The following is a 57318-nucleotide window of genomic DNA, read 5'->3' on the forward strand; positions in this document are numbered from 1 at the left end:
GGCGGATCTTCCGCAGATCCCGATGCAGCCCGAACCGCATGACGTCAATCGCCAAAGCCGTCCTCACCCTGGAGCGGCAACGCTGAAGAAGCTCAGTGAGACTGACTCCCGCTCTCCGAACAGAGCGTCGTCGTTCCAGGCACCGACACCCTCGGCATCGTGATCCCGCCTCTGGACCGCTTGCTCGTCGCCGTCCACGAGTAAACGCCGGGACCTGAAAACCCAGATCGACGAACTCCTGGAAGCCCAGCCTCTTTTCCAGGTCCTGACGTCGCTGCCCGGAGTCGGTATCAGGACCGCAGCCGCAGGCGACGGCACCAGTTGCCCCACCGCCATCCGCCTCGCCTCTTACGCCGACCCTGCTCCGGCCACGAACCAGTCGGGGACTTCCCTCCACGATGAACACGCACCCGGAGGCGGAAGGCAGCAACGCAAAGGCACGATGTTCCTGTCCGCGTTCACCTCCCTGCACGACCCCGCCTCCCGCACCGGCTACGACCGCTGCCGGGCCCGCGGCAAACCCCAGGTCCAGGCCCTTCTCCGGCTCGCCCGCCACCGCATCAGCACCCTGTTCGCCATGCTCCGCGACTGAACCTTCTACGAACCACGCAGCCCACAGGCAGGTCGACTCGACTCAACGCCCTGTGCCGTCTGTCCACACCGAAATATCTGCGGCACTTCTGCGGACAGCTTCTTCCGGATCCGGAGCGAGCTTCCCGCAGACCGCTGCGACGTCCGGCACACCGTCCGGCCCCACGAGCGCGTCACATACCCCCGCCTGCAGCCAGTCGGCCTGGTTTTCGTCAGCTTCGGCAACCGCGAGAGCAATGAGCCTTATAGCGGCCACCGTTCCCACGCGGGCCAGAGCCTCTGCCGTCCGTCTGGTCACTGCCGTGTCCTCGACATCCAGCAACAACCCCACCAGCGCTTCTGCGGCCTCAGGAGCTTCAGCGAAGGAAGCAAGGTCACACCCGGCACGAGCACGTCGCATCCACGAAGGAGATGACGCCTCAGCCAAGGCCGCTCCCAACCCACTCATCATCTCTGACACAACCAAACAGTTGACGAAGAACCTGGAGGCCCCCGCCACTCCGCGACCGAACCTCCGCTGCCATCACCTCGGGAAGACCGAGACGCTTTCAAGATCCCGCATACCGCCCGCTGAAGCTCTTCAGATCACCCTTTACGACGATCCACTCTTATGATTATCCGCGTGAAGCGTGAATCTTTCGTCATGGTGCATGTCGGTCAGCGGCCTGAGTCCCAGCTGAACCTGGAGTACGGGATCGAGACCCGCTCCTGGGGGTTCCCGATATGGAAGCCCGAGTACCGGTCGACTCGTCCACGGTTCGCCGTGCTGGGCACCGGAGTGGCCCCACGGGTACCTCTCGACGTATGGCTCACGCAGCGGATCACCCTGTACCTGTTCGAAGTCCGGGAAGGCTTCTACGAAGGGCGCGCGCCGCACTGGCCCGACGAGGAGGCTGAGAACACCGTCAAGTACCCGGTGCGCTTCGGGATCGAGCCCCTGGCCGTGGTTCGCGACGTATCCCTCAGCGAACACGGGCCTCTGCTGTCAGCCGGCAGCGACGCGATCCGTCGGTCCGGGATCGAGCGCGGCATCGGCAAGCTCTGCGAGTTGGCCCCCCAACCGCTGCTCGACGCTGCGGGGATCCGAACCGACTGGACAGAGCGGCAGAACGTTCCCCTGAACCTCACGCCGGGCTTCAGGGCGGAAGAGGCCCAGACGCCCAAGCGCCCGCGAGGCGGTGCCGGGTTCATCTCCGATCCGAAGAAGCGGAAAGCCGTCGAACTGCACGCGGAGAACATGGCCGTCGCTCACTACGAACGGCAGGGATGGACCGTCGAACGCATCGGCAAGCCCTACGACTTGCACTGCACGCGCGCGCGGGAGGAACGGCGCGTAGAGGTCAAAGGGACGACCGGCGCGGCCACGAGCGTGGAACTGACGGTCAACGAAGTCGAACACGCGCGCAACCCGCGACACACCGTGGATCTGTACGTGGTCAGCGACATCGTCGTCGACATGCACAGTTCCGAATACGCCATGAGCGGAGGCCGGGTGGCGCACTTCGAGAACTGGTACCCGGCAGAGGAGGATCTGCGTCCCCGACGATTCGAGTACCGCCTGCCGTTCGCCGACTGATCCGCCCCGGCTCCGACCCCGCTTCCGCCGATATGCCTTCGCCCCATCGTGGGCGGTGATCGTACGGAGATCTTCTGTGACTCTTTTGCGTTTGTCTGCCCGTGCTCTGGAACGCGCAGACCCCAGTTCGCTGGCCGAGTCCTTGGCCGAGCGGTCCCTTGCGGAACTCCTTCGTTCGGCGGCGAGCGCTGAGGTCCGGGCATGGCGCAACAGCCTTCCCGCTCTAGCGCGGGTGCTGTGCGACGCGGGTCTGGAAGAGGTGGAAGTGCTGCTCGAGTACAGGATGCCGCTGAGCAGCCTGCGCGCGGATGCCATTCTGGTCGGCACACACCCGGACACCGGCAGACCCTCCTATGTGGTGGTCGAGCTCAAGCAGTGGAGCGAAGTGCGGATGGTCCCCGAAACGACGGATCTCTGCTGGCTTCCGCGCGTCGGCTTCCAAGCCCACCTCCACCCCGTCGCCCAGGTGCGCCGATACTGCGAATACCTGCAGGACTTCACTGCCGTGCTGGATGACCCGGGCCACCACGTCACGGGGGTTGCCTACCTCCACAACGCCCAGGACCGGGACGTGACCGAACTGCTCGGAACGGGCGATGAGCAAGCCCGCCTTTTCACCGACAGCTCGCGCGGGGAACTCATTCGGCATCTGCAGAACCAGATTTCGCCACTCGACGGGGCTCTCGACGCGGACGCGCTGCTGGAAAGCCCCGTTGTCCCGGGTCAGCAGCTCATGCGAGCGGCCGCCGAGGAGATCATCGACGGTGGCAAGTTCCACCTCATGGACGAGCAACAGGTCGCGGTTTCCCTGGTCAAGCGTGCCGTCGCCATCTCGCGGCAGTCGGACCGCAAGGAAGTCATCGTAGTGACCGGAGGTCCCGGATCGGGCAAGAGCCTGATCGCCCTGCATCTGATGGGCCATCTCGGCAGAAACAGTCGCAGCGTCGTCCACGCGACAGGCTCCAAGTCGTTCACCACCACCCTGCGGCACGTCGTCAAGCAGAAGAACGAGCGCGTCGCCAAGCTCTTTCGCTACTTCCTCGACTTCGGCAGCGCCGAAAAGAACGCACTCGACGTCATCGTCTGCGACGAGGCGCATCGCATCCGCCAGCGTCCGGGCACATCCAACTCGCCGGACGCTGCCCGGAACAGACGAAGCCAGGTTGCCGAACTCATCGATGCTGCCAGGGTCCCCGTCTTCCTCCTCGACGAGCACCAAGTCGTACGACCTGACGAGATGGGCCGTGTGACAGAAATTGAGGCGGCAGCCAAGGCGCGCGGATGCAATGTGCGGCATGTCAACCTGAACGAACAGTTCCGATGTGGCGGCAGCCGCGCCTACGAGAGGTGGCTCCTCCGGCTGCTGGATCTGGAACCTGGCGGCCCGACGTGCTGGAAGCCTGAGCCCAACTTCGAGTTGCTGCTCGCGGATACCCCCCAGCAGTTGGAAACCTACCTCCGTGCACGGCAGGAGTCAGGCTCCACGGCCCGCATGACCGCAGGCTTCTGTTGGCCCTGGAGCGCCCCGCGCCAGGACGGCACCCTGGTCGACGACATCGTTATAGGGGACTGGCGTCGGCCCTGGAACGTCAAAGGCGAACGCGAAGTGGCCGGTGGGCCGCGTTCCTCTCTCTGGGCCACCGAGGCGGGTGGCATCGGCCAGGTCGGCTGTATCTACACGGCCCAGGGATTCGAGTATGCCTGGAACGGCACCATCCTCGGCCCCGACCTGGTCTGGCGCGACAACGAATGGCATGCCATCAAGGGCGAGTGCAAGGACAGCAGCTTGGCGTCGGCGTCCCCGGACGATTTTTCGCGCCTTCTGCGCAACCGGTACAAAGTGCTCTTGACGCGCGGCCTGACCGGAACCGTGGTGTTCTCCACCGATCCCGAGACGCAGGCCAAACTACGCACGCTCATCCCGGGCAGGGTCGCCCCGCAGCAACTGCTGGACAACGGTGAGAGGTGACCGGCCACGGCCTCGCCACAGGCTCGCGGTTCTTGATCTCACCGTCGACGCGCCCTTTGCCGATTTGATCCAACATCGCGGCCGCGCGCCGGCCTGCCACGCCTGACACACCGAGCATGAGGAATCGGTTGCCCGGAACGGTCTCGTTCGTTGACGGACGTGCACAGTGATCAGTTCACGCAGGCGTCCCTCGCGGATTCGGCTCCGAGGCTCGGCCATTCCATGAGGGTCGGGTCGACAACCGTCACGTGACTTCGGTGACCTGCTCCCAACGGCACCCGCCCATGTATACGCGAAGACCCCGGCCTCAGCGTTTCCGCTGATGACGGGGTCTTTGGGCACCTCCTACAAGGTGCCCCCGGCAGGATTCGAACCTGCGCACACGGCTCCGGAGGCCGTTGCTCTATCCCCTGAGCTACGGGGGCGTGTTGCCTGTGTTGCTTGGCGACGAAGGAAACCCTACCAGCTTCGGCGGGGTGGCCGTGAACAGGTATTTCGGGGCGCCCGGCTGCCGGGGGCGCAGGCCCGCGGGTCAGGCCGAGGCGCGCTTGGTCGATGCCGTGGTGCGCTTGGCCGCGGGCTTCTTCTGTGCGGCCTTCTTCGCCGCCGCCTTCTTCGTGGCCGTCTTGGTAGCTGTCTTCTTTGCCGCCGCCTTGGACGTCGTCTTGGCCGTCGCCTTCTTCGGTGCCGGTTCCGCCGGCTCCTTCGCCGTGGCGCTCCTGGCCGCCGCCGTCGCCTTGCGGCGCCTCGTCGGGAGGTCGGTCACCTCCGCCACCTGCTTCTCGTCGCCCTTCTCCTCGCCCCGGGCCTCCTTCGCCGCGCGCACGCTGTTCTCCAGCGCCGCCATCAGGTCGAGGACGCGCCCGCCGCCAGCCTCCGCCGGCTCGTGCTCGGGGGGCGGGCCGCCCTCCGCCTTCGCCGCGATCATCTCCTCGACCGCCTCGCGGTAGTCGTCGTGCAGCGAGTCGAGGTCGACGGAGCCCAGGGTGTCCATCAGGGCGTCGGCCAGGTCGAGTTCGGCGTCGCGTACGGTGACCTCGGTCTCCGGCGCCACCCCCTCGGGCGCCCGGATCTCGTCCGGCCAGAGCAGGCCGTGCATGGCGATCACGTCGCCCACCACCCGGAGCATGCCCAGCCGCTCCCGGCCGCGCAGCGCGAATTTGGCGACCGCGACCTTCTGGCTGCGCTTGAGCGCCTCACGCAGCAGCGTGTACGGCTTGGCCGCCGGGACGCCGCTCGCGGAGAGGTAGTACGCGGCGTCCATCTGGAGCGGGTCGATCGAGGACGCCGGGACGAACGCGACGATCTCGATCGTCTTCGCCGTCGGCAGCGGCAGCCCGGCCAGGTCGGCGTCGGTGATCGGGATCATGGTGCCGGTCGCGTCCTCGTACGCCTTGCCGATGTCGGGAGCCGCCACCTCCTCCTGGTCCAGCTCGCAGACCTTCCGGTAGCGGATCCGGCCGCCGTCGGCCTTGTGGATCTGGCGGAAGGAGATCGAGTGGTTCTCGGTGGCGTTCACCAGCTTGATCGGGATGCTGACCAGCCCGAAGGAGATCGCGCCGTTCCAGATGGATCGCAAGGTTCCGCACCTTTCACCCGGGAAACGGAAGTAAGGGATGAATTCAGATGAAATTATGGGATTCTCATCTTATGACGCCTGTCACCGAGGTGGAGGGCCGGCGCCTGGCCCTGAGCAATCTGGACAAGGTCCTGTACGCCGCCACGGGCACCACCAAGGGCGAGGTCCTGCACTATTACGCCCGTACGGCGGCCCCTCTGCTGGCCCATCTCGCCGACCGGCCCGTCTCCTTCCTCCGCTATCCGGACGGCCCCGACGGGCAGCTCTTCTTCACCAAGAACCCGCCGCCCGGCACCCCGCCCTGGGTGCGGGTCGCCGACGTACCCCGTAAGACCGCCGACACCGGGAAACAGGTGGTGGTGGAGGGTCTGGCGGCGCTGATGTGGGCGGCGAACCTGGTCGTGGAGTTCCATACGCACCAGTGGCGGGCCGAGGCCCCCGAACACGCCGACCGGCTCGTGTTCGACCTCGACCCGGGAGCGCCCGCCACCGCCCTGGAGTGCTGCGCGGTGGCGCTCTGGCTGCGCGAGCGGCTGCGCGCGGACGGACTCGACGCGTACGTGAAGACCTCCGGGTCCAAGGGGCTCCATGTGCTCGTACCGCTGGTACGGGCGCCTTCGGCGGAGGTCTCGGCGTACGCGAAGCAACTCGCCGTCGAGGCGGAGGCGGCGCTGCCGGAGCTGGTGGTGCACCGGATGAGCCGTTCGCTGCGGCCGGGGCGGGTCTTCGTCGACCACAGCCAGAACGCCGCCGCGAAGACGACCGCGGCGCCCTACACCCTCCGGGCGCGCCGGGAGCCGACCGTCTCCACCCCGCTGGCCTGGGAGGAGGTCGAGGGGTGCACGGCCGCCGCGCGGCTCGTCTTCCGGCTGGACGACATCCCGGCGCGGCTGGAGCGGTACGGGGACCTGCTCGGGCCGCTCGCCGCCGGTGACGGGGCGGCCCCGCTGCCCTGACCTCGCCGCCGGGACGGGCAGGACCTCCTATACGCGCCGCCAGGTGTGGCGGTTCCTGGCCGTGGCGTACAGGGTCTCGATGTCCGCCGGTTTCAGTACGCCGCCGAGCGACGCCAGCGCCGGGACGTCCGTCTCGCGCAGGACCCGTACGCCCGGTGGGGCCGGCAGCGCCTGCGGGGTGCGCGCCTCGACCACGGCCAGTACGGGGCGTACGGCCGTCGCCAGCGCGAGCGAGGCGCGCTCCGCGTCGCGGCGGGCCCAGCGCAGCTGCGGCAGCGCCTCGCCGCGGCCCGTGGTGACCAGGGGGTCGTCGATCCGGACGCGGTGGCCGCCGGCCGCGAGGGTCCGTACGGTCAGGACTCCGCCCGGGCCGATCGCCAGGTGGTCGATGCGGGCGGCGCCGGGGAGCGGGATCGAGTGCAGGACCCGCCAGCCCGCGCCCTCCAGCGCGTCGAGCGCCGCGCCGAGGACCTCCTGGGCCGCCAGCCGCGCGCGACGCGGGTCCTGGCGGCGCCACGTGGCCGGGAGGAACGGCAGGGCCGAGGTCCGCCCGCCGGACGCGGAGGCGGCGTCCTCGGCGTCGAGTACGGCGTGCAGCGCCTCGCCGGGCCGGTTGGGCGCCAGGTCGTCGTCGGGGTGGAGGGAGAGCCGGTCGAGTTCGGCGGGGGTCGGCACGGGGGCCGGCCCCACGGTCACCTCGCCCGCGAGATACGGCGCCAGCGCGGCCAGCACGTCGTCGCGGCCAGCACCGGTGAGCAGATTGACCCGGCCGGTGCTCTTGTCGTACCAGGCGACGGTCCTGCCGTCGCGTCTGCTGACGTACAGCCGGTCCCGGCCCCGGCCGTACCCCGGTGTGACGCGTAATCGAGTCATGCCACCTCACCCCCCGCGTCCATGGGAACAGCCGCCGAACCACCCGGGCAAGAGCACCGGACGGGCACCGTCCGCCCGGCCCGCCCGTTGTCGGTGGCGTACGGCACACTCTCCTCGAACACTCTCGGCCAATCCCAGGCAAGGAATCGACTCATGATCATCTTTGGCACCAAGGGGTACCTCTACCAACTGGCGATACTGACACTGGTCTGCGGCCACTGCGGGAACCCCTCGGCACACACGCTCAGGAAGCGCGTCACCAAGTTCACGCTCTTCTTCATCCCACTGTTCCCGTTCTCCACCAAGTTCGCGACACAGTGCACGTTCTGCGGCGTGGAGCAGCAGATCTCGAAGGAGCAGGCCGACCAGCTGCTCGCCCAGAGCACGGGACAGGGGCAGAGCCAGGGACAGGGGCAGGGGTACGGGCCGGGATACGGGCAGCCGCAGCAGCCCGGGCAGCCGGGACAGCCAGGTCAGCCGGGGCAGTACGGACAGGGCAATCCGTATCAGCGGTGAGGCGATCCGAGGCGTCGGACCTCACCGCGCCGCATAAGCGGACATAAGGCGCGCCGCCTTGCTACGTTGCGAGGCATGACCGCAACGCGGGCGGACGCTCCCCCACCCGAACGGCAGGCCCCGCGTCTCCCCCAGCGACGCGGCGTCGAACTCTCGCTGCTCCTCTGCGCCGTCCTCATCTCCGTCTTCGGTTACGTCGCCGTCGGCCTCGGCAAGGACCACGCCGTGCCGCCGGACGCGCTCGGCTACGGCGCCGGGCTCGGCGTGCTCGCGCTCCTCGCGCACCTCGCGGTCCGGCTGCGCGCCCCGTACGCCGATCCGCTGCTGCTCCCCATCGCGGTGCTGCTCAACGGGCTCGGCCTCGTCCTGATCTACCGGCTCGACCTGGAGACCCCGGGCGACCGGGCCGCCCCCACCCAACTCGTCTGGTCCACGCTGGGCGTGGCACTGTTCATCGCCGCCGTCGTCTTCCTGCGCGACCACCGGGTGCTCGCCCGGTACGCGTACATCTGCGTCGCCACGGCGCTGCTCCTGCTGGTCGTGCCGATCGCGTTCCCCGCCGTGAACGGGGCCAAGATCTGGATCAGGTTCGGCGGATTCTCCTTCCAGCCGGGCGAGTTCGCGAAGGTCCTGCTCGCCGTCTTCTTCGCCGCGTATCTCGCCGCCAACCGCAACGCCCTGACGTACACCGGCCGGAGGTTCCAGCTGCCCAGGGGGCGGGTCCTCGGTCCGCTGGTGGCGATCTGGCTGCTGAGTGTCATGGTCCTCGTCGTCGAACGGGACCTGGGCACCTCGCTGCTCTTCTTCGGGCTGTTCGTGGTCATGCTGTACGTGGCGACCGGGCGCACCGGCTGGATCGCGGCCGGGCTGCTGCTCGCCGCGGTCGGCGCCTTCGCGGTCGGCTCGCTCGAACCGCATGTCCACAGCCGCGTCCAGGACTGGCTCGACCCGTTCGCCTCCATCACCGCGGGCCGGGGCCCGGGGCAGCTCGCCCAGTCCCTCTTCGCCTTCGCCGCGGGTGGGCTGCTCGGTACGGGGCTGGGGCTGGGCCGGTCCATCCTGATCGGTTTCGCCGCCAAGTCGGACTTCATCCTCGCGACGGCGGGCGAGGAGCTGGGGCTGGTCGGGCTGACGGCCCTCTTCCTGCTGTACGCGCTGCTCGTGGCCCGCGGCTTTCGCGCCGGGCTCGCGCTGCGCGACCCGTTCGGCCGGCTGCTCGCCATCGGCCTCTCCTCGATCCTGGGCCTCCAGGTCTTCGTCATCGCGGGCGGGGTGATGGGGCTGATCCCGCTCACGGGGATGACGATGCCGTTCCTGGCGCAGGGCGGTTCGTCCGTCGTCACCAACTGGATCATGATCGCGCTGCTGATGCGGCTCAGCGATTCGGCCCGGGGCCCGGGCAGCGGCCCCGTGCCCGTCCCCGGGGCCACGGCCACGGCCACGGCCTTCGAGGGTCCCCCGATGACCCGCTGTATCCGCCGGACCGCTGTCCTCTTCCTGGTCCTTCTCGCCGCCCTGCTCGTCAACGCCGCCCGCATCCAGGTCCTCGACGCGGACTCCCTCGACCACAACCCGGCCAACCGCCGCGACACCGTGGCCCGCTACTCCCAGCAGCGCGGCGACATCCTCGTCGACGGCCGGGCCGTCACCGGCTCCAGGGACTCCGGGCAGCACCTGCGCTACGAGCGCACGTACCGGCACGGCCCGCTGTACGCGCCCGTCACCGGCTACGCCTCCCAGACGTACGGCACGACGCTCCTGGAGGACGCCGAGGACCCGATCCTCTCCGGTACGAGTCCGATGCTCGCCCCGTTCCCCTTCTGGAACGATCTCACCCGGGGCCGGCGCCCCGGCGGCTCCGTCGCCACCACGGTGAAGGCGTCGGTGCAGCGCGCGGCGTACGAGGGGCTGGCGGGGCGGCGCGGCGCGGTCGCGGCGGTCGAGCCGTTCAGCGGCCGGATCCTGGCGCTGGTCAGCAGCCCGTCGTACGATCCGGGGCTGCTCTCGGGCACGGGTCCGGGCGTGACGGACGCGTGGGCCCGGCTGACCGGCGGGAGCGCGCAGCCGATGCTCGACCGGGCCATCCGGGGGAGCTATCAGCCGGGCTCCACCTTCAAGATCGTGACGGCTGCGGCGGCGCTCGACTCCGGGACGGTCGAGGACCCCGACGCCCCGACGGAGATCGCGGAGCCGTACGTCCTGCCGGGCACCGGCACCACGCTCCCCAACGAGGCCGAGGGGTGCGACCGCGCGTCACTGGCGTACGCGGTCCAGTGGTCCTGCAACACGGTCATGGCCGGGCTGGGGGTGGCGACGGGGCTCGACGGAATGCTGGACACGGTACGGAAGTTCGGTTTCAACGACGCCGGGATCAGGATCCCGTCCCGGGTCGCCGCCTCGAACTTCGACACCCGGATGAGCGACGACAAGCTCGCGCTCTCGTCGATCGGGCAGTTCGACACCCGGGCCACGCCGCTCCAGATGGCGATGGTCGCCTCGGCGGTCGCGAACGGCGGTGACCTCAAGTACCCGTATCTGGTGGACCGGACACTGGCCTCGGACGGTTCCGTCGTCTCCCTTACGGGGCAGCGTTCCTACGCCCGCGCGATGAAACCGCTCACGGCGCAGCGGCTGCGGACGATGATGATCGACGCGGTGGAGGACGGCACGGGCGGAAACGCGGCGATCGACGGGGCGACGGTCGGCGGTAAGACGGGCACGGCGCAGCACGGGGTGGACAACACCGGTACGCCGTACGCCTGGTTCATCGCCTGGGCGCAGTCGGGCACGTCGGGGCGGCCGGGGGTCGCGGTGGCGGTGGTCGTCGAGGACGCGGAGGCGGACCGGGCGGACATCAGCGGCGGGGGCGACGCGGCGCCGATCGCGCGGGCGGTGATGGAGGCGGCGCTGCGAGACCACTGAATTCGCATGCGTGATGTCGGTCTGGTCACCGTTTGAGCCGACTCATTTTCGGAAGATGCGGATGTCGCATGCATCCGGATCACCGACCAACTCGTACAGGCGCGGGGCGGAGCGGCTGCCCGTAACGAAGAGGCCGCTGCCGAAGTTCCCGCCTTTGACTTCACTGTCCCAGTAGTCACTTATCTCGCGAAAAGCAAAAGACACAGGCCAGTCAGAGGCGTCGCCGGCGGTCAACTCCCACGTTCCACTGCCCGTTCTAGGCTGCCCGGGGTCGGACACGATGCCCTCAAGTTGATCATCAGTGGGCCAGCCGGTGCTGGTGAATGCCCCGTCGTCGCCCAGGTCAACCGATCCTGTGGAACTGCTGTATGTACCGACCAAGTCCTTCGGAGTGAGGTCAGGCGGAGGCCCGCCCGCCCCTGGACACGATGCATCGGAACCCGCCAGGCCACACCCCGAGAGCGTCGCCAGCATCACCAGGGCCGCGGAGCACACCAGCCCGAACATTCGGCAGTTCACGCTCCACCCCCATCAAACTTCAGAGCATCCAGCTTCTCCGCACAGCGCGAACGAGGTGACACCGGGTAGGTGGTCCCCGCCCTCGGGCGGCGACCACCTACCCGGGCCCGCCGGTCCTGTTCGACAGTGGCGGACATCAGCGGCGGGGGCGACGCGGCGCCGATCGCGCGGGCGGTGATGGAGGCGGCGCTGCGAGACTAGAACCCGTTCCGGCGGGGCCGGGATGAGATGGGGATGGAGATAGGGATGGGGATGGGACGGGGATCTGAGGGGGGTTCATGAGCGCATCACCGGAGGCTGTGGAGCCAACGGTGTCGGTGCGGGAATCCCTGGCGCGGATCGGGCGGCACGATCCGGCGCTGGGCGCCTTCATCGACGTGTGGGGTGAGGAGGCGGCAGCCCGGTCGGGGCAGGTCGGCCGGTCGGGCCGGGCGGACCGGGAACTGCCGCTCGCGGGGGTGCCGTTCGCGGTGAAAGGGCCGTCCGGGATCCGGTCCTACGCGGCGGGGCGGCTGATCGCGGCGGGCGCCGTGCCGGTCGGCTCGACGGCGGTGCCGGGGCCCGGTACGTACTGGCAGACCTGGGGTCTGGGGCGGCACGGCCGTACGGTCAACCCGTACCGCGCGGACCGTACCCCCGGCGGTTCCTCGGCCGGGTCCGCGGTGGCGGTCGCCGCGGGGATGGTCCCCCTCGCCACCGGGAGCGACGGCGCCGGTTCCGTCCGGATACCGGCGGCGTGGTGCGGGGTCTTCGGGCTGAAGACGACGAACGGCCTGCTGCCCTCCCCCGACCGCACGGGGCTCGCCTCGGCGGGGGTGCTGGCCGGGTCGGCGGCGCAGGCGCGGGGGTTTCTGCGGTGGGTGCTGGACAGCCACGAGGAGGTGGCCGTCCCCGTGTCCGTACCGGCCGTGTACGCCCCGGATCTCGGCTTCGCCGAGGTGGACCCCCAGGTCGCGGCGGTCGTACGGGCGGCCGTGGACCGGCTGGCGGCGGCGGGCGTCATACGGCTCGGCGCGCACCGGCCCCCGTTCACGCTGCTGGACCCGTGCGAGACGTGGAAGGCGATACGGGGCGGGGCGCGGGGGGACGCGGCGGCGGCGCGGGCGGCGGAGGTACGGGCCGAGAACAACCGCCGGCTCGACGCCCTGTTCGCCCGTACGCCCCTGCTCCTCACCCCGGCCACCCCGAACCGCCCGCACGGCCACGAGGGCCCGGGCGAGCTGTACTCGACGGCGCTGACCTGGGCGTTCAACGTGAGCGGGCATCCGGCGGCAAGCATTCCCGCGGGGTTCACGGCGGACGGCTGCCCCGTGGGGCTGCAACTGGTGACGGAACGCAGGACGGAAGCGGCGCTGCTCGCCGTCGCCGAGGCGGCCGAGGCGGCACTCGCGCGGTGACCGGGGTTCCCTGCGGCCCCTGCCCACGCCAGCGGCTCGCGCCCACGCGGGCGACTCGCGCCTACGTCAGCGGCTCGCGCCGCTCCCGCCACTGCGCCGGCACCGACCCCGTCCCCGTACGGGCGGCGACAATGCCCGCCGTGATGGCGCAGGTCGTGTCGGAGTCGCCGAAGCCCTCCGCCGTGGCCCAGAGCGCGGCCGCCAGGTCGTCGCGGTGCCGGGCCGCCGTCCAGACCGCGAAGGGGACCGTGTCGTCGGCGCGGATGCGCAGTCCGCTGCCGAGGAGGTCCGCCGCCTTGCGGGGCTCGGTGGTGAAGGGCAGTTCCGCCGCGCGGGCCAGGCCGTCGCGTACCGAGCCTTCCGGGGTGGCGCGGGCGACGGCCGCCACGGTGAGTTCGCACCGTACCGACAGGGCCGCCGCCACGGCGACCGCCACCGCGCCCGCCACGCCCTGCGGGTGGGCGTGCGTGACCTCGGCGGACAGGACGGCCTGACGCGCGACCTGCCCGAGGTCTCCGGCGAACCGGGCGCCGAGCGGCGCCACCCGCATCGCCGCGCCGTTGCCGAGGCTGCCGCCCTCGAAGAGGCCGGGCGCGAGCGTGCGCCAGTCCTGCGGGCGGTCGAGCAGGGCGGGGAGGAGTACGTGCATGCCGGAGCCGTAGTTGCGGCCGGAGTCCGCCGCGTACGTGCGGGCGAACGCCAGGGCCAGCCGGTCCTGTTCGACGGCGCCGTGTTCTTCGAGGACCCGGTGGAGCGCGAGGGCCATGGCGGTGTCGTCCGTCCAGGGCCACTCCAGCTCCTGGGGCGTGACCCGGGCCGCGATCTCCTCGGACGCGCGGTCACGGTCGCGGAAGAGGGGGAACCAGCGTTCACCGAAGGCGTCGCCCAGGGCGAGCCCTTCCAGGCTGCGGCGGGCGGCTGCGCGGTCAGCATCTAATCGATGGACGGTCATGGCCACCATGGTGCCGCAGTAACGGCGTTCCTTCAGCCGCATATTCATCGTACCGGCGCGGATGCCCCGATTCCGTCGTTCCTACGGCCGATCTTCCCGTCCTTGGCCCGTAATACCGTAAACCGCATGCCTCGTTCATCCCTCTCCTCGCCCCTTCATGCCCGGGACCACGGCGGCGAAGGACCGCCCCTCGTCCTCCTCCACGGCGCCGGCCGTTCGCTCGCGGACTGGGACGCCGTCGCGCCCCTGCTCCTGCCGCACCACCGGGTGCTCGCCGTCGATCTGCCGGGGCACGGCCGCTCCCCCGGTCTCCCGGCACCCTGGTCGTTCGACGGCGTGGCCGAGGCGGTCGGGCGGACCGTGGACGCGTACGGCATCCGCGACGCGCTGCCCGTGGGCCACTCCCTCGGCGGCCTGCTCGCCCTCCATCTCGCCGCGCCCTGCGCCTGCCCCGGCGCCGTGAACCTCGACGGTTTCTGGTGGGGCGGGCCCGCGCGGTACCCGGGGCTCGACCCGGCGACCGTCGCCGAGGGGCTCGACCGGATGCGCGGGCTGATGCGCTCGGCCGCCGGCCGGATCGCGCCCGCCGGGTACGTGGCGGAACAGGCGGCGTACGCGGGCCGGTTCGGCATCCCGTACGACCGCGCCGAGGCGACGGCCCGCGCCTCGGTGCGGGAACTGCCCGACGGCCGCGTCCAGACGCTGCCCCTGCGGGAGGCGGCGCTGGAGATGTACGACGCGCTGGACGCCCTCGACGTCTTCGCGCTGCTGCGCCGCGTCCCCTCCCCGGTGCTCTGCGTACGGGGGCGGCGCGCGGGGCCCCCGACGCCCGGGATGGAGTGGTTCGAGGAGCTGACCGCGTCGTACGCGAAGGGCCTGGACCGGGACTTCGCGGCGCTCTCCGGGGAACGTACGGGCACCCTCCGCGTCGAGGACATCGACGCGACGCACGCGATGCTCCTGGAGGAACCGGAGGCGGTCGCGGCGCTCCTGCTCTCTTTCACGCGCACGCTCTGAACGCCCGCGTACGGGGGATTGACGCCCTTACTGACAAGTAGTCTCATAAGAGGTGACCGCCGGTAACACCAGTGGCCGGCGCGCCCGGCCGCCCGTCAGCAGCGACCGTGAGGTGCGCCCCGCCATGACCCCCGCGACCGAACGCGACGTCCAAGCCCTCCGCGACGCACTGGGCCCGCTCCGCGACCGGGAACAGGTCGCGGAGCGGCTCCTCGAATCCTCCGAGCGGCACTCCTTCGACCCCGACAGGGAACTCGACTGGGAGGCGCCGCCGGAGGAGGGCAAGTGGCACTGGCCGCCGGAGCTGGTCTCGCTCTACGGCACGCCCCTGTGGCACACGATGCCCGAGGAGCGGCGGATGGAGCTGGCCCGGCACGAGGCCGCGTCGCTCGCCTCGCTCGGCATCTGGTTCGAGATCATCCTGATGCAGCTTCTGGTCCGGCACATCTACGACAAGCCCGTGACCAGCAGTCATGTCCGGTACGCGCTCACCGAGATCGCGGACGAGTGCCGGCACTCGATGATGTTCGCGAAGCTCATCCACAAGGGCGGCACCCCGGCCTACCCCGTGCCCGGCCGGTACCACAACATGGCGCGCGTCCTGAAGACGATCTCCACCACACCGGGATCCTTCGCGGCCACCCTCCTCGGCGAGGAGATCCTCGACTGGATGCAACGACTGGCCTTCCCCGACGAGCGGGTCCAGCCCCTGGTGCGCGGGGTGACCCGGATCCATGTCATCGAGGAGGCGCGCCATGTCCGGTACGCGCGGGAGGAGTTGCGGCGCCAGATGGTCACCGCGCCGCGCTGGGAGCAGGAGTTCACCCGGCTCAACTGCGGCCAGGCGGCCCGGGTCTTCTCCGTCTGCTTCATCAACCCGCAGGTGTACGAGAACGTCGGGCTCGACCGCCGCGCGGCCGTCGCCCAGGTCCGGGCGAGCGGACACCGCCGCGAGGTCATGCAGACCGGCGCGAAGCGCCTGACGGACTTCCTCGACGACATCGGCGTACTGCGCGGCGCGGGCCGCAGGCTCTGGCAGTCCTCGGGGCTGCTGGCCTGAGCCGCACCACCGGCCGCGCCCGGCTCAGGCCGCCGGAGCGCCCACCTCGGGCACCCCGGGCGCCTCGGACACCTTCGGCCCGAGCCACACCACCCGGGACGCACACCCCTCCCCGCGCCCGAAGTACCGGGCCACATTCTCCGGCGCCGCGAGCCGCAGCCCACCACCGCCGCCCACCCGCGCCACCTCGACCAGACCGTCCTCGTGCGCCAGCCCCCAGGCAACGACGGCGGCGTCCCGGCCCAACTCGCCCTCGCCGTCGCGGTACTCCACGACGACGGCGAAGAGGCGGGGCGCGGTGTCGTGCACGAGTTCGTACAACTCCCGCTCGAAATCGAACGAGTCCAGGGCGGAGCCCTGCGGCGATACGGTCATCACGATCCCCTTCGGTAGACACACCCGTCCGCCCGACCGGGACGCGGCGGGGCACGGCGGAGCGAAGACGCCTTGCGGCGTGGCCACTTGCTGTGGCGTGCTTCACACCGTAACGACGTCACTATGATTCATCTACCTGCCTGAGAAGAGAGCATCCAAATGAGTGAGGGAGAAAAATGCGCCCCAAGCACCTACCTGCCACCGTGCGACAGCGGCGCCTCGGCGCCGAACTGCGCAGGCTCCGCCAGCAGGCCGAGCTGACCACAGCCCAGGCGGGGGTGCTCGACGGCTCCTCACAACCCCGGATCAGCAGCATCGAATCGGGCCGTTACGCGGTGGGCGCGGACCGGGTGCGCGCGCTGGCCCGGAGTTACAGCTGCACGGATGAGGCGTACATCGAGGCGCTCACGGAGATGACCGGAGGGAGGACGCGCGGGTGGTGGGACGAGTACCGCGACCTGCTACCGCCCGATGCGGTCGACCTGGCCGAACTCGAACACCACACCACTTCGATGCGGACCTCATCGCTGGGCCACTTGCCCGGATTGCTCCAGACCAGGGCCCACGCCCACGCCGTCATCAGCGCTGCCGTACCGTCGTTCGCCCCGCACGAGGTGGAACACCGGGTCTCGTTCCGGATCAAGCGCCAGGTGGCGGTATATGGAGAGAACCCGAAGCCGTTGAGGACCATCCTCCACGAAGCCGCCCTGCACATGGGTTTCGGCGGCCCCGAGGTGGCCCGCGAACAGCTCAAGCACCTGCTCGAAGTGAGCGAGTTGGAACACGTCACGATCCTGGCCATCCCCTTTGGCTCAGGCACGTTCCCCACGGCCGGGATCGGCATCTACTACATGTCCGGAACAGTCCCCGCCCTGGACACCGTCCAACTCGACACCGAACAGGGTGCCGCGTTCCTGGATGCCCAACCTCAGTTGGCGAAGTACCGAGCCGTTCTGGACCGCGTTGAGAGTTGTACGCTCGGACCAGCGCAGTCGCGAGATCTGATCCGCCGCGTCGCAGCAGACCTGTAAGGAAGGAAAGACACGTGGCCGCCCTCCACTGGCAGAAGTCCTCCTACAGCCCGGAGGCGAACGGCTGCGTCCACCTCGCCGCCGCCGAAGACGGCACGGTCAAGCTCGTCGAGAGCGACGACCCCGACGTCATCCTCACCACCACCCCCGAAAAACTCCACGCCTTCATCCTCGGCGTCAAAGCAGGCGAGTTCGACCGCTTCACCGTGTGAGTCGCAACGAGCGTCACCGCTCACCTGGGAAACTGACTGCGTGAGAAGCGAAGACACCCTCTTCACCGGTGGGCCGCTCGACGGGCGGGTTCTGCCCGTGCTGACCGGGCCTACCGGGAATCCGCCGAAGTGGTACGAGGTGCCCGTGCCCGATGCCGCCGGCGGGCCGCCCACCGTGTACGCGTACCTGCGCGAGCCCGCCGGGTACACCAAGCGGCTCGGGATCCAGCGCGGCTGGAAGTACGTGTACGTGCCCGAGGGGCGCGGGGAGCGGGGGCCGAGGTGGCCGTGGTCGAAGCCCCGGGGCACCGGGGGCGGCGCCGCGTGACGCGGGCGGCTCTCAGGCCGTGTCGTAGGTGTGGCGCGCGGTTTCGATTTCGCCGTTGTGGTCGGTGACCCACTGGGCGAGGGCGCGGACCGTGGCGCGCAGGCTTTCCCCGAGCGGGGTGAGTTCGTATTCGACGCGCGGCGGCACCTCGGCGTAGACGGTGCGGGAGACGAGGCCGTCGCGTTCCAGGTGGCGCAGGGTGAGCGTGAGCATGCGCTGGGAGATGCCCGGAACCCGCTGGTGCAGGACGCCGAAGCGCAGGGGGCCTCGGCTGAGGATGCCGATGACGAGGACCGACCACTTGTCGCCGATCCGGTCGAGGGTGTCCCGGAAGCCTCGGCCGTTGTCGGGCCACGTTTCGCACGGGTGCGGGGCGGCGTGGGTGTCGGTGCCGTCAGGATCAGCGGTGTGCTCTGCGAACATGAATGTGCCTTTTGTGAGGTCCCCCATACGTCATTACCGTGGGGCTACGTACTGATCGTAACCAATCGAGGTAGCCGCATGTCTTCTGCGTTTTCTGCGTCCTCTGTGTCCTCTGCGTACTCCACCCCTTCGACGATCGCCGTCGTCGGCGCCGGGCGCAGCATGGGCCGCTCCATCGCCCTCCGGTTCGGCACCGCCGGGCACCCCGTCGCCCTGATCTCCCGTAGCGGCGAGAAGCTGCGGGGCATCATCGAGTCCCTGGCGGCCGAGGGTGTCACCGCCCACGCCTACCCGGCGGACGTCACCGACGGGGAGGGGCTGACCGCCGCTCTGGACACCGCCGCCGGGGAACTGGGGCGGATCGGCGTGCTCGCCTACAGCCCGGCCCCCGTCTTCCCGAACGTGGCCGGTGAGGTGCCCGACCTCAAGGCCCTGGGGTTCACCGCCGCGGCCGAGACCACCGCGGAGTCCGTGCGCCCGATGTTCGACATGCTCGTCGGCGGTGCGCTCACCGCGGCCGCCGCGGTCCTGCCGGCCATGCGCGAGGCCCGCGACGGCGCCCTGCTGTTCACCACCGGCACCACCGCGATCGCCCCCATCCCGGGGATGAGCAACTCCGGCATCGCCCTGGCCGGGCTGCGTTCCTGGGCCCGCGGCCTGCACGACGACCTGGCCGGTGAGGGCGTGTACGTCGGCCATCTGTCCATCGGCCTGCCGATCGTGCCCGGGTCGGGCGACGGCGACCCGGACGCCCTCGCCGACCGCTGGTACCGGCTCGCCCAGGCGCGCGACACCTTCGAGACCACGGTCGGCTTCTGAACCGCCCCGCACGGGTGATGCTGTTGCGCCAGATCGCCCATTAAAAAGCTCTTCGAATCATCTGACGCCTTGTCATCTTCTACTACTGGACGCCTTGTCCAGCAACCGGAGGTGATGACGTGCCAGGGAGAGTACGGCGATCCGTCTGTACGGCGGCACTGGCCACCGCGACCGTCCTGGCGGCGGTGGCCCCCGCGTACGCCGCCCCGGAACCCCCGCCCCTTCCGCCGCCCGCCCCCGTACCGTCGGCGTCGGCGTCGGTGTCGGCGTCAGGGGCTACGTCAGCGGCCGGTGGCCTCGGCGCGGTTCCCACCACCGTCTCCGGGCTCCTCGGCCGGCTCCAGCTTCTCTACCAGCAGACCGAGCAGGCGAGCGAGGCGTACAACGCCACCGAGGTCGAGCTGATCCGGCAGCGCGTCGAGGCCAGGAAGCTGACCGAGGATCTGAACCGGGCGCGGGCCGCGCTGGAGCGGAGCCGGGAGGACGCGGGGCTGCTGGCGCGCCGCCAGTACCAGGGGCAGTCCGACCTCTCCGACTACCTGCAACTGCTCCTCACCCCCGACCCGGGGCACATCCTGGACGACGGCTATCTGCTGGAGCGCGCGGCACGTTTCCGGGCGGGCACCATGCAGGGGCTGTCCCGCGGTGAGCACCAGGCCGCCGCGCTCGCGAGCGCGTCCCGTACGGCTCTCGACCGCCAGCGGGAGCTGGTGGAGCAGCAGAAGAAGCAGCGCGACACCGTCGGCTCCCGGCTCCGGCAGGTCGAGAAGCTGCTCGCCTCGCTCAGCGGTACGCAGCTCGCCTCGATCGCCGCACTGGAGAAGTCCGGTACGGAGCGGGCCCAGCGGGAGCTGATCGACTCGGGCGTCCTCGGGGACACCGTCGGCGCGGCCGGCGCCCCGGGCGCCCCCGGCGCCTCGTCCGCGACGCCTTCCGCGGCGGGCAGCCTGGCGCTGGAGTTCGCCGCCGGGCAGATCGGCAAGCCGTACGAGTGGGGCGCCGAGGGGCCCGGGTCGTACGACTGCTCGGGGCTCACCTCGCAGGCGTGGGCGCAGGCCGGGCACCCCATCCCCCGGACCAGCCAGGAGCAGTGGCGCGACCTCCCCCGGATCCCGCTGGACCAGCTGCGCCCCGGCGATCTGGTGATCTACTTCCCGGAGGCCACGCATGTCGCGATCTACCTCGGCGACGGGATGGTGATCCAGGCGCCGCGCCCCGGCACCCACGTCAAGGTCTCCCCCATCGCGGCCAACCCGCTGCTCGGCGCCGTACGCCCGGACCCCGCCGCCGCCCCGCTGGCCCCGGGCGTGTACGTCCCGCCGCCGTTGCCCCAGGGCGCGACGGACGGGTCCGACACCGGATACGGGGGGAGTTGAGGGGCAGGGGTGGGGAGCGGAGGGGCGCGGAAGGGCGGGCGGAAGGTCAGGGCGTGCTCGACGCCGCCTCCGCCAGGTACGCGTCCGCCTTCGCCGGGTCGTAGAAGAAGTGCTCGAAGTCCGACGGGTCGTCGAAGCCGTTCGCGAAGCGGTCGGCGACCGGCGGGAGCCGTTCCCCCGCGCCGATCAGGCCGAGGACGTGCTCCGGCGCCGGGCCGAGCATCGCGTTGGTCCACTTGGTGGCGTGCCGCGCCACGTCCCAGAAGCGGTCGAACGCCGCGCGCATCCACGCCTCGTCGAAGGGCCGGTCGCCGTGTCCGACGATCGAGTCCAGGTACGAGGCGGCGCACTTCGCGGCCGTGTTGGAGCCCTGGCCGGTGATCGGGTCGTTGGCGACGACGACGTCCGCGACGCCGAGGACGAGTCCTCCGCCCGGCAGCCGGCCGACCGGGTCGCGTACGGTCGGCGCGTACCGCCCCGTAAGGGTGCCCCCGGAGTCCGTCAGCTCGGCCTTGGTGGCCCGCGCGTGCTCCCAGGGGGTGAAGCGCTCCATCAGCTCCAGCGTGAGGGCAAGGTGCTGGGCGGGGCGCCTGACGCCCCGGAAGACGTCGAGCGGCCCTCCCGGGATCCCCTCCCAGAAGAGGATGTCCGCGCGGCCCGAGGTGGTGAGGGCCGGCATGACGAAGAACTCGCCGACGCCCGGCACCAGATTGCAGCGCACCGCCTCGACCCCGGGGTGCTCGGGGCGCGGCCCGACCCCGTGGACGTAACTGACCGCCAGCGCGCGCTGCGGGGCGTCGTACGGGGAGCGGGCGGCGTCGCGGGCGAACATCGAGACCAGCTCGCCCTTGCCCGCCGAGACCAGGGACAGGTCGTACATGCGGGAGAAGTAGTCCAGGTCGGAGACGGCCGCCCCGTGGATGACCAGTTGGCCGCCGCGGTGCGCGAAGGTCTCCAGCCAGCCGGCCATCTTGACGCGCTGGTCGACGGATTGGGCGTACCCGTTCAGCCGGCCGACCCAGTCGACGGCGCGTGAGGAGTCGGGGGCGGCGACGGAGACGCCGAGGCCCTCGATCCTCGGCGCCTGCGCCTCCCAGAAGTTGAGCCGGAGATCCCGTTCGTGCTGGAGCGCCGTGTCGAACATGCACTGCGTGGACATGACCCGGCCGGCCCGGATCTCGTCCGGCGTGCGGTTGGACATCAGCGTGACCTCGTACCCCCATGACTGGAGTCCGAGGGCGAGCTGGAGCCCGGACTGACCGGCTCCGACGATGAGGATCTTCCGCATGGGCGGCGCTGTCTCCGTTTGCGTGCGTGGTGCGGCGCCGACGCTACTCGGGAGAGAACTCCAGTGCGTGACGTACCAGCGCGAGCAGCGAATCGACCGCCGTGTTCCGGTCCCGCGCGTCCATGATCAGTACAGGGATGCTCTGCGGAATCGTCAAGGCGTCGCGCACGTCGTCCGGTTCGAACGGGGCGGCCCCGTCGAAGCGGTTGACGGCCACGACGTACGGCAGCCCGGAACTCTCGAAGTAGTCGAGCGCCGGGAAGCAGTCGTCGAGCCGGCGGGTGTCCGCCAGGATGATCGCGCCGATCGCGCCGCGTACCAGGTCGTCCCACATGAACCAGAAGCGCTGCTGGCCGGGCGTGCCGAAGAGGTACAGGACGAGGTCGTCGTCGAGGGTGATGCGCCCGTAGTCCATCGCCACCGTGGTGGTGGACTTGTCGGGCGTCGCGCTGAGGTCGTCGATGTCGGCGCTGGCCTCCGTCATCAGCGCCTCGGTCTGGAGCGGGACGATCTCGGAGACCGAGCTGACGAAGGTCGTCTTGCCGACGCCGAAGCCGCCCGCGATCACGATCTTGGTGGAGACCGGTGCGCGGGTACGGTCCAGCTGCCACGCCTGGAGCTCTTCCTCCGGCTCCGGCTCCGGCTCGGATTCCCGTGCCGGGTCGGGACCGGGCTCCCGTACGGGATCGGGCCCGGATTCCCGTACGGGTGCCGCTGCGGCCTCCCGTACGGAGGCACGCCCGGAGGCGGCGGTGACGTCGTCCGAAACCTCGGAGACGTCAGAGACGGCGGAGTCCACTCAGCACCCTTTCCAGCAACGCGTGGTCCGGATGACCGGTGTCATCGTGACCGGTTCCGTACACACGGATCTTTCCCTGATCGGCCAGGTCGCCGATGAGCACCCGGACCACGCCCAGCGGCATTTTGAGCAGCGCCGAGATCTCGGCGACGGTCCGCATCCGCCGGCACAGCTCGATGATGGCGAGCATCTCCGGCATGACACGGGTCGGGGCGTCGCCGTCCGTCAGTTCCTTGTGGACCTCGCCCGGTTCGAGGGCGGCGACGAATGTCTCCACCAGCAGGACGTGCCCGGAGCGGGTCCGTCCGCCGGTCAGCGAGTACGGGCGTACCCGGAGCGCCTTGCGGTCCGCCCCGCGCACCGGGAGGCGGTGCGCGGGGTCGGCGGCCGGGGTCATCCGGCGCTCTCGCTCTCCACGGAGGCTCGTAGTTCGTTGCGCAGCTCCGGGGTCAGTTTGTGTCCGACCCGGCCGACGAAGAGCGCCATGTGGTAGGCGACGACGCTCATGTCACAGTCCGCGGTGGCGTGCACGCCGAGCAGCGAGCCGTCGCTGATCGCCATGACGAAGAGGCTGCCCTCCTCCATCGCGATCATCGTCTGCTTGACCCCGCCGCCGTCCATCAGCTTCGCGGCGCCGATGGTGAGGCTGCCGACGCCCGAGACGATGGTGGCGAGGTCGGCGCTGGAGCCGCGCGGGCCGGCCTGGGCGGCTGCGGTGGCGGCGGCCGCCTCGGCGGTTCTGCCGGGGTCGGAGGAGAGCAGAAGCAGTCCGTCGGACGAGACCACGGCGACCGCGTGGACGCCGGGTACCTCCTCGACGAGGTTGCTCAGGAGCCAGTGCAGGTTACGCGCTTCGTTGCTCAGCCCGAAGGTGCCGGAGCCGGTGCCGGCTCCTCTTCCGGTGCCGGCACCGCTGCCGGCGCTGAAGCCCGTGCCTGTACCTGTACCTGTGCCGGTCGCAGTCAACTGCTTGCCTCCTTGACTGTGTCCCCCGTCGTCTCTCCGGTGTCCACCCCGGGGCTTCGCTCCGAGGGTGGGGTCTGCTCCATCAGTTCCGCCTCGGCATCGCGGCGGCCCTCGACGGTCCCCTGGTGGAAACCGCCGAGCCGGCGCCGCAGGGCTTCCGCGTCGACGCTGCCGGAGCGCCGGGTGGGTGCGGCGGCGGGCTTGATGACCCGGGGGGTGCGCTTGGGCAGCCCCTTGTCGGTGAGCGGTCCCGCGCCGGCCGCGGGGGCGGTCTCGGGCGCGGCCTCAGGGGTGGCCTCGGGGGTGGTGTCCGGGTTGGCGGGCGGGGTGCCGGCTGGGTCGCCGGCCTGGTGCGCGGGGTGCTGGGGCTGCCTGGGGTGCTGGGGCTGCCCGGGGTGCTGAGTCTGCTGAGGCTGCCGGGGCTGCTTGGGCAGCCGCATCTGGAAGGTGTCCTGGTCGGTGCCCTTGGTCCGCGGCTCGGCGTCGGGGACGCGCTCGTGGCGGTCGGGCCCGATGCCGTACGGGGCGGCGGGAGCGGGGACGGTGGCGGGAGCGGTGTGCTCCGGGGCAGCGGCGGGACCGGATCCGGCCCGTCGTGCCTCCTCCGCGCGGCGGATCGCCGCCTCGGCCGCGACCACCAGCGGATCGCGCTCGCCGTTGCTGTCCCGGACCCGGCTCGTACGGGTCGGCAGGGCGGGCGGGGCCGCCTTGGCCGTCCCGGCAGTACCGGCCGTCGACGGGGCCGCGGGGGCCGGGACGCCGATCGGCAGTACGGGGGCCGGCGGCACGGGGGCCGGCGGCACGGCCGCGAGCAGCGACTCCGGCAGGACGACGATCGCCGCGACCCCGCCCTCCTGGTGCTCGCGCAGCTCGACCTGGACGCCGTGGCGCGCCGCGAGCAGCGCGGCGACCCGCAGCCCGAGGCCCTCGCTCCCGGTGGTGTCCGGGCCGGCGCTCCCGCCGCCGCGGGGCGCGCGCGGCGGCTCGCCGGGGTTCTCCGGGGCGGCGAGCCGCACGTTCAGCTCGGCGAGCCGGTCCACGGACAGCCCGATGCCCTGGTCCTGTACGGAGAGCATCACCTCGCCGCTCTCCAGCATCCAGCCGGAGAGCCGCACCTCGGTCTCGGGCGGCGAGAACGACGCGGCGTTCTCCAGCAGCTCCGCGACGAGATGGCTCAGGTCGTCCGCGGCGAAGCCGGCCACCTGGGTGTCGGCGGGCACTTCCTGGATGGTGACGCGCTCGTACCGCTCGATCTCGCTGACGGCCGCGCGCAGCACGTCCACGAGCGGGACGGGCCCGGTGGGGCCGTGACCGTGCTCGTGGCCGGCGAGGACGAGCAGGTTCTCGCTGTGGCGGCGCATGACCGTCGCCATGTGATCGAGCTTGAAGAGGGTGGCGAGCCGCTCGGGGTCCTGCTCGCGGTCCTCCAGGCCCTCGATGACGCCGAGCTGACGCTCGACCAGGCCGAGGGTGCGCAGCGAGAGGTTGACGAAGGTGTGGTGGACGGTGTGGCGCAGCCGCTGGAGCTGGATGGTGAGTTCGGCCGTACGGTCCTGGAGTTCGGCGCGCTGCTCGGCGACCTTCTCGCGGGCGCCGAGCAGATCGCTGCGGTCGCTGTCGAGCCGGTCGGCGCGGCCCGCGAGGTCGAGGAGCTTGCCGTGCAGGGCGTTGACGGACCGTACGACCTGCGCGAACTCGTCGTTGCGGCCGGTGAAGCGGATCGCTTCCTCGGTGGCGGGCGCGGCGGAGAGCCGGGCGGCGCCGATCCGTACGACGGCGAGCGGCCTGGTGAGCGTACGGGCGACGGCGGTGGAGACGCCGACCGCGATGAGCAGGCAGCCGCCGAGGAGGGCGAGCTGAAGCTCCAGGCCGGTGACATCGTCGTCACGGAGCTGCGCGAGGCGTTCGACCTGGCCGGCGCCGAGGCCCGACTCGACGCCCCGCATCTGGTCGATCCGGGCGGAGAGCGAGGAGCCGACCTTGTCCTCGTCGGCCTTGCGGTCGGCCTCGGAGAGCTCGGGCCGGTCGGTGAGGCGGGTCAGATAGCTCTCGGCCGTCTTGACGTCGGGGCCCGTGACGGTGGAGGTGAGGGATTCGCGGGCGCCGGTGTCGGCGCTCTGGTCGAAGTCGGCCAGCGCGGCGAGTTCGCGGACGCGTGACTTCTGGGCGTCGGCGCTCAGTTCGTCGCGCAGTTGGGCGTTCTTCTTGTTGGTCGCGTCGCTCGTGGACTCGACGGGGAGCCCGGTGAGCGGGTCGTACTGGGGGGTGGTGGCCGTGTCGGCGGGCACGGCGAGCGCCGCCAGCAGCAGCCCGCGGGTGGCGGAGGCCTGCTCGACGGCGCGGCCGAGCGCGGCGGGGGCGCGGGTGCCGTCGGCGGCCTCGGGCGGGGTGTTCTCGGCCAGCTCGTCGGCGAGGGCCTGGAGCTTGTCGATGACCTCGGAGTACGCGCGGTACGCCTCCATCGCCGAGCCCTTCCCGGTGAGGGCGGCGCGGCGGATGGAGGGGACGGTGGAGAGGTCGCGCAGCAGGCCGGGAGAGGCCGAGCCGGTGGCGCGGATCTCGTCGATCTGGCGGTCGACCCGGGCGCTGCGCGTGTCGGAGATCGTGTACTTGGCCTTCTCCTCGTCCGTGCCGCCCGGCTGCTCGTCGCGGCCCGCGGCGATATAGACGATGACCTGGTCGCGTTCGTCGGCGAGGGAGTGGCCGAGGGTGACGGCCTGCTGGTTCAGCTCGGCGAGGGTGACCAGGTTCTGGGCGTCGTTGAGTTCGGCGGAGGCGGCCAGTACGGCGGGGGCGCCGGCCGCGATGACCGTGACGCCCACGAAGGCGACCCCGGTGACCAGCCGGTTACGTACCCTCACACGGCGTCCTTCCGGAGGCTTCACGGCCTCGGCTGGGGTGGCCGCCGGGGGCGTGGCGGCTGGGGTGGCCGCATCGGTCGTACCGGTCGCACCGGTACCCGTAGGGGTCGCGGCACTGGTGGCCGTGCCTGTGGCCGTGACACTCTTGCCCCGAGGCCGCTTCTTCTGCACCGGTGCTCGCATTCTTGACTCGTCCGCCCATGAAGCAGAGGTGACGGCCGGTCCGGTCAGAAACGCGGTAACCCCACCCCCACCACTGGTTTGGCTTTCGGCTGTCGACCATTCCAGCGCTTCGGGGAAGGAGGCGCGCATCGGCCGCTCCGCCACCTGGACGAGTGAACATCACGACGAGTTGGCGAACAACTCTTCCCCGTCGGGGAGCTGCTGGAACATGGCACGCCGGGTGGACCTTCCGGGCGGGCTTTGGCAGGATGCCCGCCCGCAGCTCAGCGGAGCCGCCCGGGCCGCCGGCCCGCTCGGCCCGATCCGCTCCTCCGTGACTCCCGCGCACGCTCATTCTGACCGAATCCCAGTGGTTGAGCGGGCGTAACAGGAAGATCGACATGACATGTAGGGCCTGTGAAGGAATCATGCGGGTGGTGCGACGGGTCAGGCAGACTGGAGCGCATGCGCGTCGAACAGGCCACCTCGCCCGGCAACACCGCCCGCCCCAATGAGGACTGGGCGGGCGTGGCACTGCCCGCGGCGGGTGAGGGCGGGGTCCTGGTGGCCCTCGACGGGGTGACGCCACCCGCAGGTGAGGATGGTTGTGTGCATGGCGTGCCGTGGTTCACGGCCAGGCTGGGCGGGGCCCTTCTGGAACTGTCCGGTTCCCGACGGGATATGACGCTGGCACAGGTTCTCGCCGCGTCGATCGGCCGTACGGCGGATGCCCACCGGGACACCTGTGACCTTTCTCTCACGCGCACTCCGCAGGCCACGGTCGTCCTCGCGCGCTGGGGCCGGGACACGGTCGAGCACCTCGTCCTCTCGGACTCGACGCTGCTGCTGGAGTCCCCGGACGGGGCGGTACGGGCGGTGCTGGACGACCGTCTCGACCGGCTCCCGCGCGAGGTGCTGCGCTCGGTCGCGGCGACGGACGCGCTGCGCAACGCGGAGGGCGGCTTCTTCACGGCGGCGGCGGACCCGTCGGTCGCGGAGCGGGCGGTGACGGGCCGTACCCCGGCGGCGGAGGTACGGTCCCTGCTCGCGCTGACGGACGGCGCGTCCCGGTGGGTGGAGGTGTTCCGGGAGGGCGGCTGGGCGGACTGTCTGGCACTGGTCCGCAAGAGCGGTCCGCAGGAGCTGATCGACCGGGTGCGGGCGGCGGAGTCGGCGGATCCGGACGGCACGGCGTTCCGCAGGGGGAAGACGAACGACGACGCGACGGTGACGTACGTGGAGCTGTGAGGCGGCCGGCGTCCCGGGTCCCGCCGTCCGGGACCCGCTTGCCGCTTCTCGCTTGCCGCTTGCCGCTTCTCGTTTCCCGCTCGCCGCTCGCCGCTCCCCGAATCCCGCGTTCCGGGTCCCGCTTGCCGCTTGCCGCCCCGTTCCGCCCGCTCCGTTCGCGGAGTCATCGGCTCTCGGCTCCCGGAGTGCTCAGCTCTCGGCGGTGGCGTTGAGCTGGTGCAGCAGCCGGGCCAGTTCGGCGATCTCCGCGCGGTCCCAGCCGGCCAGCTTCCGTACGTACCGCTCCCGGCGCGCGCCCCGGACCCGCAGGAAGCGTGACCTGCCCTCGTCGGTGATCCGGATGAGCCAGGCGCGCCCGTCGGCCGGGTCGGGCTCCCGGCTCACCAGTCCGAGTTCTTCCAGGGCGCGCAGCTGGCGGCTCATCGTGGCCTTGCCGACGCCGAAGTATCCGGCGAGATCGGTGGCCCGCTGAGCGCCGCCGTCCTCCAGCCGTACGAGAAGTCCGTAAGCCGCCGGTTCCAGTTCCGGATGGACTTCTCGCGCCATTTCCCCGGAGTTGGCACGGGCCCGGCGGAGAAAGACCGCCAGTTCCCTTTCCAGGGCGAGGAATTCCTGGTCCACACCACTCCTTGTCGCGGGGTCCGGTTCAGGTGCCGTACCGCTCCCGTGCACGTCAACAGCCATCGCGCGCTTTCCACCCCCGAAAGTTTCTGCCACCGGCGGCCATTGCCGCAGCATGTTCAGTATTTCAGGGGTTTATACCAACGGCACTGGCGTGGCACCCTTCCGCCGTCCGGGTCTACGTGCGTAGCTTCAATACTGGCATGTTCACTCCACTGACATGCCGACAGGTCATGATCTCCCCCCACCGAGGTCTTCGGAGGCACATCCATGCCCGTCCCCAGATCCCGCGTCTCCGGCCGCTCCAGAATCGCCGCGGCCGCCGCCCTCACCGCCATTCTCGCGCTCGTCCTCACTCTCCCCGGTGCGGCGAGCGCGGCCCCCGTCCCCACGGACCCGCCGGCGAGCATCCCCCCGCGCGGCTCGGCCCACATGGGTATGGGCGTCATCGCGCACGACGGCCAGGGCCCCCTGCCCCGGGGCGACCGGGCCGCCCAGACGGAAGGCGTCGACGTCTCCAGCCACCAGGGGAACGTCGACTGGCCGGCCCTGTGGAACAGCGGGGTGAAGTGGGCCTATGTGAAGGCCACCGAGGGGAACTACTACAAGAACCCCTACTTCACCCAGCAGTACAACGGCTCGTACAACGTCGGCATGATCCGCGGCGCGTACCACTTCGGCACGCCCAACGACTCCAGCGGCGCCAACCAGGCGAACTACTTCGTCGACGGCGGGGGCGGCTGGTCCCGCGACGGCAAGACCCTGCCGGGCGTGCTGGACATCGAGTGGAACCCGTACGGCGCCTCCTGCTACGGCAAGACGCCGGCGCAGATGGTCGACTGGATCCGCGACTTCGTGACCACGTACAAGGCGCGCACCGGCCGGGACGCCGTGATCTACACGGCGACGAGCTGGTGGAAGACGTGCACGGGCAACTACGCGGGCTTCGGCTCCACCAACCCGCTGTGGATCGCCCGCTATGACACGACCATCGGCGAGCTGCCCGCGGGCTGGGGGTTCCAGACGATCTGGCAGTACACGTCGACGGGGCCGATCGTGGGTGACCACAACCGGTTCAACGGCGCCCTGGACCGCGTACAGGCGCTGGCCAACGGCTGACCGCTCCCCGCGTCACGGGACAGTCGGGAGGCAGCCGCGGGGCAGCCACGGGACAGTCGCGATGCAGTCGTGGGACATCGCGGGCGAGTGACGGTGCGGGACCCGGTCGGAGCGGAGGGCCTGCCGGGACCGTACGGTCGCACCGCCGCCCGGTGACACGACGAGGCCGCCCGGCCCCCCTCATGGTCGAGGGGGGGCCGGGCGGCCTCCGTGCGCCGGGGTGCCGCGCGGACCGGCTCAGGCCGCGGCGGGGACCCGTACCTCCGCCGGGGCGAGCGCGAGCTCCAGGACCTGGCGGACGTCCGTCACCGGGTGGACCTCCAGCTTGTCGAGGATCTCGGCGGGGACGTCGTCCAGGTCGGCCTCGTTGCGCTTGGGGATCACGACGGTCGTGATGCCCGCACGGTGCGCGGCCAGCAGCTTCTGCTTGAGGCCGCCGATGGGCAGCACGCGGCCCGTCAGCGAGACCTCGCCGGTCATGGCGACGTCCGTACGGACCTGCCGGCCGCTCAGCAGCGAGGCCAGCGCGGTCGTCATCGTGATGCCCGCGCTCGGGCCGTCCTTCGGCACCGCGCCCGCCGGGAAGTGGATGTGCACGCCCCGGTCCTTCAGATCGGCCACCGGCAGCTCCAGTTCCGCGCCGCGCGAGCGCAGGAAGGAGAGCGCGATCCGGGCCGACTCCTTCATCACGTCGCCGAGCTGTCCGGTCAGGGTCAGCCCGGCGCCGCCCGTCTCGGCGTCGGCGAGCGACGCCTCCACGAAGAGGACGTCACCGCCCGCGCCGGTGACCGCGAGACCGGTCGCCACGCCCGGGACCGCCGTGCGGCGCTCCGCCGGGTCCTGCGCGGACTCCGGTACGTGGTGCGGCCGTCCGATCAGCCCGCGCAGGCCGTCGGCGCCGAGGGTGAACGGCAGCTCCCGGTCGCCCAGCTCGTGTTCGGCCGCGATCTTGCGGAGCAGCCGGGCGATCGAGCGCTCCAGGTTCCGCACGCCCGCCTCGCGGGTGTACTCGCCCGCCAGCTTGCGCAGCGCGCCGTCCTCCAGGGTGACCTCGCCGGGCTCCAGGCCCGCGCGCTCCAACTGCCGGGGCAGCAGGTGGTCCCGGGCGATGACGATCTTCTCGTCCTCCGTGTAGCCGTCGAGGCGTACGAGTTCCATACGGTCGAGCAGCGCCTCGGGAATGGCCTCCAGGACGTTGGCCGTGGCGAGGAAGACCACGTCGGAGAGGTCCAGCTCGACCTCCAGGTAGTGGTCGCGGAAGGTGTGGTTCTGCGCCGGGTCGAGGACTTCGAGCAGCGCCGCCGCGGGGTCGCCGCGGAAGTCGGAGCCGACCTTGTCGATCTCGTCGAGCAGGACGACCGGGTTCATCGAACCGGCCTCCTTGATCGCCCGGACGAGGCGCCCCGGCAGGGCTCCGACGTACGTACGCCGGTGGCCGCGGATCTCCGCCTCGTCGCGTACGCCGCCGAGCGCGACCCGGACGAACTTCCGCCCCATGGCGTGCGCGACGCTCTCGCCCAGCGAGGTCTTGCCGACACCGGGCGGCCCGACGAGGGCGAGGACGGCGCCGCCGCGGCGGCCGCCGACGACCCCGAGACCGCGGTCCGCGCGGCGCTTGCGCACGGCCAGGTACTCGGTGATGCGTTCCTTCACGTCCTCCAGGCCGGCGTGTTCGGCGTCCAGGACGGACCGGGCGCCCCTGATGTCGTACCGGTCCTCGGTCCGTTCGTTCCACGGCAGTTCCAGCACGGTGTCGAGCCAGGTGCGGATCCAGGAGCCCTCGGGGCTCTGGTCGGAGGAGCGCTCCAGCTTGTCGACCTCCTTGAGCGCGGCCTCCCGGACCTTCTCGGGGAGGTCGGCGGCCTCGACGCGCGTCCGGTAGTCGTCGGACTCGTCGTCGCCATCCTCGCCGTTGAGCTCGCGCAGCTCCTTGCGTACGGCGTCGAGCTGGCGGCGCAGCAGGAACTCGCGCTGCTGCTTGTCGACGCCTTCCTGGACGTCCTTGGCGATCGACTCGGCGACGTCCTGCTCGGCGAGGTGTTCCCGGAGCTGCTCGGTGGCGAGCTTCAGCCGGGCGACCGGGTCGGTGGTCTCCAGCAGGGCGACCTTCTGCGCGGTGGAGAGGAAGGGCGAGTAGCCGGAGTTGTCGGCGAGCGCCGAGACGTCGTCTATCTGCTGGACGCGGTCGACGACCTGCCAGGCGCCCCGCTTCTTGAGCCAGTCGGTGGCCAGCGCCTTGTACTCGGTGACCAGTTCGGCCACGGCGCCGGGCAGCGGTTCGGGCGCGCTCTCGTCGACGCCGATCCCCTCGACCCAGAGGGCGGCGCCGGGCCCGCTCGTACCGGCCCCGATCCGTACGCGGCCCCGGCCGCGGATGAGCGCGCCGGGATCCCCGTCGGAGAGCCGGCCGACCTGCTCGACGGTCCCGAGCACACCGGTACCGGCGTAGCTCCCGTCGATCCGCGGCACGAGCAGGACGCGGGGCTTTCCGGCGCCCTTGCCGCCCGCGCCGTCCCCGCCGCCGTCCCGGACGGCCGCTTGCGCGGCCTCCACGGCGGCACGGACCTCGGCGTCGGACAGATCGAGCGGCACGACCATGCCGGGCAGCACGACCTCGTCGTCGAGCGGCAGTACGGGAAGCGTGAGCGGTGTGGAGGTGGAAGCCATGGTCTCCCCTTCGGCGTGAAACACGGCGGGACGGCGATACGGCGGTAGCAGTCGGATACCGTCAAGCAAGTTGAGCTATACGGGCTCAATGCTTATGAGCCGGAGATTGTTCCCCCGCTCCAGCTCCCCCGCGTTCGCTCTGAGCGATCGTGTTCACGCACCCCGTCCGGGTGCGTGAACCGGTCCGGGCGGATCGGGCGATAGAGAGGGCGTGAGACTGTTCCGCCCCATGGGGGGAGACCACGACGACGCCGCGCTGCTGCGCGCGGTCGCGCGCGGCGACGCGGCGGGGGCCGAGGCGCTGGCCGAGCTGTACGACCGGCACTCCGGGTGGCTGCTCGCCCGGCTGTCGCGGCGGTGCGCCGATCCCGAGACCGTACGGGAGGTCCTTCAGGACACGTTCCTGACCGTATGGCGCTCGGCGGGGTCGCACCGCGGCGGTGAGGCGGGCGGCTGGCTGTGGGTGATCGCCGCGCGGCGGCTGGTCGACGCGGTGCGGGCGCGGTCCAGGGCGGAGCGCGGTACGTCCTGGCGGCCGGAGTACGAGCCGCCGGCCCACGCGCCGTCCGCCGAGGAACGCGTCCTGGCCGGGCTGGAGTACGGCGATGTCGGCGCCGCCCTCGACCGGATCTCCCCCGAGCTGCGCGACGTGCTGCGCGCGACGGTCGTCGACGGGCTCACCACCCGCGAGACGGCGCGGCTGCTCGGCATCCCGGAGGGCACGGTCAAGACCCGCGCGATGCGGGCGCGCAAGGAGCTGCGCGCCGCGCTGGAACGCATCGCTCCGCTGGGAGGAACGGCATGAGGGACGGCGTGAGGGATGGCATGGGGAACGGCACGGGGGACAGCGGGAGCGCCGGAGCGGGCCGGGCGGCCGGGGCGTGGCACGTGGCGGAGGCACTGGCGGCCCGGTACGCGGCGGGCACCGCCCCGGAGCCGGACGCCTGGTCGTTGGAGAAGCACATCGAAGCGTGCGGCGCGTGCGCCGTCCGGGTGTCCGCGGCGGTACGGGGGACCGCCGCGGGCACCGTACTCGCCGACGTACGGGGCTCCCTGCTCGCCGCGGTCACCCCGCCGCCCCCGCGCACCGACGAGGCTCCGCACTCCGGTCCCGGGTACGGGCGTGGCCGTGGGTTCGGGCGGGATCGTGGGTTCGGGCGGGCACCCGGGTTCGGGCGGGCTCCGGCTGTCGGGTTCGGCGCGCGGGTGCTGTGGGCGGCGGGTCCCGCGCTGCGCGGATCCTGGCTGGTCGCGCTGGTGCTGGTCGCGGCGGGGGCGGTCGGGCTGGCGTACGCCACCGGCTTCACGGGCGCCCGCCCGCTGCTGCTGGCACTGGCCCCGGTGCTGCCGCCCGCCGGGGTCGCCGTGTCGTACGGGCGGTACGCGGATCCGATGCACGAGATCGGCGCGGCCACCCCGGGCGGCGGGCTGCGGCTGCTGCTGACCAGGACCGCCGTCGTCCTCGCGGTGAGCCTGCCGCCGCTGACACTGGTCGGGGTGCTGCTGCCGACCGCCGCACCGGGCACGCCCGCCGCGGCGGCCTGGCTGCTGCCGGGGCTGGCGCTGACGCTGGCCGCGCTGGCGCTCGGCTCGTACATCGGGCACCGGCCGGCGGCCTGCGCGGTCGGCGCGGCGTGGGCGCTGGCCCTCTCCGTACCGCTGCTGAGAACGGCGCGCGCCGGGGCGGCCCCGGACGAACTGGTCGAACTCTCCGCGCAGCTGGCCCGGTTGCTGTCCGGGACGGCGGCGCAGGGCCTCTGGGGCGCGGGGGTGGCGGTGTGCGCGGCCGTGCTGGTGGCGCGGCGGCACTCCTTCGACCGGCCGGCCCCGGGGCACTGGTGAATCGTCCGATGGACCCGCACAACGCGGAAACGAAGAACAACGAGAAGAACAACGAAAGAAACGAGGGCCGCGGTATGACCGCGTCGGTGGCGGTACACGGGTTGACGGTCAGGCACCGCAAGAAGGTCGCGCTGGACGCTGTGCATCTGGGCTTCGGCAAGGGTGTGCACGGGCTGCTCGGCCCGAACGGCGCGGGCAAAACCTCCCTGATCCGGGTGCTGGCGACGGTTGCCGCGCCGGCCGGCGGGCGGGTGGAGCTGCTGGGCCGCGATGTCGCGGAGCACCGTGGCCGCGCGGAGGTGCGGCGGCGGCTCGGCTATCTGCCGCAGCAGTTCGGCTATTACCCGGGTTTCACGGTGCGCGAGTTCGTCGCGTACGTGGCATGGCTCAAGGAGATGGACGCGGCCGGCGTACCGGCGGCGGTGGAGCGCGCGGTGGAGCGGGTGGGGCTCGCGGACCGGATCGACGCGAAGGTGAAGACGCTGTCGGGGGGCATGGTGCGGCGGGTGGGCATCGCGCAGGCGCTCGTCAACGAGCCGGAACTGCTGCTGCTAGACGAGCCGACGGCCGGTCTCGATCCGGAGCAGCGGGTCGAATTCCGCGCACTGCTCCGGGAGGTCGGCACCACGGCCACGGTGATCGTCTCGACGCATCTCGTGGAGGACGTCGCGGCGGCCTGCTCGGAGGTGACGCTGCTGGAGGCGGGCCGGGTGGCGTTCCGGGGGACGACAGCGGATCTGACGGCGCTGGGCGAGAACACCGGGGAGGACCGGCGAGAAGCTTGCGGGGCGGGGGGCGGGGTCAGTATCGGGGCCCGGGCCGGGGCCGGCGACCATCCGATCGAACGCGGCTACACGGCGGCGCTACGGTCCCACCGCACCGGCGCCGCGCGGGGCCGAGCGGGGACCACAGCCGCCACCCCGGCCACCGCCACCGCCGGATCCGAGGGCGCCGAGTGAGCGCCTCCGACGCCCCTGACATCTCTGGCATCTCCGACATCCCCGATATCCCCGGCGCCCCCGACGTCCCCGACGTCCCGGATTCCCACGGCTCCGGGGCGGCGCACGGGGCATCGGGTATCGGAACGCCCGACATCGGAAGGCCGGAGATCGGGGCGTCGAGGATCCCGGCACCCGGCACCGGAACGCCGGAGATCGAGGCGCCTGGGATCCGGACGCCCGGTATCAGAACGCCGCGAACCCGCCCCACCCGACCTGTGACCACCTCCGCCGCCACGGCCACGATAACCGCCGTGGCCGCCGCCGATTCCGCCAAGACCGGCGATCCCGGCGCCCTCGTACCGCCCACCATCCCGCCCCCGCACCGCCGGACCCGTGGCGTCCTGGGGACCGAGTTGCGGCGCGGCGTCGGGCCCTGGTCCGCGGGTGCCGTGGTGGTCGTCTGCTGGGTGACGATGTACGGCAAGTCGCCCCAGTGGATGGGCCGCTGGACGGAGACCACCGGCCTGCTACGCGTCATGCTGCTGATCTGCGGGCCGCTCGCCGTCGCCGTCGGCTGCTGGCAGGGCGGGCGGGAGCGGCGGCGGGCCACCGGGGACCTGCTCGCCTCGCTCCCCCGCGCCCCGCTGCGCCGGACGCTGCTCGCCGTGGCGCCCGCCGCGGTGTGGCCGCCCGCCGGGTATCTCCTCGCCGCGGCGGGGTGTGCCCTGGCGACCTGGCCGTACACCGGTGGCGGCCGGCCGTTCCTGTCGCAGACCGCCGCCGACGCCGTGGCCATGGCGGCGCTCGGGGTGCTCGGTTTCGTGGCCGGCCGGCTGATCCGCTGGCGACTGGCAGCGCCACTGCTCGCCGCCGTCACCTATATCGGGCTCGGCATACCCGCGTACGCGGACTCCCCGGCCCGCTGGCTCGGCCCGGCCTACCAGCACTGGTACTTCTGGGACCGGCCGGTGTGGTGGTTCGGGCCCGCCTCGATGGTGTGGACCGCCGGGCTCGCCGGGGCGGCGCTGCTCGCGTACGCCGCCCGGCGCCGTACCAGCGCGCTGCTGCCGCTCACGGCCGCCTGCGCCGCAGCCGTGGTGCTGACGCAGACCGGCGACGGGCTGTGGCGCCCCGACCCGGCGGCGGCCCGGCTGGTCTGCGACGACGGCACCCCGAGGGTGTGCGTCACCGCCGTCGACCGGAAGCTGCTGCCGTCGGTGTCGGCCGCGCTCGCCGACCTCAACGCCAAGCTGCGCGGCGTCCCCGGCGCGCCGGTCCGCTGGATCGACGGCCCCCGCGCGCCCGGCCCCGGGGAATGGCAACTTCCCAGTCCCTTCAGGCTCTCCGAGCGCGGCGAGATCCCCGATCCGGCCTACTACGCCAACTGGGCCGTCGGTTATCTCTTCTCGCAGGACTGCTCGGGCACCGACTTCGACACTCCGGCCGCCCGGCGGGCCGCCGCGGTCAACGACGCCGTCCGGCAGTGGCTCGCGCCGCACCCGGACACCAACATCCCGCTGCCCGGAAGCGAGGTCCATCTGCGGCGGCTGAGCGCCATGGACCGGGCGGAGAGCCGCGCCTACCTCACGCTCTATATGGCCGCCGATCTCTGCCGGGCCGACCAGGTGCCCGTCCCATGATCCGAGGTGCCCGTTCCATGAATCCCCCCGCGCAAAAGACCCGAACGCCGCTCACGCTGTACGCCCGGTCGCGCGCCATGCCCGCCACCCTCGGCGCGCTCGCCGGTGTCGCGCTCGCCGCCGCGTGGGCCGCATGGTGGCTCCAGGCGCAGCCCGGATTCGACCATTCGGCCCGAGTCCCGGTGGTGGTGCTCGCGCCGCTGCTCGCCTCGGCGGCCATCGGAACCGGCATGTACACGTACAGCGACGAGTTGGACCGCACGGCCGTACGCCCCTGGTGGCCCCGGCGGCTGGCCGTGCTGCTCGGCCTCACGGCGCTCGCCGCGGCACTGCTCGCCCTCGGCGTCCCCGGCCACCCGGAGGCGTTCGGGGGACCCGCGGCCGTACGGAACCTGCTCGGCGCCGTCGGGGTCACTGCGGGCGCCGCCGCGCTGCTGGGGGCGCGGCTGAGCTGGCTGCCGATGACGGCGTACACGAGCGCGGTCTACCTCGCGGCGCCCCGAGCGCCGGGCGGCGCCGCCGCGCTGTGGGCCTGGCCGCTCCAGCCGGGGCCGCAGGCCTGGGCGTGGGCGGCGGCGGTGGTGGCGTACGGATGCGGCGCCGGGGTGTACGTGTGGCGCGGGGCCCGCCGGGAGGATCACTGACGGCGGCGCGCCTGACCGCCCCGCCCCGCCGCCGTAAACCGGATTGTCCTGGCCCACCCCTCGCGACCAGGATGTGAGTACCATCCGCCGGCCGAGGGAGACGCTCAGCATGTCCGTACCCGACCCGGATTCCGGTCCCGTCACGCTCGACCGACGCGAGAGCCCCTACGGGGAGGTCGTCCTGCGGCGGCGGGGCGAGGAGCTGGAGATCATCTCCAACGGCTGCTTCCTGATGGACACGTCGGACGGCCGTTCGGAGCGACTGCTCGTCGATGCCGCTTACAGCGCTTTCGCCGCTCATAGCGCTTACGCCTCGCCCGGCCCGGAAGACTCCGGAACCGGAAGCGAGCGGCGGCCCTCCGTGCTCATCGGCGGTCTCGGCGTCGGGTTCTCCCTCGCGCACGCCGCCGCCGATCCGCGCTGGGGAGCCATCGCCGTCGTCGAGCGCGAGCAGGCCGTCATCGACTGGCACCGGGACGGCCCCCTTACGCGCATTTCGGGCGGAGCGCTCGCCGATCCGCGCGTTGTGATCCATCACACCGATCTTGTGAAGTACGTACAAGCGACCACGGAGCGTTACGACGCGCTTTGTCTGGACATCGACAACGGCCCCGAGTGGACCGTCACGGAGGACAACGAGAACCTCTATTCGCCGGCCGGACTCGCCGCGTGCCACAGGCGGTTGAAGCCGGGCGGCGTCCTCGCCGTATGGTCGGCGAACCCCTCTCCGAGATTCGGTGAAGCGTTGCGGAATGCCGGATTCACCGGGGTAAGGGAGGAAGAGATCCAAGTTGCCCGAGGCGTACCCGACGTGGTCCATCTCGCTGTTCGCACTGCGTAGCCGGAACCCTCCCGCTGCCTCTACGCTGCTCCCCACACACGGATGTGCATACTTCATGCACAGATCGCGGATCAAGGATCGCGGAACGCGTACCAGGGGCGGGGCGATGGAGCAGACACACACCAGCCACAACGGAGTCGCGGCGACGCCCGGCGCCCAGCGGCGGGTCCTCGTCGTCGAGGACGACGCGACGATCGTCGACGCCATCGCCGCCCGGCTGCGGGCCGAGGGCTTCCTCGTGCAGACGGCGGTGGACGGGCCCGCGGCGGTGGACGCGGCCGAGGCGTGGCAGCCGGACCTGATGGTCCTCGACATCATGCTGCCCGGCTTCGACGGCCTGGAGGTCTGCCGCCGCGTACAGGCGCAGCGCCCGGTGCCGGTGCTGATGCTGACGGCGCGGGACGACGAGACCGACATGCTGGTCGGGCTCGGCGTCGGCGCGGACGACTACATGACCAAGCCGTTCTCCATGCGGGAGCTGGCGGCGCGGGTGCACGTGCTGCTGCGCCGGGTGGAGCGGGCGGCGCTCGCCGCGGTGACGCCGCGCAGCGGCATCCTGCGCCTGGGCGAGCTGGAGATCGACCACGCGCAGCGCCGGGTACGGGTGCGTGGTGATGACGTGCACCTGACGCCCACCGAGTTCGACCTGCTGGTCTGCCTGGCGAACACCCCGCGCGCGGTGCTCTCCCGGGAGCAGTTGCTCGCCGAGGTGTGGGACTGGGCGGACGCCTCGGGCACCCGTACGGTCGACAGCCACATCAAGGCGCTGCGCCGGAAGATCGGCGCCGAGCGGATCCGAACCGTCCACGGCGTGGGCTACGCCCTGGAGACCCCGGCACCATGACCCTGCCGGGGGACGCGGTGGACCGGATCGGCGACAGTGGGAATGACGGCAGCGGGAATGACGGCAGCGGGAGTGACGGCGGCGACGGCCATCACGGTGCCGGACGCGACGGTCGCCGGCGCTCTCCGGCCGGCGCGCGCCAGGGTCCGCGTCCCGGTCCGCGCCCGCGTCCGGGCCGGGGTCCGGGTCGGGGTCCCGGCCGGACGCGCCTGACGGCGCTGCGGAGGTTCGGGGCGACCGACGGGTCCTGGCCGCTCTTCTCGATCAAGTCCAAGCTGGTCACCCTGGTCGTCGTCTCCGTCCTGATCACCACCGGTCTGCTGATCGTGGCGTCGCGCACGGAGACCGAGCTGCGCTTCATCACCGTCTTCTCGATGATCGCGACGCTGCTGATCACCCAGTTCGTGGCGCACGGGCTGACCGCGCCGCTGGACGAGATGAACACCGTCGCCAAGGGCATCTCGCACGGCGACTACACGCGCCGGGTCCGTGCCGACCGCCGGGACGAGCTGGGCGATCTCGCCTCCACGATCAACCGGATGGCCGATGACCTGGAGGCCGAGGACCGGCACCGCAAGGAGCTGATCGCCAACGTCTCGCACGAGCTGCGCACGCCCATCGCGGCCCTGCGCGCCGTACTGGAGAACGTGGTGGACGGGGTGTCCGCCGCCGATCCGGAGACGATGCTGACGGCGCTGCGGCAGACCGAGCGGCTGGGGCGGCTGACGGAGACACTGCTCGACCTCTCCCGGCTCGACAACGGGGTCGTACCGCTGCGCGCGCGGCGCTTCGAGGTGTGGCCGTACCTCTCGGGCGTGCTCAAGGAGTCCAATCTGGCGTCCTCGCAGCGCGGCTCCGTCGCCGGGTCCGCCTCCGGGAACAACACCCGTAGCGATGTCCATCTGCATCTCGACGTCTCGCCCCCGGAGCTGACCGCGCACGCGGACGCGGAGCGGCTGCACCAGGTCGTCGCCAACCTCATCGACAACGCGGTCAAGCACAGCCCGCCGCACGGCCGGGTCACGGTGCGCGCGCGGCGCGGCGAGACGCCCGAATCGCTGGACCTGGAGGTCCAGGACGAGGGACCCGGCATCCCCGAGCCGGAGCGCCACAAGGTCTTCGAGCGCTTCAACCGGGGCACGGTCCCCTCCCCGCACGGCCCAGGCAGCGACGGCGGCACGGGGCTCGGCCTGGCGATCGCCCGCTGGGCGGTCGATCTGCACGGCGGGCGGATAGGAGTGGCCGAATCAGCACGTGGCTGTCTGATCCGAGTCACTCTCCCGGGCGTACCCCGGGCACACGTTTGACGTAGAGTTCGAAGAGAAAGCGCATGATCTCCGGGTACGGAGTCGGGGACGCGCGGGCTTCAGGGCCGTGGACCGGCGGTGGCTGGGGTGTGGCCGATAAGTGATGTGTTCGGTCACATGCCCCTGGCATTGCGGAACCTGGCTAGTTTCCCGCCATTTCATACGCCGAAACCCGTCGTCGGATGTGACGTGCACGACGATGGCACGCCTGGCCTGCACGTTACGGCCAGGTAGGCGTAGCCTTGATTCCCGCTGTCCATCACCTTGTGAAGCGGAAGAGGGCGGTTCACGCCGTGTCGTCTCAGTCCCCCAGTAACGCGAGCATCTCGACCGACGAAGCGGGCCAGGGCACCAACCCTGCCGCCGCCTTCGGAGCCAATGAGTGGCTTGTCGACGAGATCTACCAGCAGTACCTCCAGGATCCGAATTCGGTCGACCGTGCCTGGTGGGACTTCTTCGCCGACTACAAGCCGGGCACGCCCGGCACGGCGGGCAGGTCCGAGGAGGCCGCGGGGACCGCGGCCCCGGGCTCCGCGGCCACCGCGCCGGCGCCCGCGCAGGCAGCACCGGCCGCGAAGGCAGCGCCCGCCGCCCCGGTCGCGCCCGCCGCGCCGGCGAAGCCCGCGGCGCAGGCCCCGGCCGCCGCTCCGGCCCAGGCCCCCGCCGCACCGGCCGCCGCACCGGCGAAGGCAGCCCCCGCCCCGGCGCCCGCGAAGCCCGCCGCGGCGCCCGCGCAGCCGGCCCCGGCCAAGGCGGCTCCGGCCACCGAGGCGCCCGCGGGCCCCGAGTACGTGACGCTGCGCGGCCCGTCGGCCGCCGTCGCGAAGAACATGAACGCCTCGCTGGAGCTGCCCACGGCCACCTCCGTGCGCGCCGTCCCGGTGAAGCTGCTCTTCGACAACCGCATCGTCATCAACAACCACCTGAAGCGCGCGCGCGGCGGCAAGATCTCCTTCACGCACCTCATCGGGTACGCGATGGTGCAGGCCATCAAGGCCATGCCGTCGATGAACTACTCCTTCGCGGAGCGCGACGGCAAGCCGACGCTGGTCAAGCCCGAGCACGTCAACTTCGGTCTCGCCATCGACCTGGTGAAGCCCAACGGGGACCGCCAGCTCGTCGTCGCCGGCATCAAGAAGGCCGAGACGCTCAACTTCTTCGAGTTCTGGCAGGCGTACGAGGACATCGTCCGCCGCGCCCGCAACAACAAGCTGACGATGGACGACTTCACCGGCGTCACCGTCTCGCTGACCAACCCGGGCGGCCTCGGCACGGTGCACTCCGTGCCGCGTCTGATGCCCGGTCAGTCGGTCATCATGGGCGTCGGTTCGATGGACTACCCGGCCGAGTTCCAGGGCACGTCGCAGGACACCCTGAACAAGCTGGGCATCTCCAAGGTCATGACCCTGACCTCGACGTACGACCACCGCGTCATCCAGGGCGCCGCCTCCGGCGAGTTCCTGCGGATCGTCAGCCAGCTCCTCCTCGGCGAGAACGACTTCTACGACGAGATCTTCCAGGCGCTGCGCATCCCGTACGAGCCGGTCCGCTGGCTCAAGGACATCGACGCCTCGCACGACGAGGACGTCACGAAGCCCGCCCGGGTCTTCGAGCTGATCCACTCCTACCGCGTCCGCGGCCATGTCATGGCCGACACGGACCCGTTGGACTACCTCCAGCGCAAGCACCCCGACCTCGACATCACCGAGCACGGGCTGACGCTGTGGGACCTGGAGCGCGAGTTCGCCGTCGGCGGTTTCGCGGGCAAGTCGATGATGAAGCTCCGCGACATCCTCGGCGTGCTGCGCGACTCGTACTGCCGCACCACCGGCATCGAGTTCATGCACATCCAGGACCCGAAGCAGCGCAAGTGGCTCCAGGACCGGATCGAGCGCGGCGCGCACTCCAAGCCGGAGCGCGAGGAGCAGCTGCGGATCCTGCGCCGGCTCAACGCGGCCGAGGCGTTCGAGACGTTCCTCCAGACGAAGTACGTCGGTCAGAAGCGGTTCTCGCTGGAGGGCGGCGAGTCCGTCATCCCGCTGCTCGACGCGATCATCGACTCGGCCGCCGAGTCCCGCCTCGACGAGGTCGTCATCGGCATGGCCCACCGCGGCCGGCTCAACGTCCTCGCGAACATCGTCGGCAAGTCGTACGCGCAGATCTTCCGGGAGTTCGAGGGCAACCTCGACCCGAAGTCGATGCACGGCTCCGGCGACGTCAAGTACCACCTGGGCGCCGAGGGCACCTTCACCGGTCTGGACGGCGAGCAGATCAAGGTCTCGCTGGCCGCGAACCCCTCGCACCTGGAGGCGGTCGACCCGATCCTGGAGGGCATCGCCCGCGCCAAGCAGGACATCATCAACAAGGCCGGTACGGACTTCACGGTCCTGCCGCTCGCGCTCCACGGCGACGCGGCCTTCGCGGGCCAGGGCGTCGTCGCCGAGACGCTCAACATGTCGCAGCTGCGCGGCTACCGCACCGGCGGCACGGTCCACGTCGTGATCAACAACCAGGTCGGCTTCACCGCCGCCCCGGAGTCCTCGCGCTCGTCGATGTACGCGACGGACGTGGCCCGCATGATCGAGGCGCCGATCATCCACGTGAACGGTGACGACCCGGAGGCCGTCGTCCGCGTCGGACGGCTCGCCTTCGAGTTCCGCCAGACGTTCAACAAGGACGTCGTCATCGACCTGATCTGCTACCGCCGCCGCGGCCACAACGAGGGCGACAACCCGCAGTTCACCAACCCGCAGATGGTCCGCCTGATCGACAAGAAGCGCTCGGTGCGCAAGCTCTACACCGAGTCGCTGATCGGCCGCGGCGACATCACGCTGGAAGAGGCGGAGCAGGCGCTCCAGGACTTCCAGGGCCAGCTGGAGAAGGTCTTCGCGGAGGTCCGCGAGGCCACCTCGCACGCCGGGCCCGTCCAGGTCCCGGACGCGCAGGCGGAGTTCCCGGTGGCCGTGGAGACCGCGGTCTCCCAGGAGGTCGTCAAGCGGATCGCCGAGTCGCAGGTCAACATCCCGGACACCGTCACCGTCCACCCGCGCCTGATGCCGCAGATGCAGCGCCGCGCGGCCTCGGTGGAGGACGGCACGATCGACTGGGGCATGGGCGAGACCCTGGCCATCGGCTCGCTGCTGATGGAGGGCACGCCGGTCCGCCTCTCGGGCCAGGACACCCGCCGCGGCACGTTCGGCCAGCGCCACGCGGTCCTGGTCGACCAGGGCACCGGCGAGGACTACACCCCGCTCCAGTACCTGACCGCCGAGCAGGCCCGCTACAACGTCTACGACTCGCTGCTCAGCGAGTACGCGGCGATGGGCTTCGAGTACGGCTACTCCCTGGCCAGGCCGGACGCGCTGGTCATGTGGGAGGCGCAGTTCGGTGACTTCGTCAACGGCGCGCAGACCATCGTGGACGAGTTCATCTCGTCCGCCGAGCAGAAGTGGGGCCAGACCTCCGGCGTCACGCTGCTGCTGCCGCACGGCTACGAGGGCCAGGGCCCGGACCACTCGTCCGCCCGCCCCGAGCGCCTGCTCCAGATGTGCGCGCAGAACAACATGACGATCGCCATGCCGACGCTGCCGTCGAACTACTTCCACCTGCTGCGCTGGCAGGTCCACAACCCGCACCACAAGCCGCTCGTCGTCTTCACCCCGAAGTCGATGCTGCGTCTGAAGGCGGCGGCGTCCTCGGCGGAGGAGTTCACCACCGGCGGCTTCCGCCCGGTGATCGGCGACAGCAGTGTCGAGCCGGACGCGGTCCGCAAGGTCGTCTTCTGCTCCGGCAAGGTCTACTACGACCTGGACGCCGAGCGGAAGAAGCGCGGCGTCACGGACACCGCGATCCTTCGCCTGGAGCGGCTGTACCCGCTGCCGGGCGCGGAACTCCAGGCCGAGATCGCCAAGTTCCCGAACGCCGAGAAGTACCTGTGGGCGCAGGAGGAGCCGGCGAACCAGGGTGCCTGGCCGTTCATCGCGCTCAACCTGATCGACCACCTGGACCTGGCGGTCGGCGCCGACATCCCGGGCGCCGAACGACTGCGGCGCATCTCGCGCCCGCACTCCTCGTCCCCGGCGGTCGGCTCGGCCAAGCGCCACCAGGCGGAGCAGGCCCAGCTCGTCAACGAGGTCTTCGACGCCTGAGCACTCGCTCACCTGTTGTACAGATGCTGTACGGATCAAGGGCCCGGCCCCGCGGCAACCGACCGCGGGGCCGGGCCCTCCGCCGTGGTGAGGCTGTTTCAGGGATCAGTAGAGTGCCATGCCCCGCGTTTCCGCAGGTCAGGGCCCTTACGAGTAGTGGTAGCGAGCCGCGAGGATCACGATCACCTTGTCCGCGACCAGGTACACGAGCCGGTGCTCGTCGTCGATGCGCCGCGACCACGCCCCGGGCAAGTGATCCTTGAGCGGCTCAGGCTTGCCGATCCCCGTGAAGGGATCCCGCTTGACGTCCTCGATGAGCTTGTTGATCCGGGCAAGCATCTTGCGGTCGTTCTTGAGCCAGGACATGTAGTCCTCCCAGCCCTGATCCTCGAAGACAAGCCTCACTCGGCACCCGCAGCCAGGTCCGGCGCATCCGGATCGATCAGCTCGCGCTCCGACACATTGATGTGAGCCAGCGCGTTCTCGTAAGCCTTGAGCAACCGTCGCGCATTTGCTGGAGAGCGGAGCAGGTACGAACCCTCACGCAGCGCCGCGTAATCCTCGGCCGAGACGAGCACGGCGTTGCCGTGTTTGGAGACGATCTCGATGGCCTCGTGATCGTCGTTGACCTTCTTGATCAGCGGGAACAGAGCCTTGCGGGCTTCGCTCGCAGTTATCGACACGACCCGACCCTTCCATGGAGTGGTACCTAATAACGTACCGCTCCATGGAGTGGACAAGCAGACCGCGTCCCAGGTCACCCCGCAGGTCTTTCAGCGAGTGGACGGAGGCGGGAGAGCACTCCCCGGTGCGCCCATTCGGTCCGGCGCAGCCCCATCCAGACGCAGCAGGCGGCCATGCCGATCGCAAGCGCAGTCGCTCCGAGCGCGGACGGGAACGCGTTCATCATGGCGATGCCGATCACCACGGCGACGACTCCGTCGAACTGCCAGGCCACGAGAAGGAGCCCGGAGAGGTCACCGAGTGGCGTGATGACCGGGAGAAGCAGTCCGAGCGGCAGATGCAGCTTCATCTCACGCAGGAACCTGGCACCGAGCACCAGCACCACCGACCCTGAGACGAGCAGCACCGTGTTCACCAGGCGTCCGCCGAGAAGTGGCCACTGGATCGTGACCGCAAGGCCGCCTCCCAGGCATGCTCCGACCACTACGGCGACAACAGGCCAGGCCAGCGTGCGGGCAAGCATCCCACCCCACCACTCACCGAACAGCGGAGCCAGGGCCAACTCGTCGCGCAGGCCGCGCCACGTCTCGCTCACCCACCCGGAACCCAGATACACGAGGACCGATCCAGCCACCCACAACCAGAACGTCAGGCTGCCTGGCGACCCGGTCACCCCGAGCGTCAGCACGGCACCACCGATCAGCAGGAGCAGAACAGCGGCAATCGCGCGACCGGGCGTTCGAAGCGCTCGAATCGCCCCCTGAGCGAGATACCCGCGAAGACGTCCGTCCGAACGGATCAGAGCCGTGGTGAGCCCGCGCGGCTCCGGCCGGTACAGGTCGAGCGCGTGGTGAAGCGTACCCGTCAACGCATACGTCTGAGCCTGGGAGGCGCGTGCCGACTCGCGTGCGAGTCCGGCGAGGTCGACCGTCCGGATCGAGCGGAACGCAGCCCGTCCGAGGGGCGCGGCCGTAGTCGCCAGCACTCCGGCGAGGAGCCACAGGCCGACCCCGCCGTCCGGAGCCATTCGGCTCATCGCTGTCACGACAAGTGCCCCGGCGCCTGCGGCGGAGGCGAGCACGAGGTTGTCCGGCACCGCTCGGACCTGGCCCCACAGCCAGCCCACCGCCGCGACGGCGGTGAGCCCCACCCCGACGGCGAGCCCCGGCAGCGCGGTGTCGAGGTGATCGAACAGGTCGGTCGCCAGGTACGCCGCCGTGCACGCCGTCCCCAGCGTGGCCGTGCCCGCGTAGGCCAGTCGGCGCCGGGCGATCGTGCCGAGGTACCAGGTCGGGGACAGGTCCGTGGACATGAACACGTGCAGCAGGAAGGGCTGGATCACCAGCGGTCCCCGGAACCGGCCGGCCAGTTGGGCACCCCAGCAGGCCGCCACCGCGAGCGTGCAGGCCACGGGCGTCGCCCCGGCGAGGGACCCCACGGAGATGAACGCCGGCGACGTGCTCGCGGCGTGGACGACCGGCACCAGGTAGAAGACGGAGAACAGAGCGACGAGGTAGACGGTGAACGCGCGGCCACGCACCGTGGCACGGCCGCCGCGGCCGGCGTACCGCTGCCGTACGGCGTGGACGCGGATCCGGGCATCGGCGTCGGGGACCGCGAGGGTGTCCGTCGTCATCCCAGCTCCACCCGGCCGTGGCACGCCTCCACCAGAGCGGTCTCGTGGGTGGCGACCAGGAACGCCGTGCCCTCCTCCGCCCGCTCGGCGAGCAGTGCGGCCACCAGTTCGACCCGGTGGCTGTCGAGGTGCCGCTCGGGTTCGTCGAGGAGGACGGCATCGGCGGGACGGACGAAAGTCAGTGCGAGGCTGAAGAGTTGCAGCTGTCCGGACGAAACCTGATGGGGAAACCGTTCACCCAGCGAGGACAGTCCCCACCGCTCGATGACCTGTTCCGCGCGGTCGGTGGCTTTCGGGGCGTTGCCGTACCAGGAGGCGGCGACCAGTGTCACCTGCTCGCGCAGCGTCATGTCACGGGCGACGGGAATCGGTTCGACCAGCGAAGCCACCAGACGTCGCTGCAGAGGCTTTGCCAGGTTGGCGGGTTCGCCCCTCACCGCACACGAACCGGCCGTCAGGCGCCGGCTGCCCAGGAAGGCACGGAGCAGAGTGGTCTTCCCCGAGCCGTTGCCGCCGGTGACACACCAGAACTCGCCCGGCAGCACCGAGAACGTCGTGGGCGCGAGCAGCGTGGTGTCGCCCAGCGTGACCGTCGCGCCGTCCGCCGCGAGGACAGGAACTCCGGTCACTCCCACTCCAGAACCACAGACATCTCCCCTGGGCGTACGCCGCGGCCCTCACCCGCGCGGGACCCGTTGACGCTCGCCACCTCCCCGTCGGCCGTCCCTGCCCGCCGCCGTTCCCGTTCCCGGCGGCGGGGGCCGCGCGTCAGGTCAGCGGCGGCTCGAAGTCCCAGTACGGGCGGTTGCGGGAGCGGGCCGCGACCGTGTGGACGTGCTGCGCGCCCAGGGTGGCCACCAGGTCGTCCAGTGCCTCCTGTTCGACCTTCTCGGCGCGCTGCGCGTCCCGCAGCCCGCGCAGGTCCGCGGCGTGCGCGATCCGGGCCGAGAGGGTCAACGGGTGGGTACGGCCGAGGGTTTCGGTGGCCCGGACGACGGTCTCGCCGGTGAGCGTCGCCGCGTTCTCCGCGTCGCCGGTGATGTTGCGCAGGGCCGCCGTGTTGATGGCGCACCCCAGCGTCCAGGGGTGGGTCTCGCCGACGGCGCCCGACATGTCGGTGAGCGCGTTCTCGGTGACGTCGAGGGCCTGGTCGCGTTCGCCGACGTTGCGCAGGATCAGCGCGTGGTTGGATCGGGTGCCCGCGACGTACGGGTGGCCCTCGCCCAGCATCGTCACATAACCGTCGATGACGCGCTCGCTTATGTCCCTGGCCCGGTCGATGTCGCCGTGCTCGCGGGCGAAGCAGCTCTGGCCGGCCGCGAACATCATGGTCAGCGGGTCCCGTTCGCCGAGGACGCGTTCGCAGCTCTCCAGGACCTGGGTGAACAGCGCCCCGGCCCGGCCCCGTTCACCCGACCGGTACAGGCACAGGGCCAGGTTGAACTCGGCGCGCAGGGTCTGCGGGTTGTCCCGGCCGAGGACCGTCCGGTGGACGCGTGTGCTCTGCGACTGGATCGACTCGGCCTCGCTGTAGCGGCCGAGGAGCCTGAGGTCCGTCGCGTAGTTGATCTCGGAGTAGAGGGTCCAGCTGTGGCGCGGCCTGAGCAGTTGCCTGCGGGCGTCCAGGGTGCGCCGGTTGAGGTCCAGGGAGTCCTCGTACCGGCCCAGCAGCCGCAGCGAGATGGCCAGGTTGTTCTGGGCGTTGAGGGTGCGGGAGTCCTGCTCGCCGAGGAGTTCGCGGAACGAGGCGAGGAGGCCCCGGGAGATCTCGTACGCCTCCTCGTACCGGCCGAGACCGCGCAGGTCGGCGGCGAGTCCGCCGGCCGCCCGCAGATGCTCCAGGTCCTGTTCGCCGCGCTCCTCGCGGAGGTGTTCCACGGCGGCGCGCTCGATCGCCTCCGTACCGGCGTAGTCGCCGACGGCGCGCAGCAGGTTGGCGTAGTGGTAGCTGAGGTCCCAGATCCTCGGGTGGGTCTCGCCGAGGAGCCGCCGCCAGGTGTCCAGGGCGCGCCTGCCGAGGTTGATGCCCGCCCGGTACTCGCCCGAAAGGTACATGTAGCGCAGGCAGTTGAGGACCAGGGTGTGCATCGCGGGGTCGGTGCTCTTCAGCACGTCGGCCCACTTGAGGTGCGGGGTGATCTCCGCGTACCGGGGCCACAGGCGGGTGTCGGTGGGCCGCCCGGGGTCCGCCTCGACGAGCGCGCGGCGGACCACCTCGATGAACTCCGCGTGGTCCTGGGAGGGCATGTCCAGGTGGACGATCTGGTGGACCATGCGGTGCATGTAGAGCGAGTCGCCCGCCGCGCCCGCGGGCGAGGTCTCGTTGACCGCGTCGTGGACCTCGCGCTCGCCGACCCCGGCGGCCCGGACGACCGCGTACTGCCGCAGCTTGTTGATGGCGCGCGCCCAGCGCACCGGGTCGTCGACGAGCCCGCGCAGCTTCTCCGGAAGGGTCTCCGGCGGCAGGTCGCGCACCAGCCGTACGGGGATGGCGCCCGGCGCGAAGAAGGTGCACAGGCGGAGCAGGTCGACCGATTCGGGGACGGTCTCGCGGAGTTTGTTGAGCAGTATCGACCAGCCGGTCTGGAAGGCGAGCGGGAAGTCGCTGGAGATCCGGACGACGTCCTGGTCGACACCGTCCTTGAGCAGGTCGATGTAGGCGTCGACGGACATGTCGGAGTCGTTGAGCCAGCCGGCCGTCTGGTCGAGCAGCAGCGGCAGGTCCTCCAGCGCGTGCGCGAGCCGGTCGGCCTCGTCGTAGGTGAGGCGCGGGGCGCGGCGGCGGACGAACGCCACCGACTCGACCCGGTCATAGACGCGGACCTCCAGCAGGGAGCTGTTGTGCTCGCCCCATTCCGGGTTGCGCGCGGTGATCAGCACATGGCCGGGTCCGCTCGGTACGAGGTCCCAGATCTGGTCCGGTTCGTCGGCGCCGTCCAGGATGAGCAGCCAGCGGCTGTACGGGTCGCCGCGGCGCAGCGCGTCCCGGGCGGCGCGCAGCCGCTCGCCGTACTCCACACCGGTGGACAGGCCGAGCGCCGGGGCGAGCGCGGCGAGTCGCTGGCGGCAGCTGACGCGCTTGTCGGCGGAGACCCACCACACCACGTCGTACTCCGCGCCGAAGCGATGCGCGTACTCGGCGGCGAGCTGGGTCTTGCCGACGCCGGACATGCCGTGCAGGGTGACCACCCCGGCGCCCCTGGCGGCCTGTTGGAGCGCGTGGTGGGCGGCGTCGAGCAGCGGCTCGCGGCCGGTGAAGCGGGTGTTGCGGCGGGGCACGCCGTCCCAGATGTCGGGCGACTCGCCGGGGTAACGGGGGCCGCGCCGGGGGCCGTCGGGCTCGCGCTCGCGCGGCGCCTCGGTGGAGAGCCCGAGCTGGGTCAGCAGCCGCCGCTCGGCCTCCTGCTCGCCGACGGTGTCCAGGCCGACGGCGGCGAAGACGGCGGCGGCGCTGGGCAGTTTCTCCGCCTCGTTGGTGACGGAGACGCCGAAGAACCGCTCCCGCTCGGCGGCGACGACCTCGCGCAGGGCGCTGTTCCACTCGTCGTGGCCGCGCGGGCCGAGCTGGAAGTACCACTGGCTGACGACCACGAGGACGGGGCCCGGGGCGAGCAGGAGGTCGCGCAGGCACTCCGTCAGTGTCATGTCGTCCGGCGGGTCCCACCGCTGGTAGGAGACGGAGAGTCCGCGCCGTTCGAGACGGTCGCCGATCCAGGCCGCCCAGGGGCGGTTGTACCCGGCGAAGCTGATCGTGACCGACCGGGGCCCGGTTGCTCCAACTGACTTACGCGCTCCGGGCATTCGACCGTCTCCCTGCATCGTCATACGCCCTTTTAACATACCCCGGACCGGCTCGGATCCATCCTTGTGCGCGCCGCTTCACGTTGCGTTCCTTTGGCGCCAGATCATCCGTGCCGTACGGACGTAGGAGGCGGCCCGCGCGCGGTGTCCCGGTGGCGGCGGGTGGTCGGCCAGCCGGTGGTACACCGCGATCATCTCGTTGACGAGGACCCGGCCCTCCCCGGTGAGCGCCCCGGAGCCGGCGAGTACGGGCAGCACCGCGCCGACCTGTTCGCGGGTGCGCGCGTGTTCGGCCCACGCCTGGTCGCGGACGGCGAGGCGCTCCGCGGCGAGGGCGAGGCGCTGCCAGTAGTCGGCGAGGGCGATGTGCGAGTACGCGCCCTGGAGCAGCCCGTCGAAGGGGCGGGGGTCGGAGCGCCAGGGCGCGAAGTGCCGGGGCGCGGCGTCCTCGTGGTGGAGCGGCGTGAGGGCGGCGAGCGCGGCGAGTTTGGTGTGCTGGAGCTCGTGCACGAGCGTCGAGGCGAAGGAGGCGGCGGTGGCGGGGCGGCTGGTGAGGACCGCGCCGAACGCCTCGCGGCGGGTGCCGCTGCACTGCGCCGGGCCGCCCCCGCCGGGGGTGGATCCGGGCGGGGGCGCGAGCGGTACGAGGCAGTGCAGCAGGGTGGCGGTCTCCTCGGCGCGGTGCGGGCCGCCGGTCCGCAGCAGCGGCTCCACCTCGGCCCAGGAGTGTGCCCACGCCGTACGGTGCCGCGCGTCGAGGCGGGTGACGGCGGAGAGCCCGTGCCGCGCCGCACCGGTGCCCGCGGTGCGGTACGGGTCGATGTCGTCCAGCGGCACGGGGGCGGCCCCGGGCCGTACCGGGGGCAGCGCGAGGACGGGCAGCCAGCGCGGGTCCCCGCTCCGGGCGGCGCCGGGAGCGTCCACGGCGGTGTGGGCGCTCTCGGCATCCAGGCGTACCGTGACGGGCGCCGCGTCCGCCTGGCGCAGGGTCAACTCCGTGCCGCGCAGGGTGACATCGACAGGCACGGGATCGTCCCGGCCGGTGCGCAGGGCGCCCAGGGTGGGCAGCACGAGCACACCGCCGCGGCCGGTGAAACGGCCGGTGAAGGGCAGTCGGGCACGGATCGCGGCGGCGGCGGCGAGGGCGCCGAAGTGGTCGAGATCGGCGCGGAGTTCGGGGCTGCCGTCGGCGTCGGGTCCCCCGGTGGTCAGTCCGTGCAGACAGCGCTGCGCCCAGGGGCCGGCCAGCGGGTAGAGCAGCACGGTCCGTACGGCGGCCCGGTCGGCCCGTTCGGCGGCCTCCAGCAGCGCCCAGTCGTCGCGCAGCCGGGCGAGCGCGGCGGGCGGGCGGCGCGCGGGCGGGGCGTCGGCCGCCGCGTCGAGCAGGGCCCGCAGCAGGACGAGCCGGCGTGTGTGCTGGTCGCGCACGAGCAGCCGCAGCGCCTCGGCGCCGCCTTCGGTGCGGCCGAGTTCGCGCAGGGCCCCCTCGGGAACGGGGCTCACCGGAGGGCCCGGGGGGCGGCGTGGGCGGACGCGGCGGCGGAGGAGGACGCGGTGGCCTCGGTGAGCCGGGCGGCGACATGGCGGATCAGCCGCTCCAGGTCGGCGCAGTAGACGGAGCGCTGGGTGAAGCCGTGCCCCGCGCGGTAGCGGTGGGCGTAGTGGCCGCCGCCGCAGACCGTGAGCAGCGGGCAGGCCCGGCACGCGGCGGCCAGGGCGGCGGCGCCGGCCTGCCGGGCGGCGACCCCGGGGTGGCGCAGGGCGTCGTCGAAGGAGTGGTTCCGTATGTCGAGCCCGGTCGCGGCGGCCGTGTCGTAGGCGGACTTGAGGGAGTCGACCTGCTCGATCGCCCCGTCCGTCTCGACGACGACCGCGTTGACCGGGTCGAGCCCGAGGGACTCGGTGGCGCCCGGCAGCCCGAGCAGCAGCGCCAGGCACTCCTCGAAGAGCCGCACCCGGGTCTCCCGCCGGCCGGCCCCCCACCAGCGGTCGAAGACGGCGGTCAGCCAGTCGCCGTACGGGGTCGCGCGGCCGGGATCCCCGTGGCCGGGCCGCCCGGACGGCGCGTCCGCGTCCCCGGCTCCCGCTCCCGCTCCGGCTCCGGGTCCGGGTCCGGCTCCGGGCAGTCCGGGCGGCGGGCTGGTCCAGTTGCCGTGCGGCAGCAGCAGATCGAGCGCGGGCGGGCGCAGCTCCAGCAGCGATTCGTACAGCTCGACGGGGTCGGTGCGCGGGTCGACGACGGTGAGGAGGCCCGCGTACGACTCCGGGCGGCGTTCGGCGAGCAGCCTGGCCCCCCGCGCGGCGGCGGCGAAGGACGGGCGCCCCGTGTGGTCGGTGCGCAGGGTGTTGTGCGCGGGCAGCCCGCCGTCGAGGCTGATGCCGATCCGTACGGAGTGCCGGGCGAGGGTGGCGACCGCGCGCTCGGTGAGCAGGGTGCCGTTGGTCTGGACGGTGGCGTGGACCGTACGGGAGGGGCCCACCCGGTCGCGTACGGCGTCGGCGAAGGCCCCGAGCCGCGCGGCACCGACGAGCAGCGGCTCCCCGCCGTGCAGCACGAGGGCGGTCTCGCGCAGCCCGTGGGTACGGGCGTGCTCGGCGATCCGGTCGGCCGTGCGGTCCAGGACCTCGGGCGACGCGGCGGCGGGGCGGGCGCGCCAGGTGCGGTCGGGTCCGGCGTAGAGGTAGCAGTAGCGGCAGGCGAGGTTGCAGCGGCCGTGGACCTTCACGATGAACTGCGCGAAGGGTACGGGCCGCCCGCCCTGGACGGGCTCAGGGGTGCGCGGCATCCCCGGTCGGGACACTCCGCACCCCCCATGCTGTACGGCTGTACGGCGTCGTCGGACGGCCCGGGGCGGGGCCCGCCCGAACTCCTCGCGCAGAAGGTACTGCCCCGGAACGGCCCTCTCAGAACGCGTTGTTGAACCCCCAGAGCATTTCCCTGGGCTGCTGGGCCCTGCCCCGCAGGTCCGCCACCACCTCGCTGAGCACCGGGTGGTCGAGGGTCCGCAGGGCCGCCAGGTCGAGGCCCAGCAGATCCGGCAGCTCACCGGCCGTATCCCCACCGAGGGGGGCGGAGGACCTGCCCGCGCCCTCCCGCTCCCCGCCGTCGTGCTCCCGGCCGTGCGCCGCCTCGGTCATCACGCCTCCCCGTCAGGTCGTGCGGCGCGCACCGCGCACCTCTCAGCGGTCCAGCTCGGCCAGCCGGGCCGCGGTCGATCGGGCCGGCTCGCCGCCGCCGTCCGGCAGCTTGCGCCACTCCGTGCGGGCCGCCCGGTACGCCTCACGCGCGGCCCGGGGCCGGCCCGCCTCCTCATAGGTCTTACCCCGCCAATGACCGGCCGCAGCACGCAATGCGACGGCTTCCTGTTGCTGCCGCGGATTCTCCAGCTCCTCCTCGGCGGTCCTGGCCGCGTCCGCCGCGTCCCGGAACGCCTCGGCCGCGTCGTCGAGCCGCGCCGGGCGGTGCAGCGTGCGGTAGGCGTCGAAGTGGGAACGGCCCAGCTCCAGCCAGCAGCGCGCGGCCGTCAGCGGGTCGCGGGCCTCCTGTGCGGCGAGCCCGAAGAGGTGCTCGGCCTCCCGCAGATCGACCCGGTCGTCGTTGATCCGGTGGCGCAGCATCAGCGCCTGGCCCAGCATCAGCAGCCGCTCCGCCTGGCGCGCGGTGCCGGTGGCCGTCTCCGTACGGCAGTCGCGCAGCACCCGTACCGCCGCGCCGGTGTGCGGCGCGCCGTCCGGCAGTCCGGCGCGGCGCAGCAGCGTGGCGCCCCACTCGGCGAGGAGGTCCGCGTGGGCCCGGGAGTCCCGGGCGGTGGAGCGGGCGGCGCGGGCGAAGAACTCGGCGGCCTCGTCGAGTTCGTGGGGATCGTCCGGGTTCCCGGCGCGTTCGTAGCGGGCCACCCTGACGCGTCCCGCGCGGATCCTGAGCGAGGCGAGCAGCCGCTCGTCCCGTACGGTCACCAGCGACTGGTCGACGAGGGTCGCGGCCTCGTCGAGGCCCTCGCCGGAGTGGAGCAGCGCGTCCACCAGGTCGAGCAGGATCCGGGCCTGGGTGCCGACGGTGTGGCCGCCCGGTGCGAGCGCCTTGCGCAGCGAGCGGGCCGCCTGGGCCGCGTACACCTGGGCCTGTTCGGGGTCGGCGGTCGCGCCGGAGAGCCGCAGCAGGGTCCTGCCGTGCGCGAGCGGCAGCCCCGGCGGCCGGTTCTCCTGGTCGGGCCAGACGTCGGCGAACGCCTCCAGCATGCCGATCGCCCCCTGGAGCAGCGCGCTGTCCCCGCCGAGCTGCCACTGCGCCTCCAGGGCGCGGACCCGGTCGAGGGTGAGCCGCAGCGCCTCGCCGGGGTCGAGTCCGGGCGCCGCGCAGGCGACGGTGTACTCGCGGTCGGCGCGGCGCAGCAGTTCCAGGGCGCCGCGCCGGTCGCCGTGGCGCCGCCGGTCGTCGGCGGCGGCGTGCAACACCTTGGCCAGGACGGCCCGTTCGCGGACGGCCCTGGGGTGCGCGGCGGCCCGTTCGGCCGCGCGCTCCGCCTCGCCGAGCAGTTCGCCGCCGCCCTGGACCTCCCAGAGCCGCAGCAGGCAGCGGGCGAACTCGGACCACAGCTCGGGGTCGGAGCCGCCGGGTGTCTCGCGTTCGGTGGCGCCGCGCAGCAGCTGCACGGCGTCGATCAGGTACTGGACCATGCTGTCCGACTCGAACTGCGCGGTCAGTTCGCGGGCGCTCTCGACGGCCGCGTTGACCGGCTGGATCGCGGAGTCGGGCCCCGAGCCGTTGAGACCGTACGCCGCGAACTGCTCGGGCAGCGGCATGAACTGCTCCAGCACGCGGGCGGCGACCTCGGCGAACGGGGACGGCACGCGCGGCCCCCGGCCGTCGCCGTCCCGGTGCCCGCCGTGGTCGTCCGGGCCGAAGGGGCGGCCGAACGCGCCGTCGAACTCCCCGCCGAACTCGGGGTCGTCGTCCGGGTCGCCGCTGGGCACGATCGGGCCGCGGCGTTCGTTGCCGAGCTGGGCGAGGGCGAGCGCGGGGAAGTTGGGGCCGCCGCGGCCGAAGCGCTGCTCGATGTACTCGGAGCAGTGTTTCAGTACGAGGACGGCCTCGTCCCGGCCCAGCGGGCCGAGCAGCGCCTCCTGGACGCCGGGCGCGAACTCGTACCACGGCCCGTCGCCGTCGTCGGGGCCGTCGCTCTTGCTCCGCGAGAGGAGCCCGCTGAGCAGCACCTCGGCGAGTTCGGAGGGGCCCGAGTCGGGCAGCATCGTGCGCTGGACGAGCTGCATCACCGGCAGGCAGAGCGGGGCCGCCGCGAGATAGACGGCGAGCTGTCCGGCCACCGGGGAGGCGGCCGAGCGGAAGCGGCTGACGAGCTGGAGCGAGGACATCCGCTCGCCGGGGCGCGGCACGGGGGCCGGCGGATGGTCGGCGCGCACCCAGCCGACCGCGCCGGAGATCCGTCCCGCGCCGGTGCCGGAGAGCAGCCGGGCCCAGGCGCCGAGCGCGCCCGCGACGGGCGGCAGCACGGGCACGGCGAGGGCGCCGGGGCGGGCGGCGGGCGCGGTGGCGGCGTCACCGCCGACCTTCAGCACGGCGGCGCCGGCCGCGCCCTCGCCCCGGGAGAGGACCCCGTAGGTGACGGGCAGTCTGGTCCGGTTCCACATGCGCTGCGGCAGGGGCTGGAGGACGGCGGTGGGCGCCTGGCGGCCGAGCTGGTGCAGCAGCCGGTGGGCGCGTCCGCTGTGCCAGAGGGGGCCGGCGCAGTCGCTGACGACGACGGTGACGCGGCGGCCGGTCGGGTCGCTGAGCCGGTCGGCCGAACTGAGCGGCGCGGCGGCCGGGTCGGGGCTTCTGCTGACGGCGGGCGCGCCGTCGGGCCCCTGGTGGAGATAGCGCGTCTGCACATCCCGGAAGGCGCCCAACTGGCCAAATATCTGCTGGAGTTCGACGAAAAGCCGTTCCCATACGCGCATCGACGACGAGGCGTCCAGGACGAACTGCAGAATCGCGTCCCCGCGCGAGACTCCTCGGAACACCGGAATGATCAGCCCGCCGGCGCGGGCACTCAGCTCTACGGTCGCCACCTCGTCAAGAGTACGGCGCAGTGGGGGCGCGGCGGGCCGGTACCGCTGAAGCGGACGAAGGGCGCGCTGCAGTTCGAGGGGTGCGGGGAGCGCGGGGGCGGCCGGTACGCCCAGGGTGAGCGCGGTGGCGCCGCCGCCCCGTCCGCCGCCCCGCCGGGCGCGCGGACCGTCGCGGCGCGGTACGGGGTAGAGGGTGACCCGGGGGTCCTCGACGGGGAGGCCGGGCGGCGCGGCCCCATCGGCCCCGTCGGTCTCATCGGCCCCGTCCGTAACACCGGAACCGGGGCCGGGCACGGGGTCCGCCTCCGGACCACTGTCGATTCCCGGCGCGGCGGTGCGGGGCCCGCCGGGGGGTGTGTCGTGGTCGCGCCGCGTCTGCTGGGCGAGCCAGAGGGCGTCGCAGAGCTGCTCGGCATCGGGGTCGAGCCCGGCACCGCGCAACCGCGCGACGAGCGCGGCGAGCCGCGCACTGTCGTACGGGCGCGGCGCCCCGGCACCGGGGTCCACCGCGCGTGGGTCCGCCGTGCCCGGATCCACCGCGCGCGGGTCCCGTACGCCCGGGTCCGGTACGCGCGGGGCCGGCACGGCTGAATCCGCCGCGCGCGGGTCGGGCTCGCCCGCCGGGCCGTGGCGTCCCGTGATGTCGGGCATCAGCGCATCACCTCGGTCGGTCGAGCCGCTGGATGAGCAGGTCGGCGA

General features: G+C 71.9%; 47 protein-coding genes, 1 tRNA gene and 3 pseudogenes (1 of these 51 only partly in view). 27 read left to right on the forward strand and 24 right to left on the reverse strand.

Annotated elements, in window-relative coordinates; translation table 11 throughout:
* The 4 genes and pseudogenes from ACFXKG_RS29480 to ACFXKG_RS29495 all read left to right on the forward strand — a co-directional run.
* Positions 1–86 (forward strand): annotated as a pseudogene (locus tag ACFXKG_RS29480) (IS5/IS1182 family transposase); the annotation flags it as partial.
* A 25-nt stretch (positions 87–111) separates the two neighbouring features.
* Positions 112–592 (forward strand): annotated as a pseudogene (locus ACFXKG_RS29485) (transposase); the annotation flags it as partial.
* A gap of 621 nt (positions 593–1213) precedes the next feature.
* Positions 1214–2167 (forward strand): protein NO VEIN domain-containing protein, encoded by a 954-nt coding sequence (locus ACFXKG_RS29490; protein ID WP_384845538.1) that lies wholly within the window; start codon positions 1214–1216, stop codon positions 2165–2167.
* Positions 2168–2243: 76 nt separating this feature from the next.
* Positions 2244–4136, forward strand: coding sequence for a DNA/RNA helicase domain-containing protein (locus ACFXKG_RS29495; RefSeq protein ID WP_384845540.1), 1893 nt, complete (start codon positions 2244–2246; stop codon positions 4134–4136).
* A gap of 353 nt (positions 4137–4489) precedes the next feature.
* Here the strand turns inward: ACFXKG_RS29495 and ACFXKG_RS29500 are convergent.
* Positions 4490–4561, reverse strand: a tRNA-Arg gene (locus ACFXKG_RS29500).
* Between the two features lie 107 nt (positions 4562–4668).
* Positions 4669–5715, reverse strand: a complete 1047-nt coding sequence (locus ACFXKG_RS29505; RefSeq protein WP_384845542.1) for a Ku protein — start codon at positions 5713–5715, stop codon at positions 4669–4671.
* Between the two features lie 71 nt (positions 5716–5786).
* Between ACFXKG_RS29505 and ligD the strand changes: the two genes are divergently transcribed.
* Complete coding sequence (gene ligD / locus ACFXKG_RS29510; protein WP_384845544.1) at positions 5787–6671, forward strand: non-homologous end-joining DNA ligase; 885 nt, start codon at positions 5787–5789, stop codon at positions 6669–6671.
* Positions 6672–6698: 27 nt separating this feature from the next.
* On the opposite strand, the gene ACFXKG_RS29515 is transcribed toward ligD, so the two are convergent.
* Positions 6699–7544: a nuclease-related domain-containing protein gene (locus ACFXKG_RS29515; protein WP_384845546.1), complete on the reverse strand. Its 846-nt coding sequence runs from the start codon at positions 7542–7544 to the stop codon at positions 6699–6701.
* A gap of 153 nt (positions 7545–7697) precedes the next feature.
* Between ACFXKG_RS29515 and ACFXKG_RS29520 the strand changes: the two genes are divergently transcribed.
* The 3 genes and pseudogenes from ACFXKG_RS29520 to ACFXKG_RS29530 all read left to right on the forward strand — a co-directional run bounded on the left by ACFXKG_RS29520 (position 7698) and on the right by ACFXKG_RS29530 (position 10982).
* A complete protein-coding gene (locus ACFXKG_RS29520) occupies positions 7698–8060 on the forward strand; it encodes a zinc-ribbon domain-containing protein (protein ID WP_384845548.1) in 363 nt (120 codons plus the stop codon).
* 75 nt (positions 8061–8135) lie between these two features.
* A pseudogene (locus tag ACFXKG_RS29525) lies at positions 8136–9494 on the forward strand (FtsW/RodA/SpoVE family cell cycle protein); the annotation flags it as partial.
* A 27-nt stretch (positions 9495–9521) separates the two neighbouring features.
* Positions 9522–10982 (forward strand): penicillin-binding transpeptidase domain-containing protein, encoded by a 1461-nt coding sequence (locus ACFXKG_RS29530; protein WP_384845690.1) that lies wholly within the window; start codon positions 9522–9524, stop codon positions 10980–10982.
* A 42-nt stretch (positions 10983–11024) separates the two neighbouring features.
* Here ACFXKG_RS29530 and ACFXKG_RS29535 read toward each other — a convergent pair whose 3' ends face one another.
* Positions 11025–11489 (reverse strand): hypothetical protein, encoded by a 465-nt coding sequence (locus ACFXKG_RS29535; protein WP_384845550.1) that lies wholly within the window; start codon positions 11487–11489, stop codon positions 11025–11027.
* 290 nt (positions 11490–11779) lie between these two features.
* Here ACFXKG_RS29535 and ACFXKG_RS29540 point away from each other — a divergent pair, with 290 nt between their 5' ends.
* On the forward strand, positions 11780–12898 hold the full coding sequence (locus tag ACFXKG_RS29540) for an amidase family protein (RefSeq protein ID WP_384845552.1): 1119 nt from the start codon (positions 11780–11782) through the stop codon (positions 12896–12898).
* 61 nt (positions 12899–12959) lie between these two features.
* On the opposite strand, the gene ACFXKG_RS29545 is transcribed toward ACFXKG_RS29540, so the two are convergent.
* On the reverse strand, positions 12960–13850 hold the full coding sequence (locus tag ACFXKG_RS29545) for an ADP-ribosylglycohydrolase family protein (RefSeq protein ID WP_384845692.1): 891 nt from the start codon (positions 13848–13850) through the stop codon (positions 12960–12962).
* 126 nt (positions 13851–13976) lie between these two features.
* On the opposite strand from ACFXKG_RS29545, the gene ACFXKG_RS29550 reads away from it, so the two are divergent.
* Positions 13977–14867, forward strand: a complete 891-nt coding sequence (locus tag ACFXKG_RS29550; RefSeq protein WP_384845554.1) for an alpha/beta fold hydrolase — start codon at positions 13977–13979, stop codon at positions 14865–14867.
* A 124-nt stretch (positions 14868–14991) separates the two neighbouring features.
* Positions 14992–15927, forward strand: coding sequence for a diiron oxygenase (locus tag ACFXKG_RS29555; RefSeq protein WP_384845694.1), 936 nt, complete (start codon positions 14992–14994; stop codon positions 15925–15927).
* Positions 15928–15951: 24 nt separating this feature from the next.
* Here ACFXKG_RS29555 and ACFXKG_RS29560 read toward each other — a convergent pair whose 3' ends face one another.
* Entirely contained in the window at positions 15952–16302 is a 351-nt protein-coding gene (locus ACFXKG_RS29560) for a hypothetical protein (RefSeq protein WP_384845556.1), read from the reverse strand.
* Between the two features lie 176 nt (positions 16303–16478).
* Here ACFXKG_RS29560 and ACFXKG_RS29565 point away from each other — a divergent pair, with 176 nt between their 5' ends.
* Genes ACFXKG_RS29565 through ACFXKG_RS29575 form a run of 3 tightly spaced genes read left to right on the forward strand, consistent with a single transcriptional unit; the run spans position 16479 to position 17873 of the window.
* A complete protein-coding gene (locus ACFXKG_RS29565) occupies positions 16479–17333 on the forward strand; it encodes a helix-turn-helix domain-containing protein (RefSeq protein ID WP_384845558.1) in 855 nt (284 codons plus the stop codon).
* Between the two features lie 14 nt (positions 17334–17347).
* Positions 17348–17545 (forward strand): DUF397 domain-containing protein, encoded by a 198-nt coding sequence (locus ACFXKG_RS29570; RefSeq protein ID WP_384845560.1) that lies wholly within the window; start codon positions 17348–17350, stop codon positions 17543–17545.
* A gap of 40 nt (positions 17546–17585) precedes the next feature.
* Complete coding sequence (locus ACFXKG_RS29575; RefSeq protein WP_384845562.1) at positions 17586–17873, forward strand: hypothetical protein; 288 nt, start codon at positions 17586–17588, stop codon at positions 17871–17873.
* Between the two features lie 12 nt (positions 17874–17885).
* On the opposite strand, the gene ACFXKG_RS29580 is transcribed toward ACFXKG_RS29575, so the two are convergent.
* The gene (locus ACFXKG_RS29580; protein ID WP_384845564.1) at positions 17886–18296 is read right to left on the reverse strand and encodes a winged helix-turn-helix transcriptional regulator; all 411 of its coding nucleotides are present in this window, start codon (positions 18294–18296) and stop codon (positions 17886–17888) included.
* 105 nt (positions 18297–18401) lie between these two features.
* Between ACFXKG_RS29580 and ACFXKG_RS29585 the strand changes: the two genes are divergently transcribed.
* Positions 18402–19115 carry an SDR family NAD(P)-dependent oxidoreductase gene (locus tag ACFXKG_RS29585; RefSeq protein WP_384845566.1) on the forward strand — a complete coding sequence of 238 codons (714 nt, stop codon included), beginning with the start codon at positions 18402–18404 and terminating at the stop codon, positions 19113–19115.
* Positions 19116–19234: 119 nt separating this feature from the next.
* Positions 19235–20491, forward strand: coding sequence for an NlpC/P60 family protein (locus ACFXKG_RS29590; protein WP_384845568.1), 1257 nt, complete (start codon positions 19235–19237; stop codon positions 20489–20491).
* A gap of 46 nt (positions 20492–20537) precedes the next feature.
* On the opposite strand, the gene ACFXKG_RS29595 is transcribed toward ACFXKG_RS29590, so the two are convergent.
* The 5 genes from ACFXKG_RS29595 to ACFXKG_RS29615 form a co-directional block, all read right to left on the reverse strand.
* Positions 20538–21779, reverse strand: coding sequence for a styrene monooxygenase/indole monooxygenase family protein (locus ACFXKG_RS29595; RefSeq protein WP_384845570.1), 1242 nt, complete (start codon positions 21777–21779; stop codon positions 20538–20540).
* Between the two features lie 43 nt (positions 21780–21822).
* Complete coding sequence (locus tag ACFXKG_RS29600; protein ID WP_384845572.1) at positions 21823–22578, reverse strand: ATP/GTP-binding protein; 756 nt, start codon at positions 22576–22578, stop codon at positions 21823–21825.
* Positions 22559–22975 carry a DUF742 domain-containing protein gene (locus ACFXKG_RS29605; RefSeq protein ID WP_365818218.1) on the reverse strand — a complete coding sequence of 139 codons (417 nt, stop codon included), beginning with the start codon at positions 22973–22975 and terminating at the stop codon, positions 22559–22561. Before ACFXKG_RS29605 ends, ACFXKG_RS29600 begins: the two co-directional genes overlap by 20 nt.
* The gene (locus tag ACFXKG_RS29610) at positions 22972–23442 is read right to left on the reverse strand and encodes a roadblock/LC7 domain-containing protein (protein WP_384845696.1); all 471 of its coding nucleotides are present in this window, start codon (positions 23440–23442) and stop codon (positions 22972–22974) included. Before ACFXKG_RS29610 ends, ACFXKG_RS29605 begins: the two co-directional genes overlap by 4 nt.
* Before the next feature lie 98 nt (positions 23443–23540).
* Entirely contained in the window at positions 23541–26576 is a 3036-nt protein-coding gene (locus tag ACFXKG_RS29615; protein ID WP_384845698.1) for a nitrate- and nitrite sensing domain-containing protein, read from the reverse strand.
* 456 nt (positions 26577–27032) lie between these two features.
* Here ACFXKG_RS29615 and ACFXKG_RS29620 point away from each other — a divergent pair, with 456 nt between their 5' ends.
* Positions 27033–27815 carry a hypothetical protein gene (locus ACFXKG_RS29620; RefSeq protein ID WP_384845574.1) on the forward strand — a complete coding sequence of 261 codons (783 nt, stop codon included), beginning with the start codon at positions 27033–27035 and terminating at the stop codon, positions 27813–27815.
* 189 nt (positions 27816–28004) lie between these two features.
* Here ACFXKG_RS29620 and ACFXKG_RS29625 read toward each other — a convergent pair whose 3' ends face one another.
* Positions 28005–28499 (reverse strand): MarR family winged helix-turn-helix transcriptional regulator, encoded by a 495-nt coding sequence (locus ACFXKG_RS29625; RefSeq protein ID WP_384845576.1) that lies wholly within the window; start codon positions 28497–28499, stop codon positions 28005–28007.
* A gap of 207 nt (positions 28500–28706) precedes the next feature.
* Here ACFXKG_RS29625 and ACFXKG_RS29630 point away from each other — a divergent pair, with 207 nt between their 5' ends.
* A complete protein-coding gene (locus tag ACFXKG_RS29630; RefSeq protein WP_384845578.1) occupies positions 28707–29555 on the forward strand; it encodes a lysozyme in 849 nt (282 codons plus the stop codon).
* A 237-nt stretch (positions 29556–29792) separates the two neighbouring features.
* On the opposite strand, the gene lon is transcribed toward ACFXKG_RS29630, so the two are convergent.
* Positions 29793–32222, reverse strand: a complete 2430-nt coding sequence (gene lon, locus ACFXKG_RS29635) for an endopeptidase La (protein WP_384845580.1) — start codon at positions 32220–32222, stop codon at positions 29793–29795.
* A 229-nt stretch (positions 32223–32451) separates the two neighbouring features.
* On the opposite strand from lon, the gene ACFXKG_RS29640 reads away from it, so the two are divergent.
* From ACFXKG_RS29640 to ACFXKG_RS29680, 9 genes are all read left to right on the forward strand, one after another.
* Positions 32452–33027 (forward strand): RNA polymerase sigma factor, encoded by a 576-nt coding sequence (locus ACFXKG_RS29640; RefSeq protein ID WP_384845582.1) that lies wholly within the window; start codon positions 32452–32454, stop codon positions 33025–33027.
* A gap of 20 nt (positions 33028–33047) precedes the next feature.
* Positions 33048–34064, forward strand: a complete 1017-nt coding sequence (locus ACFXKG_RS29645) for a zf-HC2 domain-containing protein (protein WP_384845700.1) — start codon at positions 33048–33050, stop codon at positions 34062–34064.
* Positions 34065–34138: 74 nt separating this feature from the next.
* Positions 34139–35023, forward strand: a complete 885-nt coding sequence (locus ACFXKG_RS29650; RefSeq protein ID WP_384845702.1) for an ABC transporter ATP-binding protein — start codon at positions 34139–34141, stop codon at positions 35021–35023.
* 293 nt (positions 35024–35316) lie between these two features.
* Entirely contained in the window at positions 35317–36645 is a 1329-nt protein-coding gene (locus ACFXKG_RS29655; RefSeq protein ID WP_384845584.1) for a hypothetical protein, read from the forward strand.
* A 17-nt stretch (positions 36646–36662) separates the two neighbouring features.
* Positions 36663–37289: a hypothetical protein gene (locus tag ACFXKG_RS29660; RefSeq protein WP_384845586.1), complete on the forward strand. Its 627-nt coding sequence runs from the start codon at positions 36663–36665 to the stop codon at positions 37287–37289.
* Between the two features lie 109 nt (positions 37290–37398).
* Positions 37399–38130, forward strand: coding sequence for a spermidine synthase (locus tag ACFXKG_RS29665; protein ID WP_384845588.1), 732 nt, complete (start codon positions 37399–37401; stop codon positions 38128–38130).
* Positions 38131–38236: 106 nt separating this feature from the next.
* Positions 38237–38974: a response regulator transcription factor gene (locus ACFXKG_RS29670; RefSeq protein WP_329829404.1), complete on the forward strand. Its 738-nt coding sequence runs from the start codon at positions 38237–38239 to the stop codon at positions 38972–38974.
* Complete coding sequence (locus ACFXKG_RS29675; RefSeq protein WP_384845590.1) at positions 38971–40281, forward strand: ATP-binding protein; 1311 nt, start codon at positions 38971–38973, stop codon at positions 40279–40281. Before ACFXKG_RS29670 ends, ACFXKG_RS29675 begins: the two co-directional genes overlap by 4 nt.
* 293 nt (positions 40282–40574) lie before the next feature.
* On the forward strand, positions 40575–44429 hold the full coding sequence (locus ACFXKG_RS29680; protein WP_384845592.1) for a multifunctional oxoglutarate decarboxylase/oxoglutarate dehydrogenase thiamine pyrophosphate-binding subunit/dihydrolipoyllysine-residue succinyltransferase subunit: 3855 nt from the start codon (positions 40575–40577) through the stop codon (positions 44427–44429).
* 147 nt (positions 44430–44576) lie between these two features.
* On the opposite strand, the gene ACFXKG_RS29685 is transcribed toward ACFXKG_RS29680, so the two are convergent.
* The 10 genes from ACFXKG_RS29685 to ACFXKG_RS29730 form a co-directional block, all read right to left on the reverse strand.
* Complete coding sequence (locus tag ACFXKG_RS29685; RefSeq protein WP_384845594.1) at positions 44577–44834, reverse strand: Txe/YoeB family addiction module toxin; 258 nt, start codon at positions 44832–44834, stop codon at positions 44577–44579.
* A complete protein-coding gene (locus ACFXKG_RS29690; protein WP_384845596.1) occupies positions 44831–45112 on the reverse strand; it encodes a type II toxin-antitoxin system Phd/YefM family antitoxin in 282 nt (93 codons plus the stop codon). Before ACFXKG_RS29690 ends, ACFXKG_RS29685 begins: the two co-directional genes overlap by 4 nt.
* Before the next feature lie 74 nt (positions 45113–45186).
* The gene (locus ACFXKG_RS29695; protein WP_384845598.1) at positions 45187–46749 is read right to left on the reverse strand and encodes a hypothetical protein; all 1563 of its coding nucleotides are present in this window, start codon (positions 46747–46749) and stop codon (positions 45187–45189) included.
* A complete protein-coding gene (locus tag ACFXKG_RS29700) occupies positions 46746–47378 on the reverse strand; it encodes an ATP-binding cassette domain-containing protein (protein WP_384845600.1) in 633 nt (210 codons plus the stop codon). The genes ACFXKG_RS29695 and ACFXKG_RS29700 overlap by 4 nt, the downstream gene beginning before the upstream one ends.
* Before the next feature lie 139 nt (positions 47379–47517).
* Positions 47518–50550 carry an FxSxx-COOH system tetratricopeptide repeat protein gene (gene fxsT / locus ACFXKG_RS29705; RefSeq protein ID WP_384845602.1) on the reverse strand — a complete coding sequence of 1011 codons (3033 nt, stop codon included), beginning with the start codon at positions 50548–50550 and terminating at the stop codon, positions 47518–47520.
* Positions 50551–50628: 78 nt separating this feature from the next.
* Positions 50629–52053 (reverse strand): aKG-HExxH-type peptide beta-hydroxylase, encoded by a 1425-nt coding sequence (locus ACFXKG_RS29710; RefSeq protein WP_384845604.1) that lies wholly within the window; start codon positions 52051–52053, stop codon positions 50629–50631.
* Positions 52050–53336: a radical SAM protein gene (locus ACFXKG_RS29715; RefSeq protein WP_384845606.1), complete on the reverse strand. Its 1287-nt coding sequence runs from the start codon at positions 53334–53336 to the stop codon at positions 52050–52052. Before ACFXKG_RS29715 ends, ACFXKG_RS29710 begins: the two co-directional genes overlap by 4 nt.
* Positions 53337–53454: 118 nt before the next feature.
* Positions 53455–53688, reverse strand: coding sequence for an FxSxx-COOH cyclophane-containing RiPP peptide (gene fxsA, locus ACFXKG_RS29720; RefSeq protein ID WP_384845608.1), 234 nt, complete (start codon positions 53686–53688; stop codon positions 53455–53457).
* A 42-nt stretch (positions 53689–53730) separates the two neighbouring features.
* Complete coding sequence (locus ACFXKG_RS29725; protein ID WP_384845610.1) at positions 53731–57270, reverse strand: SAV_2336 N-terminal domain-related protein; 3540 nt, start codon at positions 57268–57270, stop codon at positions 53731–53733.
* Positions 57271–57277: 7 nt separating this feature from the next.
* A protein-coding gene (locus ACFXKG_RS29730; RefSeq protein WP_384845612.1) for an AAA family ATPase crosses the window boundary here: on the reverse strand, positions 57278–57318 show its 3' portion. The gene runs 1039 nt beyond the window's last position; the window shows 41 of its 1080 coding nt (coding positions 1040–1080); the start codon falls outside the window, past its right edge — the gene reads right to left on this strand; its stop codon occupies positions 57278–57280.

This window comes from Streptomyces sp. NPDC059255 (assembly GCF_042752355.1).
Taxonomy (GTDB): Bacteria; Actinomycetota; Actinomycetes; order Streptomycetales; family Streptomycetaceae; genus Streptomyces.

Excerpts from the sequence above, each read along its gene's own strand:
- ACFXKG_RS29545 (WP_384845692.1), bottom strand. The coding sequence starts at position 13,850 with ATGACCGTCCATCGATTAGATGCTGACCGCGCAGCCGCCCGCCGCAGC.
- ACFXKG_RS29640 (WP_384845582.1), top strand. The coding sequence starts at position 32,452 with ATGGGGGGAGACCACGACGACGCCGCGCTGCTGCGCGCGGTCGCGCGC.
- fxsA (WP_384845608.1), bottom strand. The coding sequence starts at position 53,688 with ATGACCGAGGCGGCGCACGGCCGGGAGCACGACGGCGGGGAGCGGGAG.
- ACFXKG_RS29530 (WP_384845690.1), top strand. The coding sequence starts at position 9,522 with ATGACCCGCTGTATCCGCCGGACCGCTGTCCTCTTCCTGGTCCTTCTC.
- ACFXKG_RS29560 (WP_384845556.1), bottom strand. The coding sequence starts at position 16,302 with ATGACCGTATCGCCGCAGGGCTCCGCCCTGGACTCGTTCGATTTCGAG.
- ACFXKG_RS29605 (WP_365818218.1), bottom strand. The coding sequence starts at position 22,975 with ATGACCCCGGCCGCCGACCCCGCGCACCGCCTCCCGGTGCGCGGGGCG.
- ACFXKG_RS29540 (WP_384845552.1), top strand. The coding sequence starts at position 11,780 with ATGAGCGCATCACCGGAGGCTGTGGAGCCAACGGTGTCGGTGCGGGAA.
- ACFXKG_RS29580 (WP_384845564.1), bottom strand. The coding sequence starts at position 18,296 with ATGTTCGCAGAGCACACCGCTGATCCTGACGGCACCGACACCCACGCC.
- ACFXKG_RS29660 (WP_384845586.1), top strand. The coding sequence starts at position 36,663 with ATGAATCCCCCCGCGCAAAAGACCCGAACGCCGCTCACGCTGTACGCC.
- ACFXKG_RS29645 (WP_384845700.1), top strand. The coding sequence starts at position 33,048 with ATGGGGAACGGCACGGGGGACAGCGGGAGCGCCGGAGCGGGCCGGGCG.
- ACFXKG_RS29595 (WP_384845570.1), bottom strand. The coding sequence starts at position 21,779 with ATGCGGAAGATCCTCATCGTCGGAGCCGGTCAGTCCGGGCTCCAGCTC.
- ACFXKG_RS29515 (WP_384845546.1), bottom strand. The coding sequence starts at position 7,544 with ATGACTCGATTACGCGTCACACCGGGGTACGGCCGGGGCCGGGACCGG.
- ACFXKG_RS29535 (WP_384845550.1), bottom strand. The coding sequence starts at position 11,489 with ATGTTCGGGCTGGTGTGCTCCGCGGCCCTGGTGATGCTGGCGACGCTC.
- ACFXKG_RS29620 (WP_384845574.1), top strand. The coding sequence starts at position 27,033 with ATGCGCGTCGAACAGGCCACCTCGCCCGGCAACACCGCCCGCCCCAAT.
- ligD (WP_384845544.1), top strand. The coding sequence starts at position 5,787 with ATGACGCCTGTCACCGAGGTGGAGGGCCGGCGCCTGGCCCTGAGCAAT.
- ACFXKG_RS29715 (WP_384845606.1), bottom strand. The coding sequence starts at position 53,336 with ATGCCGCGCACCCCTGAGCCCGTCCAGGGCGGGCGGCCCGTACCCTTC.
- ACFXKG_RS29555 (WP_384845694.1), top strand. The coding sequence starts at position 14,992 with ATGACCCCCGCGACCGAACGCGACGTCCAAGCCCTCCGCGACGCACTG.
- ACFXKG_RS29565 (WP_384845558.1), top strand. The coding sequence starts at position 16,479 with ATGCGCCCCAAGCACCTACCTGCCACCGTGCGACAGCGGCGCCTCGGC.
- ACFXKG_RS29520 (WP_384845548.1), top strand. The coding sequence starts at position 7,698 with ATGATCATCTTTGGCACCAAGGGGTACCTCTACCAACTGGCGATACTG.
- ACFXKG_RS29675 (WP_384845590.1), top strand. The coding sequence starts at position 38,971 with ATGACCCTGCCGGGGGACGCGGTGGACCGGATCGGCGACAGTGGGAAT.
- ACFXKG_RS29695 (WP_384845598.1), bottom strand. The coding sequence starts at position 46,749 with ATGACGACGGACACCCTCGCGGTCCCCGACGCCGATGCCCGGATCCGC.
- ACFXKG_RS29550 (WP_384845554.1), top strand. The coding sequence starts at position 13,977 with ATGCCTCGTTCATCCCTCTCCTCGCCCCTTCATGCCCGGGACCACGGC.
- fxsT (WP_384845602.1), bottom strand. The coding sequence starts at position 50,550 with ATGCCCGGAGCGCGTAAGTCAGTTGGAGCAACCGGGCCCCGGTCGGTC.
- ACFXKG_RS29625 (WP_384845576.1), bottom strand. The coding sequence starts at position 28,499 with ATGGCTGTTGACGTGCACGGGAGCGGTACGGCACCTGAACCGGACCCC.
- lon (WP_384845580.1), bottom strand. The coding sequence starts at position 32,222 with ATGGCTTCCACCTCCACACCGCTCACGCTTCCCGTACTGCCGCTCGAC.
- ACFXKG_RS29630 (WP_384845578.1), top strand. The coding sequence starts at position 28,707 with ATGCCCGTCCCCAGATCCCGCGTCTCCGGCCGCTCCAGAATCGCCGCG.
- ACFXKG_RS29725 (WP_384845610.1), bottom strand. The coding sequence starts at position 57,270 with ATGCCCGACATCACGGGACGCCACGGCCCGGCGGGCGAGCCCGACCCG.
- ACFXKG_RS29650 (WP_384845702.1), top strand. The coding sequence starts at position 34,139 with ATGACCGCGTCGGTGGCGGTACACGGGTTGACGGTCAGGCACCGCAAG.
- ACFXKG_RS29670 (WP_329829404.1), top strand. The coding sequence starts at position 38,237 with ATGGAGCAGACACACACCAGCCACAACGGAGTCGCGGCGACGCCCGGC.
- ACFXKG_RS29665 (WP_384845588.1), top strand. The coding sequence starts at position 37,399 with ATGTCCGTACCCGACCCGGATTCCGGTCCCGTCACGCTCGACCGACGC.